The organism is Massilia sp. LMS1-1-1.1 (assembly GCF_040815535.1).
Classification (GTDB): Bacteria; Pseudomonadota; Gammaproteobacteria; order Burkholderiales; family Burkholderiaceae_D; genus Janthinobacterium; species Janthinobacterium aestuarii.
This window is the reverse complement of sequence record NZ_JBFPNG010000001.1, coordinates 1-54,841: the sequence shown is the minus strand read 5'-3', so window position 1 is coordinate 54,841 and position 54,841 is coordinate 1. Positions and strand designations below refer to the sequence as shown.

56 protein-coding genes are annotated in these 54,841 nt (G+C 61.7%); 28 read left to right on the top strand and 28 right to left on the bottom strand.

The window, feature by feature from the left end:
• Positions 1-40 precede the first annotated feature (40 nt).
• From MRBLMS1_RS00280 to MRBLMS1_RS00265, 4 genes are all read left to right on the top strand, one after another.
• The gene (locus MRBLMS1_RS00280; RefSeq protein WP_034756044.1) at positions 41-1,639 is read left to right on the top strand and encodes an ABC-F family ATPase; all 1,599 of its coding nucleotides are present in this window, start codon (positions 41-43) and stop codon (positions 1,637-1,639) included.
• 211 nt (positions 1,640-1,850) lie between these two features.
• Positions 1,851-2,984 (top strand): quinolinate synthase NadA, encoded by a 1,134-nt coding sequence (gene nadA / locus MRBLMS1_RS00275; protein ID WP_034756048.1) that lies wholly within the window; start codon positions 1,851-1,853, stop codon positions 2,982-2,984.
• Positions 2,981-3,847, top strand: a complete 867-nt coding sequence (gene nadC / locus MRBLMS1_RS00270; protein ID WP_485877033.1) for a carboxylating nicotinate-nucleotide diphosphorylase — start codon at positions 2,981-2,983, stop codon at positions 3,845-3,847. The genes nadA and nadC overlap by 4 nt, the downstream gene beginning before the upstream one ends.
• Positions 3,847-4,605: a substrate-binding periplasmic protein gene (locus tag MRBLMS1_RS00265; protein ID WP_485877032.1), complete on the top strand. Its 759-nt coding sequence runs from the start codon at positions 3,847-3,849 to the stop codon at positions 4,603-4,605. The genes nadC and MRBLMS1_RS00265 overlap by 1 nt, the downstream gene beginning before the upstream one ends.
• A gap of 50 nt (positions 4,606-4,655) precedes the next feature.
• Here the strand turns inward: MRBLMS1_RS00265 and ypfJ are convergent, their stop codons facing one another.
• Positions 4,656-5,546, bottom strand: a complete 891-nt coding sequence (ypfJ, locus tag MRBLMS1_RS00260) for a KPN_02809 family neutral zinc metallopeptidase (RefSeq protein ID WP_485877030.1) — start codon at positions 5,544-5,546, stop codon at positions 4,656-4,658.
• Positions 5,547-5,699: 153 nt separating this feature from the next.
• On the opposite strand from ypfJ, the gene MRBLMS1_RS00255 reads away from it, so the two are divergent.
• On the top strand, positions 5,700-6,593 hold the full coding sequence (locus MRBLMS1_RS00255) for a GNAT family N-acetyltransferase (RefSeq protein ID WP_485877028.1): 894 nt from the start codon (positions 5,700-5,702) through the stop codon (positions 6,591-6,593).
• 9 nt (positions 6,594-6,602) lie between these two features.
• Here MRBLMS1_RS00255 and MRBLMS1_RS00250 read toward each other — a convergent pair whose 3' ends face one another.
• A complete protein-coding gene (locus tag MRBLMS1_RS00250; protein ID WP_485877026.1) occupies positions 6,603-7,301 on the bottom strand; it encodes a DAPG hydrolase family protein in 699 nt (232 codons plus the stop codon).
• A 107-nt stretch (positions 7,302-7,408) separates the two neighbouring features.
• Here MRBLMS1_RS00250 and MRBLMS1_RS00245 point away from each other — a divergent pair, with 107 nt between their 5' ends.
• Positions 7,409-8,083, top strand: coding sequence for a TetR/AcrR family transcriptional regulator (locus tag MRBLMS1_RS00245; RefSeq protein ID WP_485877024.1), 675 nt, complete (start codon positions 7,409-7,411; stop codon positions 8,081-8,083).
• Here MRBLMS1_RS00245 and MRBLMS1_RS00240 read toward each other — a convergent pair.
• The 7 genes from MRBLMS1_RS00240 to MRBLMS1_RS00210 form a co-directional block, all read right to left on the bottom strand.
• Positions 8,046-8,726 carry a DNA alkylation repair protein gene (locus MRBLMS1_RS00240; RefSeq protein WP_485877022.1) on the bottom strand — a complete coding sequence of 227 codons (681 nt, stop codon included), beginning with the start codon at positions 8,724-8,726 and terminating at the stop codon, positions 8,046-8,048. The two genes, MRBLMS1_RS00245 and MRBLMS1_RS00240, sit on opposite strands and share 38 nt — an antisense overlap.
• Before the next feature lie 66 nt (positions 8,727-8,792).
• Positions 8,793-9,569 (bottom strand): peptidylprolyl isomerase, encoded by a 777-nt coding sequence (locus MRBLMS1_RS00235; RefSeq protein ID WP_034756072.1) that lies wholly within the window; start codon positions 9,567-9,569, stop codon positions 8,793-8,795.
• A 111-nt stretch (positions 9,570-9,680) separates the two neighbouring features.
• On the bottom strand, positions 9,681-10,460 hold the full coding sequence (locus tag MRBLMS1_RS00230; RefSeq protein WP_034756076.1) for a peptidylprolyl isomerase: 780 nt from the start codon (positions 10,458-10,460) through the stop codon (positions 9,681-9,683).
• 112 nt (positions 10,461-10,572) lie between these two features.
• Entirely contained in the window at positions 10,573-10,860 is a 288-nt protein-coding gene (locus tag MRBLMS1_RS00225) for a BolA family protein (protein WP_058048143.1), read from the bottom strand.
• Positions 10,857-11,486, bottom strand: a complete 630-nt coding sequence (locus MRBLMS1_RS00220) for a septation protein A (protein WP_128143165.1) — start codon at positions 11,484-11,486, stop codon at positions 10,857-10,859. The genes MRBLMS1_RS00225 and MRBLMS1_RS00220 overlap by 4 nt, the downstream gene beginning before the upstream one ends.
• Before the next feature lie 83 nt (positions 11,487-11,569).
• Positions 11,570-11,971: a peptide-methionine (R)-S-oxide reductase MsrB gene (gene msrB, locus MRBLMS1_RS00215; RefSeq protein ID WP_034756083.1), complete on the bottom strand. Its 402-nt coding sequence runs from the start codon at positions 11,969-11,971 to the stop codon at positions 11,570-11,572.
• Between the two features lie 9 nt (positions 11,972-11,980).
• Positions 11,981-13,459, bottom strand: a complete 1,479-nt coding sequence (locus MRBLMS1_RS00210) for a protein adenylyltransferase SelO (RefSeq protein WP_485878931.1) — start codon at positions 13,457-13,459, stop codon at positions 11,981-11,983.
• A gap of 225 nt (positions 13,460-13,684) precedes the next feature.
• On the opposite strand from MRBLMS1_RS00210, the gene MRBLMS1_RS00205 reads away from it, so the two are divergent.
• Complete coding sequence (locus MRBLMS1_RS00205; protein WP_485877019.1) at positions 13,685-15,346, top strand: 3-(methylthio)propionyl-CoA ligase; 1,662 nt, start codon at positions 13,685-13,687, stop codon at positions 15,344-15,346.
• Here MRBLMS1_RS00205 and MRBLMS1_RS00200 read toward each other — a convergent pair.
• From MRBLMS1_RS00200 to MRBLMS1_RS00185, 4 genes are read right to left on the bottom strand one after another with little or no spacing between them, the layout of a single operon-like run.
• Positions 15,343-16,866 carry a chemotaxis protein CheW gene (locus tag MRBLMS1_RS00200; RefSeq protein WP_485877017.1) on the bottom strand — a complete coding sequence of 508 codons (1,524 nt, stop codon included), beginning with the start codon at positions 16,864-16,866 and terminating at the stop codon, positions 15,343-15,345. The two genes, MRBLMS1_RS00205 and MRBLMS1_RS00200, sit on opposite strands and share 4 nt — an antisense overlap.
• On the bottom strand, positions 16,853-17,377 hold the full coding sequence (locus MRBLMS1_RS00195) for a chemotaxis protein CheD (RefSeq protein WP_485877015.1): 525 nt from the start codon (positions 17,375-17,377) through the stop codon (positions 16,853-16,855). Before MRBLMS1_RS00195 ends, MRBLMS1_RS00200 begins: the two co-directional genes overlap by 14 nt.
• Positions 17,374-18,198, bottom strand: a complete 825-nt coding sequence (locus tag MRBLMS1_RS00190) for a CheR family methyltransferase (RefSeq protein WP_485877014.1) — start codon at positions 18,196-18,198, stop codon at positions 17,374-17,376. The genes MRBLMS1_RS00195 and MRBLMS1_RS00190 overlap by 4 nt, the downstream gene beginning before the upstream one ends.
• 3 nt (positions 18,199-18,201) lie before the next feature.
• Positions 18,202-19,899, bottom strand: a complete 1,698-nt coding sequence (locus MRBLMS1_RS00185; RefSeq protein ID WP_485877013.1) for a methyl-accepting chemotaxis protein — start codon at positions 19,897-19,899, stop codon at positions 18,202-18,204.
• Between the two features lie 207 nt (positions 19,900-20,106).
• Here MRBLMS1_RS00185 and MRBLMS1_RS00180 point away from each other — a divergent pair, with 207 nt between their 5' ends.
• A complete protein-coding gene (locus tag MRBLMS1_RS00180) occupies positions 20,107-20,382 on the top strand; it encodes a hypothetical protein (protein WP_128143169.1) in 276 nt (91 codons plus the stop codon).
• Between the two features lie 84 nt (positions 20,383-20,466).
• Complete coding sequence (locus MRBLMS1_RS00175) at positions 20,467-22,554, top strand: 3-hydroxyacyl-CoA dehydrogenase NAD-binding domain-containing protein (protein ID WP_485877011.1); 2,088 nt, start codon at positions 20,467-20,469, stop codon at positions 22,552-22,554.
• A gap of 144 nt (positions 22,555-22,698) precedes the next feature.
• On the opposite strand, the gene MRBLMS1_RS00170 is transcribed toward MRBLMS1_RS00175, so the two are convergent.
• The 3 genes from MRBLMS1_RS00170 to MRBLMS1_RS00160 form a co-directional block, all read right to left on the bottom strand.
• Complete coding sequence (locus MRBLMS1_RS00170; RefSeq protein ID WP_485877009.1) at positions 22,699-23,547, bottom strand: alpha/beta fold hydrolase; 849 nt, start codon at positions 23,545-23,547, stop codon at positions 22,699-22,701.
• 107 nt (positions 23,548-23,654) lie between these two features.
• On the bottom strand, positions 23,655-24,053 hold the full coding sequence (locus tag MRBLMS1_RS00165) for a VOC family protein (RefSeq protein ID WP_128143172.1): 399 nt from the start codon (positions 24,051-24,053) through the stop codon (positions 23,655-23,657).
• A 101-nt stretch (positions 24,054-24,154) separates the two neighbouring features.
• The gene (locus MRBLMS1_RS00160; protein WP_070302497.1) at positions 24,155-24,394 is read right to left on the bottom strand and encodes a DUF2798 domain-containing protein; all 240 of its coding nucleotides are present in this window, start codon (positions 24,392-24,394) and stop codon (positions 24,155-24,157) included.
• A 96-nt stretch (positions 24,395-24,490) separates the two neighbouring features.
• Here MRBLMS1_RS00160 and MRBLMS1_RS00155 point away from each other — a divergent pair, with 96 nt between their 5' ends.
• Positions 24,491-25,429: a LysR family transcriptional regulator gene (locus MRBLMS1_RS00155; RefSeq protein ID WP_139089165.1), complete on the top strand. Its 939-nt coding sequence runs from the start codon at positions 24,491-24,493 to the stop codon at positions 25,427-25,429.
• Between the two features lie 116 nt (positions 25,430-25,545).
• The gene (locus MRBLMS1_RS00150) at positions 25,546-25,749 is read left to right on the top strand and encodes a hypothetical protein (RefSeq protein WP_046682764.1); all 204 of its coding nucleotides are present in this window, start codon (positions 25,546-25,548) and stop codon (positions 25,747-25,749) included.
• A gap of 88 nt (positions 25,750-25,837) precedes the next feature.
• On the opposite strand, the gene MRBLMS1_RS00145 is transcribed toward MRBLMS1_RS00150, so the two are convergent.
• The gene (locus tag MRBLMS1_RS00145; RefSeq protein WP_128143174.1) at positions 25,838-27,538 is read right to left on the bottom strand and encodes an MFS transporter; all 1,701 of its coding nucleotides are present in this window, start codon (positions 27,536-27,538) and stop codon (positions 25,838-25,840) included.
• A 228-nt stretch (positions 27,539-27,766) separates the two neighbouring features.
• Between MRBLMS1_RS00145 and MRBLMS1_RS00140 the strand changes: the two genes are divergently transcribed.
• The 3 genes from MRBLMS1_RS00140 (at position 27,767) to MRBLMS1_RS00130 (ending at position 30,471) form a co-directional block, all read left to right on the top strand.
• Entirely contained in the window at positions 27,767-28,945 is a 1,179-nt protein-coding gene (locus MRBLMS1_RS00140) for an acetyl-CoA C-acyltransferase (protein ID WP_485877006.1), read from the top strand.
• Between the two features lie 127 nt (positions 28,946-29,072).
• Entirely contained in the window at positions 29,073-29,375 is a 303-nt protein-coding gene (locus tag MRBLMS1_RS00135) for a Dabb family protein (protein ID WP_128143176.1), read from the top strand.
• A 97-nt stretch (positions 29,376-29,472) separates the two neighbouring features.
• On the top strand, positions 29,473-30,471 hold the full coding sequence (locus MRBLMS1_RS00130) for an NADP-dependent oxidoreductase (protein ID WP_485877004.1): 999 nt from the start codon (positions 29,473-29,475) through the stop codon (positions 30,469-30,471).
• A 74-nt stretch (positions 30,472-30,545) separates the two neighbouring features.
• On the opposite strand, the gene MRBLMS1_RS00125 is transcribed toward MRBLMS1_RS00130, so the two are convergent.
• Entirely contained in the window at positions 30,546-31,742 is a 1,197-nt protein-coding gene (locus MRBLMS1_RS00125; protein WP_485877002.1) for an FAD-dependent monooxygenase, read from the bottom strand.
• Between the two features lie 127 nt (positions 31,743-31,869).
• On the opposite strand from MRBLMS1_RS00125, the gene MRBLMS1_RS00120 reads away from it, so the two are divergent.
• Both MRBLMS1_RS00120 and MRBLMS1_RS00115 read left to right on the top strand, forming a co-directional pair.
• Positions 31,870-32,670 (top strand): AraC family transcriptional regulator, encoded by an 801-nt coding sequence (locus MRBLMS1_RS00120; protein WP_485877001.1) that lies wholly within the window; start codon positions 31,870-31,872, stop codon positions 32,668-32,670.
• Between the two features lie 69 nt (positions 32,671-32,739).
• Positions 32,740-33,165, top strand: coding sequence for a GNAT family N-acetyltransferase (locus MRBLMS1_RS00115; RefSeq protein ID WP_485877000.1), 426 nt, complete (start codon positions 32,740-32,742; stop codon positions 33,163-33,165).
• A gap of 70 nt (positions 33,166-33,235) precedes the next feature.
• Here MRBLMS1_RS00115 and MRBLMS1_RS00110 read toward each other — a convergent pair whose 3' ends face one another.
• The 9 genes from MRBLMS1_RS00110 to ygfZ all read right to left on the bottom strand — a co-directional run bounded on the left by MRBLMS1_RS00110 (position 33,236) and on the right by ygfZ (position 42,771).
• Complete coding sequence (locus MRBLMS1_RS00110) at positions 33,236-34,246, bottom strand: ABC transporter permease subunit (protein WP_071323543.1); 1,011 nt, start codon at positions 34,244-34,246, stop codon at positions 33,236-33,238.
• 36 nt (positions 34,247-34,282) lie between these two features.
• Positions 34,283-35,782: a sugar ABC transporter ATP-binding protein gene (locus tag MRBLMS1_RS00105; RefSeq protein ID WP_139089153.1), complete on the bottom strand. Its 1,500-nt coding sequence runs from the start codon at positions 35,780-35,782 to the stop codon at positions 34,283-34,285.
• A gap of 83 nt (positions 35,783-35,865) precedes the next feature.
• Complete coding sequence (locus MRBLMS1_RS00100) at positions 35,866-36,801, bottom strand: ABC transporter substrate-binding protein (RefSeq protein WP_077404737.1); 936 nt, start codon at positions 36,799-36,801, stop codon at positions 35,866-35,868.
• Positions 36,802-36,854: 53 nt separating this feature from the next.
• Complete coding sequence (gene tal, locus MRBLMS1_RS00095; protein ID WP_485876998.1) at positions 36,855-37,805, bottom strand: transaldolase; 951 nt, start codon at positions 37,803-37,805, stop codon at positions 36,855-36,857.
• Between the two features lie 2 nt (positions 37,806-37,807).
• Positions 37,808-39,292, bottom strand: a complete 1,485-nt coding sequence (gene xylB / locus MRBLMS1_RS00090) for a xylulokinase (RefSeq protein ID WP_485878929.1) — start codon at positions 39,290-39,292, stop codon at positions 37,808-37,810.
• Between the two features lie 31 nt (positions 39,293-39,323).
• A complete protein-coding gene (locus tag MRBLMS1_RS00085; RefSeq protein ID WP_485876997.1) occupies positions 39,324-40,325 on the bottom strand; it encodes a LacI family DNA-binding transcriptional regulator in 1,002 nt (333 codons plus the stop codon).
• A 313-nt stretch (positions 40,326-40,638) separates the two neighbouring features.
• Positions 40,639-41,376 (bottom strand): NRDE family protein, encoded by a 738-nt coding sequence (locus MRBLMS1_RS00080; RefSeq protein WP_485876996.1) that lies wholly within the window; start codon positions 41,374-41,376, stop codon positions 40,639-40,641.
• Positions 41,367-41,657: a DUF4936 family protein gene (locus MRBLMS1_RS00075; protein ID WP_485876994.1), complete on the bottom strand. Its 291-nt coding sequence runs from the start codon at positions 41,655-41,657 to the stop codon at positions 41,367-41,369. Before MRBLMS1_RS00075 ends, MRBLMS1_RS00080 begins: the two co-directional genes overlap by 10 nt.
• 7 nt (positions 41,658-41,664) lie before the next feature.
• Complete coding sequence (gene ygfZ, locus MRBLMS1_RS00070) at positions 41,665-42,771, bottom strand: CAF17-like 4Fe-4S cluster assembly/insertion protein YgfZ (RefSeq protein ID WP_485876992.1); 1,107 nt, start codon at positions 42,769-42,771, stop codon at positions 41,665-41,667.
• A gap of 176 nt (positions 42,772-42,947) precedes the next feature.
• Here ygfZ and mltG point away from each other — a divergent pair, with 176 nt between their 5' ends.
• From mltG to MRBLMS1_RS00020, 10 genes are all read left to right on the top strand, one after another.
• Positions 42,948-43,934, top strand: coding sequence for an endolytic transglycosylase MltG (mltG, locus tag MRBLMS1_RS00065; protein WP_034756592.1), 987 nt, complete (start codon positions 42,948-42,950; stop codon positions 43,932-43,934).
• Positions 43,935-43,956: 22 nt separating this feature from the next.
• Complete coding sequence (gene tmk, locus MRBLMS1_RS00060) at positions 43,957-44,598, top strand: dTMP kinase (RefSeq protein WP_485876990.1); 642 nt, start codon at positions 43,957-43,959, stop codon at positions 44,596-44,598.
• A gap of 15 nt (positions 44,599-44,613) precedes the next feature.
• Positions 44,614-45,642 (top strand): DNA polymerase III subunit delta', encoded by a 1,029-nt coding sequence (locus MRBLMS1_RS00055; protein ID WP_070302470.1) that lies wholly within the window; start codon positions 44,614-44,616, stop codon positions 45,640-45,642.
• 90 nt (positions 45,643-45,732) lie between these two features.
• Complete coding sequence (locus tag MRBLMS1_RS00050; RefSeq protein ID WP_456149825.1) at positions 45,733-46,119, top strand: VOC family protein; 387 nt, start codon at positions 45,733-45,735, stop codon at positions 46,117-46,119.
• Positions 46,120-46,175: 56 nt separating this feature from the next.
• Entirely contained in the window at positions 46,176-46,808 is a 633-nt protein-coding gene (locus MRBLMS1_RS00045) for a carbonic anhydrase (RefSeq protein ID WP_034756156.1), read from the top strand.
• Between the two features lie 92 nt (positions 46,809-46,900).
• On the top strand, positions 46,901-47,680 hold the full coding sequence (locus MRBLMS1_RS00040) for a TatD family hydrolase (protein ID WP_219115710.1): 780 nt from the start codon (positions 46,901-46,903) through the stop codon (positions 47,678-47,680).
• Between the two features lie 16 nt (positions 47,681-47,696).
• Positions 47,697-48,347, top strand: coding sequence for an ankyrin repeat domain-containing protein (locus MRBLMS1_RS00035; protein ID WP_485876988.1), 651 nt, complete (start codon positions 47,697-47,699; stop codon positions 48,345-48,347).
• A gap of 253 nt (positions 48,348-48,600) precedes the next feature.
• Positions 48,601-49,524 carry a class I SAM-dependent methyltransferase gene (locus tag MRBLMS1_RS00030; RefSeq protein WP_034756162.1) on the top strand — a complete coding sequence of 308 codons (924 nt, stop codon included), beginning with the start codon at positions 48,601-48,603 and terminating at the stop codon, positions 49,522-49,524.
• A gap of 100 nt (positions 49,525-49,624) precedes the next feature.
• Positions 49,625-49,873: a hypothetical protein gene (locus MRBLMS1_RS00025; RefSeq protein WP_128143191.1), complete on the top strand. Its 249-nt coding sequence runs from the start codon at positions 49,625-49,627 to the stop codon at positions 49,871-49,873.
• Positions 49,874-50,036: 163 nt separating this feature from the next.
• A complete protein-coding gene (locus MRBLMS1_RS00020; protein ID WP_485876986.1) occupies positions 50,037-50,234 on the top strand; it encodes a hypothetical protein in 198 nt (65 codons plus the stop codon).
• A gap of 63 nt (positions 50,235-50,297) precedes the next feature.
• Here MRBLMS1_RS00020 and MRBLMS1_RS00015 read toward each other — a convergent pair whose 3' ends face one another.
• On the bottom strand, positions 50,298-51,416 hold the full coding sequence (locus MRBLMS1_RS00015) for a phospholipase A (protein WP_485876984.1): 1,119 nt from the start codon (positions 51,414-51,416) through the stop codon (positions 50,298-50,300).
• Between the two features lie 271 nt (positions 51,417-51,687).
• Between MRBLMS1_RS00015 and fusA the strand changes: the two genes are divergently transcribed.
• Positions 51,688-53,796, top strand: a complete 2,109-nt coding sequence (gene fusA / locus MRBLMS1_RS00010) for an elongation factor G (protein ID WP_485876982.1) — start codon at positions 51,688-51,690, stop codon at positions 53,794-53,796.
• A 183-nt stretch (positions 53,797-53,979) separates the two neighbouring features.
• Complete coding sequence (locus tag MRBLMS1_RS00005; protein WP_485876980.1) at positions 53,980-54,510, top strand: SRPBCC family protein; 531 nt, start codon at positions 53,980-53,982, stop codon at positions 54,508-54,510.
• Positions 54,511-54,841 lie beyond the last annotated feature (331 nt).

The window sequence follows — 54,841 nt, the reverse complement described above, 5'->3', positions numbered from 1 at the left end:
TTTAACTAGCTGTTTTAACTGAATAAAGACCCAATATCACATGCTATCTACAGCAAATATTACGATGCAGTTTGGCGCCAAGCCATTGTTTGAGAATATCTCCGTCAAGTTCGGCGACGGCAACCGCTATGGTTTGATCGGCGCGAACGGCTGCGGCAAGTCGACGTTCATGAAGATCCTGGGCGGCGACCTGGACCCGTCGGGCGGCAACGTCATGCTCGATACCAACGAACGCCTGGGCAAGCTGCGCCAGGATCAGTTCGCATTTGAAGACATGCGCGTCCTTGACGTCGTCATGATGGGCCACACGGAAATGTGGGCCGCCATCCAGCAGCGCGACGCGATCTACGCGAACCCGGAAGCGACGGACGACGACTACATGCAGGCGGCCGAGCTGGAAGGCAAAGTGTCCGAATACGACGGCTACACGGCCGAATCGCGCGCCGGCGAGCTGCTGCTGGGCGCCGGTGTCGCCATCGACCTGCACCAAGGCCCGATGAGCAATGTGTCGCCAGGCTGGAAGCTGCGCGTGCTGCTGGCGCAGGCGCTGTTCTCGAACCCGGACATCCTGCTGCTCGACGAGCCGACGAATAACCTGGACATCAACACGATTCGCTGGCTGGAAGACGTGCTCAACGAGCGCAACTCCACCATGATCATCATTTCCCATGATCGCCACTTCCTGAACCAGGTCTGCACCCACGTGGCCGATATGGACTACGGCACCCTGAAGATTTATCCAGGTAACTACGACGAATACATGTTCGCCTCGACCCAGGCGCGCAACCAGCAGCTGGCCAACAATGCGAAAGCGAAAGACAAGGTTGCCGAGCTGCAGGAATTCGTCCGCCGCTTCGCCGCAAACAAGTCGAAGGCCCGCCAGGCGACGTCGCGCGCCAAGCAGATTGAAAAGATCAAGGTCGACGACATCAAGCCATCGTCGCGCGCCTATCCGTTCGTGCGTTTCGACGGCGAAAAGAAATTGCACCGCCTGGCCGTGGAAGTCGAGAACATCTCGAAAGGTTTCGACCGCCAGTTGTTCAAGAACTTTTCCATCATGGTGGAAGCGGGCGAACGCATCGCCATCATCGGTGCCAACGGCGCCGGCAAGACCACCATGCTGCGCTGCATCGCGGGCGATATCGCCGGCCTGCAGCCTGACCAGGGCCGCGTGAAGTGGGCGGAAAACGCCAACGTCGGCTACATGCCGCAAGATCCGACGGAAGATTTCGCCAAGGATACGAACCTGACCGACTGGATCGGCCAGTGGACGAAAGAGGGCGACGACGACCAGGCCGTGCGTTCCATCCTGGGCCGCTTGCTGTTCGGTGGCGACGATGTCAAGAAGGCCGTCAAGGTGTTGTCCGGTGGTGAAAAAGGCCGCATGATGTACGGCAAGCTGATGCTGGGCCGCCACAACGTGCTGATGCTCGATGAGCCGACCAACCACATGGACATGGAATCGATCGAGTCCCTGAACATCGCGCTGGAAAAATACGCGGGCACCCTGATCTTCGTGTCGCATGACCGCGAATTCGTTTCTTCGCTGGCCAACCGCATCATCGAGATCAAGGAAGATGAAGTGGTCGATTACCGCGGCAACTATGAGGATTACCTCAAGAGCCAGGGTATTGATTAATTTTTAGGGTAACGTTGTGTCGGATTACGCGCTGTGCGCTAATCCGACCTACGTCAGGGTGAGTTGGTCGCGTAGGTCGGATTAGCGCAGCGTAATCCGACATTACAACGTCATCCGCCTGCACCACACCGACGCGCCGCGGTTCATTCGTTCCGGCGCACCTGCTTTATTGCAATCGCGCCGGTCTATCCCGTTTTTGTTTGACACAGCCATGCAAACTTTAGCCATCAAATCCGTCGAGTACGAACATCCACAAGACGGAGCCAGCTGCACTGCCCATGCCTGGGCACGCACGCCAGCGACGCCGTCCCCGGCCGAGAAAGCCGAACTGATCACGCGCATCAAGCGCCTGCTGATCGAGCGCGAAGCCGTGCTCGTTGCCCACTATTACGTTGATGCTGACCTGCAAGACCTGGCAGAAGCCACGGGCGGCTGCGTCTCCGATTCCCTGGAAATGGCCCGCTTCGGGCGCGACCATCCGGCCAAGACCCTCGTCGTGGCCGGCGTGCGTTTCATGGGTGAAACGGCAAAGATTCTCAGTCCCGAGAAAACGGTATTAATGCCCGACCTCGACGCGACCTGCTCGCTCGACCTCGGCTGTCCGGTCGATGAATTCACGGCCTTCTGCGACGCCCATCCAGACCGCACGGTGGTGGTGTACGCCAACACCAGCGCCGCCGTCAAGGCGCGCGCGGACTGGATGGTGACGTCGTCCATCGGCCTCGACATCGTTGCCCACCTGCATGCGCAGGGCAAGAAAATCCTGTGGGCACCCGACAAGCACCTGGGTTCCTACATCCAGAAGCAGACGGGCGCCGACATGCTGCTGTGGCAGGGTAGTTGCCTCGTGCATGACGAATTCAAGGGCATCGAACTCGATCTGCTCAAGGAAGAATATCCGCAAGCCAAGGTGCTCGTGCACCCGGAGTCGCCTGCGAACGTGGTGGCGCTGGCTGACATGGTGGGTTCCACGTCACAAATGATTGCGGCAGCGCAAACCATGGACACGGATACTTTCATTGTCGCCACTGACAACGGCATCCTGCACAAGATGCGCGCGGCTGCACCGGGCAAACGTTTCATCGAAGCGCCCACGGCCGGCAACAGCGCCACGTGCAAGAGCTGCGCGCATTGCCCGTGGATGGCCATGAACGGTTTGCTGAACCTGGCGCAAACGCTGGAAAACATGCACAACGAAATCCACGTCGATCCTGCCGTCGGCCAGCTGGCCGTGCGCTCGATCAACCGCATGCTCGACTTTGCCGCCGCCAAGAAGGCGGGCCTCAAGCCGGGCGCGGACCTGGCCAAAGAAACCACATTGTTCCAAGGAATCGGTCCAGCATGAGTACTCTCGTTAATTCTTTCGCTCCTTTCGATCCGGCCCTGGCGCGCGCGTTCGAAGGCAATTTGCTGGCCGCCTTGCTGGAAGACGTGGGCCAGTGCGACCTGACGGGCGAGCTGGTGCCGCCCGACCACATCGTCACGGCGCGTGTCATCGTGCGCGAAGCGGCCGTGCTGTGCGGCGCGCCGTGGTTCGAAGGCATCATGAAAAGCCTGGACCGCAGCATCGACATCGCCTGGCATTACGCCGAAGGCGACATGATGACGGCCGACAGCGTCGTCTGCACGATTGAAGCGCCGGCGCGCGCCTTGCTCACGGCCGAGCGCAGCGCCCTCAATTTCCTGCAGCTGCTGTCCGCCGTGGCCACGGCCACGCGCCGGTATGTCGACGTGATCGCCGGCACCAAGGCGTCCATCCTCGACACGCGCAAGACCTTGCCGGGCCTGCGCCTGGCGCAAAAATATGCGGTGCGCGTCGGTGGCGGCAAGAACCAGCGCCTGGCCCTGTACGATGGCATCCTGATCAAGGAAAACCATATCGCGGCCGCGGGCGGCGTCAGCCAGGCCCTGGAAAACGCGCGCAATCTCGACGCGGGCGTGCCCGTGCAAATCGAGGTGGAAACCCTGGCGCAATTGCGCGAAGCGCTCGATGCGGGCGCCGTCTCCGTCTTGCTCGATAACTTCAGCAACGACATGATGCGCGAAGCCGTGGCCTTGACACAGGGCCGCGCCTTGCTCGAAGCGTCGGGCGGCATCAACTTCGACACCGTGCGCGCCATCGCCGAAACGGGCGTGGACCGCATCTCGATCGGCAGCCTGACCAAGGATGTGCGGGCCACCGATTACTCCTTGCGCATCGTCGGCTGATGAAAAAAGCCGGGCGGCGCCTGCTGGCCTTGGCGCTGCTGTGGCCGGCATTTGCCGCGCCCCTGCAGGCACGCGAGCTGCTCGCCGTGGGCGCGCAGTTCGAGCGCGTGTTCGAATACCAGGACAGTGGTGAATATGGCGGCCTGGGCGCGGAACTGCTGCGCCTGATCGCGGCACGCACGGGTAACACCGTGCGTTTTCGCATGGTGCCGTGGGCGCGCGCGCAAGCCATGCTGGTGCAGGGCCAGGCCGATATCCTCATCGGTCCCTACAAGACGCCCGAGCGCATAGTCAGCATGGCCTTTTCCGACAAGCCGTTTTACCAGGACCAGATGGTGTTTTATACGCGCCAGAACGCCAGCTTCAGCTGGGATGGCGATTACGCGGTGCTGAAGAACCGCAGGGTGGTGCTGCTCAATGGCTGGGTGTATGGCGCGGAATGGGAGCGCATGCGGCCCGGCTTGCAGGTCAGCGTGGCCAACAACGTGGAAAATGGCTTGAAGATGCTGGTGCACAATCACGTCGACGTGTTCGTCAGCAATCGCCGCAATACCGATCCCGTCATCGCTCGCCTTGGCTATGGGCGCCAGGTGAAACCCCTGCCCAGAATCATCGAACTGCAAAACGGCTATTTCGCCTTCCCCCGCTCGCCCACTTTCGACAAGCTGCGTGTGCAGTTCGACCAGGAGCTGAATAACCTGATCGAGACGGGCGAGCTGAAAAGACTGGGCAAGCGCTACGACGTCAGCTTGCCCTGACAGACGCATGCCGGCCCGCAGGGCGGCATGCGTCTGTCCTCGTGAATCATTTACAACTGGCGTGCCTCGAAGGTATTGCACTGGGCAATCTGGCCGCTCTCGATGCCCTTGGTAAACCAGCGTACGCGCTGCTCCGAGGTGCCGTGCGTAAACGAATCGGGCACGACATGGCCTTGCGACTGGCGCTGCAGCGCGTCGTCGCCGATGGCCGTGGCCGCTTTCAGGGCCGCTTCGACGTCGCCCTGCTCGAGGATCTTGCGGTCGGCATTCGCGTGATACGCCCATACGCCGGCAAAGCAATCGGCCTGCAACTCCAGGCGCACGGACATGGCGTTGGCCTGGCGCTCCGATTGCGTGCGACGCGCATTGTCGACCTTTTCCGACAAGCCCATCAGGTTTTGCACGTGGTGGCCCACTTCATGCGCGATCACGTACGCTTCCGCGAATTCGCCCGAGACCTTGAAACGCTGCTGCATCAGCTTAAAGAAATCGAGGTCCAGATAGACTTTCTGGTCGCCGGGGCAGTAGAAGGGCCCGCTGGCGCTCTGGCCCGTGCCGCAGGCCGTCGGGATGCTGCCCGAGAACAGCACCAGCTTGGGTTTCACATAGCTGCCGCCTTCGGCCTTGAACAGGGCGCCCCACGTGTCCTCCGTATCAGCCAGCACGGTTTTCACGAAGCGGGCCATCTCGTCCGATTCGGGCGGCTGGCGCGCCGGGGCCTGGCTTTGCTGGGTGCTGACCTGGCCGCCACCGCCGCTGAGCAGGTTGAGCAAGGTCAAGGGATTGACGCCCAGCACATACGAGCCGACGAGGGCGATGACGATGGTGCCGATGCCGATCGAGCGCCCGCCGAAACCAAAGCCGCCACCGCCGCCTCCGCCGCCATCTTCGCCACGGCGATCTTCCACATTGTCGCTTTCGCGATTGCCTTCCCATTTCATGATATTTACTCCTGCTGCGATTTGCGATTGATTGGTGACGCCTGAATATGTTTCTTGCGACGAATCTTGTTATTATCGCAGTAAACTGCGTCGCGACAGAGGTGACAATGTTACCCTTTGCAACTTTCCACCCACTCCACAACAGGTACACGCATGGCGCTTGCCAACGATACACTCATTTCGCCAACGGCGGTGGTCCAGGCGCAACTGGACGCCTACAACGCGCACGACGTGCCGGCCTTGCTGGACATCTACGCTGATGACGCACAGCAATTTCAGCATCCGGACACCTTGCTGGCGCAGGGCGGCGCGCAGATCGGCCCCCGTTTCACGGCCCGTTTCGCGGCCAGCCGGCCACGTGCGCAGTTGCTCAACCGCATCGCCTGCGGCAAGCTGGTGATCGACCATGAAATCGTCCATGGCGACATGGACGATGGCGTGTCGGCCCAGGAACTGGTGGCGACGTATGAGGTGGGGCAGGGCCGCATCAGCCGTGCCTGGTTCAGCTTTGGCGCGTTGACCAACTTGCGCGTGGCGCTGCCGGCCGATGTGCCTGCCATGAATGCGCTGATCGCCCGCTCCGGCGTGGCACTGAGCGCGGGGTTTTATACGCAGGAACAGGCCGAGGCCGTGACGCGCCACGTGTTCGGCGTCGATACGCAGCTCGTTGCCGACCGGACGTATTTCGTGATCGAACGCGATGGCGCCATGCTGGCCTGCGGCGGCTGGAGCCAGCGCGCCACCCTGTATGGCGCCGACCGCGCCAAGAGCGGGCCGGACCCGCTGCTCGATCCGGCCAACCAGCCGGGCCGCATCCGCGCCTTCTTTGTCGAACCAGGCGCCGCGCGCCAGGGTCTGGGCAGCATGCTGATGCGCCATTGCGAACGCCAGGCGCTGGCCGCCGGTTTTACCGCCCTGGAACTGGCCGCCACCTTGCCCGGCGTGCCGCTGTACCTGGCCAGCGGCTTTGCCGTGACGGAAGAGTTTCATCTGGACTTGCCCGATGACATCAAGCTGCCGCTGGCGCGCATGCACAAGCAGCTGTAAAACCATGTTTTACCAGGGCAGCGGCGCCTTTTCCCCATTGGCGTGCTCGCCGTAGTACAGCGACGGTAAAAAGCGCGACAGATAGGTAAATTCGCTGTAGCAATGGCGCAGCAAATTCAGGCCCAGCACGTCGGGCACCTCGCGCACGGGGTCCAGGCTATTGCGGCCCAGCAAGAAGCGGCTGCGCAGCACGCAACCCGTGGGCGTATCACGCGTCAAATGCAGCATTTCGCCATCGAGCGGGTCGCCGTGCGGGTCCAGTTGCACGTGCTCGCCAAAGCCGATGCGCGCGCAGATGGCAGCTGACAGGGCACCGCTATACTTGGCCCGTTGCAGTTGCGCCGGGTCAAACACGTCTTTCGGGTCATGGAACTTCAGCTTGGCTTTTACGGGCGGAATGTCGCCCAAGGATTCGACTGCCTCGATCGAGGCGCCATAGTAACTCTCCCCCTTTTTCCACGCATTGTTCCAGCCGTGATGCGCCACGTGGTCGTGCGGATGCCACCACTTGATGTGCTGCGTCGTCTCGAAAAACGTGAACCACCAGTCCAGCATGCGCCCGCTGCAGCCGTGCAACTCCGTGCGCGCCGCCACCAGCAGGCAACCGTCCTCCAGTCGCTTGATGCCCGTTTCCAGGTGCAAGGGAAACGGGTCGAGCAAGTCGCCCGTGCTGGTGATGCTCCATGGGAATTCCATATGTTTCGTCATATCGTTCTCCTTTGTTGGGGTGGGCCGATTATATATTAAAGAAACGAAGTTCGTTTCCTAAATATATTTCAGTGTAAAATTGCCCATCGATCAAGCTTGGAGCCCGCATGCAGGAAGAAGAGAGCAAGGCTGTGCGTGGACGGGGCCGTCCAGCGCGGCCACCCGAGGAAGCGCGCGAAGCGGCCGTGCAGGCGGCCACCTGGCTGTTGTTGCACGAAGGCTATGCGGCCACGACCATGGAGGCGGTGGCGCGTCACGCGGGCATGGCCAAGAAGTCGCTGTATCAATACGCGGCCAACCGCGAGGAACTGGTCGCCCTGGTGGTACGCGGCTGGACGGATGCGTTCCTGCCAGCCATGGCGCACGATGCGGCCGGGCCTGGCGAAGTGTTGCCGCTGTTAAAAGAGATATTGCAGGCGATGGCGGCGCGCGTGCTGACGGCGGATGCCGTCGGCCTGTTCCGCCTGCTATGCACGGAGTTTCCCGCGCGCGCGGGCTTGCTGGCCGTGTATCAGCGCAACGGCATCGAGCGGGGCACGGCCATGTTGGCCGACTGGCTGGGCCGCCAGGCCGCCCGCAGCCACATGACGGTCAGGAATGCCCCTGAACTGGCCGGCTTGCTGCTGGCCATGGTAATTGCCGAGCCGCTGCGGCAGATGGCGCTGGGCTTGCTGGCGCCCATGCCGGCCTGGGATGCCGGCCACCGCATCGATGCGGCGCTGCGCTTGCTCGGTGGGCAGGCGTTCACCGTGGCTGGTGCTTCAACGCCTCGCGGTAGCTGAGCGCAGACAGTTGCTGGCGGTGCTCCGTGGCAAAAGCCAGCACCTCTGCCGGCGCGTGGCGCGCGTAATCGCGCAAGGCCCAGCCGACGGCCTTGCGGATGAAAAACTCGTCTTCGTGGGCCAGCGCCAGCGCCGCGCCGAACAGCCAGGCGGCATCCGTGTGGGTGCGCCAGCCCAGCTGGTGCAGCATGGCGATGCGGCGCAGCCAGAAGTCTTCATGGCGCAGCGCGCCATCCATGTGCGCATGGCCGTCGCCGCCGCGCTGGTGTTCCGCCTGCAGCACCTCGCCGACGATGCCCGCCATGCCGTCGACGCTGTCCCACCACGCGCGCTGGCGTGCCAGGCCGAGCAGGGCGGGGATTTGCCCGATGTTCAGCTGGCGCCGGTGCAGCGCCAGCATGTCGAGCGCCACGTGCTGGTATTCGCGCTCCGGCTGCTGCCACAGCAGTTGCGCGTGCTCGAGCAAGGTCTTGGCATCGATGCCCGCCAAGCCCGCCAGCAAGTCCCTGGCGGCCAGCCGCCGTTGCGGCGCCGCCACGCCCAGAAAAATGAACTGGTCGCGCATATAGGCCTGCATGGGCGCCGCGCGGCCCGGTTCGGCAGCCGCTTCCAGCGCGGCTTTCAATTCTGCATGTAGATCCATTCCATCTCGCTTTCTTCAGGCGTAAAAAAAGCGCCCCAGGGAGCGCTTTTTCATGCCTATCCAGTATTATTGAATCTTGGCTTTCTTCATCAACTCATCGCGGTAGGCGGCGAGTTTCTTCTGTTGCAGCGACTCGGCCACTTGACCCTTGACTTCTTCCAGTGCCGGCAGCTTCGTCGGACGGGTTTCTTCCAGCTTGATCACGTGGAAACCGAATTGCGACTGCACTGGCGTTTGCGTGACCTGGCCTGGTTTCAGAGCAACCATGGCGTCGGAGAATGGCTTCACGTACGAAGCTGGGCTAGCCCAGTCCAGGTCGCCGCCATTGGCTGCGGAACCGTCTTTCGATACTTTCGCCAGTTCTTCGAACTTGGCGCCGCCTTTCAGCTTGGCGATGATGTCTTTCGCTTCCGCTTCGGTGGCAACCAGGATGTGGCGTGCATGGTATTCCTTGTCGCCCGCTTGTGCCTTGAACTTGTCGTACTCGGCCTTGATTTCAGCATCCTTGACGGGGTTCTTCTTGACGTAGTCGGCCAGCAGGGCGTTGATGATGATGCTTTGACGGGCATTGTCGATCTGCGACTTGACTTCCGGACGCGTGCCGTAGCCTTGCTTGTCGGCTTCCTGGATCAGCACTTCGCGGCCGATCAGGTCTTTTTTGATGGCTTCGCGCAATTGCGGCGAATCCGCTTGCTTGCCTTGGGCGACGACTTGCTTGACGACCTGGTCGACGCGCGACGATGGGATGGCCTTGCCATTCACGGTGGCGACGTTTTGCGCGAACGCAGGGATCGCTACAACGGCGACCAGGGCTAAGATCAGGCGGGCTGGCTTCAAAATCATGTTCATTCCTAATAAATATACTAAAAATCGATATGCGCGGCTGTCGCGCAGTGCGCATTCAGGCGCAGAATACACGACCGGCGCCGAAAAGGGCGCCGGGGAGGTCAGTTCTTACTGAACTTTCGCTTTTTTGATCATTTCTTCCTGATACGCTTGCAGTTTCTTTTGCTGCAGCGCTTCGGCGATCTGTGGCTTGACTTCTTCCAGGGTCGGCAGTTTTGCCGCGCGGGTGTCGTCCAGCTTGATCACGTGGAAACCGTTAGGCGTTTGCACCGGGGTGTCGGTGACCTGGCCTTTTTGCAGTTTCACGAAGGCGTCCGAGAACACTTTCGGGAACGACGATGGGGCTGCCCAATCCAGGTCGCCGCCGTTGTCGGCCGAACCGGTATCTTTCGATTGCTTGGCCAGGTCTTCAAACTTGGCGCCGCCTTTCAGCTTGGCGATGATGTCTTTCGCTTCCGCTTCGGTGCCGACCAGGATGTGGCGCACGTGGTATTCCTTGTCGCCGGTCTGGGCCACGAACTTGTCGTATTCAGCCTTGATTTCAGCGTCGTTGACCGGGTTCTTTTTCAGGTAGTCGCCGACCAGGGCGTTGATGACGATGGCCTGGCGTGCGTTCTCGATTTGCTGCTTGACTGCTGCATCTTTACCGAAACCTTTGTTTTCCGCTTCTTGCATCAGCACTTCACGGCCGATCAAGTCTTTCTTGATCATTTCGCGCAGTTGCGGCGAATCCGGTTGCTGGCCTTGGGCGACGACTTGCTTGACGACTGCATCAACGCGCGACGATGGGATAGGCTTGCCATTAACAACGGCAACATTTTGCGCAAAAACAGGTACCGCGACAACGGCGAGTAGTGCGATCAGCAAGCGGGCTGGCTTAAAAGTCATTATTAAATCCTGTTAGGGAAAGTTTCGTAAAAAACGCATGGAAAGAAAACGCGTGCATGGCGCTTGCGGCAAATGGCATACCAGGTTGCCCCGGTACGCCAAAACGCCGTCCTTACACTACTTCGGACGGCGCCAGTGCCACAATCGCCAATGCATGTATCTCATTATGCATCATATCGTGCACGGAATCATACACCAGTCGATGGCGCATGACGAGCCTGAGCCCCTCAAATTGACTAGAAATTATGCGTAGATTGTAATGGCCTCCGCCCGAGGCGGCGCCCGCATGGCCCCGGTGGCGCGCCGAGTCGTCTTCCAGCACGCATTCCAGAGGGGAAAGTGCCGTTTCCAGGCGGGTACGAATGCGCTCCATGCGCGTTGCCGTGTCGTTCGTCATCATGCGTCTTCCTTGATATGTTTGGCCAGGAACAGGGTTTGCGCCACGATAAAGGCAAAGAAGATGCCCGTCGCGCCAAACGCCTTGAAGCTGACCCAGGCGGCCATGTCGCCCTTGTACAGCACGAAGGCCACGAACAGGTTCAGCGCGCCGATGGCGCCGAAGAAGATGATCCATGCGGCCAGCAGCTGGTTCCACACAACTTCGGGCAATTGCACTTGCGCTTCCATGGTCTTGCGGATCAGGTTTTTCTTGAAACCCACGTGGGCGATCAAGAGGGCCAGGCCGGACAGCCAGTAGATCAGGGTCGGCTTCCATTTCAGGAAGAAATCATCATGCAGGTAAATGCTGGCGCCGCCGAACACGACAAAAATGAACAGCGACAGCCACAGCATGCCGTCCACCTTGCGCCCGCGCAGCAGCAGATAGCTGACCTGGCAGGCGGTGGCGATGATGCCGACGAGGGTGGCGAGTATCCACGGCGCCTGATCGGCCTTGATCAGGCCGCCTGACACGAAGCCGGACAGATATTGCTGCACGAAGTCGTGCGTGGCCGCTTCATACATGCCGCCCAGTTTGAAGGCGGCGAAGAAGGCGAGCAGGGGGAATATGTCGAATAGAAATTTCATGGCGAGACTTTACACTGGTCTTATTAGAATCATCTTAGGAATGGCTTAGGAGCAACCGACTCGCTCCCAAGCGTTCCTGTGTCTCACGGTTGAGGGTCGAAGCGCAGCGATGCCGAATTGATGCAATAACGCAAGCCGGTTGGCGGCGGGCCGTCCGGGAAGACGTGGCCCAGATGGGCGTCGCAGACGGCGCAGACGATTTCCGTGCGCACCATGCCATGACTGCGGTCGACGATTTCCGTCACGTTGGCCGGATCGAGTGCCTGGAAATAGCTGGGCCAGCCGCAGCCCGAGTCGAACTTGGTGTCCGAAGCGAACAGGGGCGTGTTGCAGCAGACGCAGGTGTAGACGCCGTGTTCATGGTGGTCCCAGAACTTGCCCGTGAAGGCCCGTTCCGTGGCCGCGTGGCGCGTGACTTCGTATTGCATCGAGTCGAGCATGGCGCGCCATTCGGCGTCGGTTTTCTTGACTTTATTCGTGGTCATAATGACTCCTTAAGATGAGCAGCTGACTTCAAGGTGGCTGGCCCAGTCGGGCGGCAGGGCCGCATAGTGCTGGTGTTCGGGCTGTTCGTCAAATGGCTTTTGCAAAACTTCCAGCAATGTCGTCACTTCCGTGTAATCCTGCTGCTGGGCTTTTTCGATGGCCACTTGCGCCAGGTAGTTGCGCAGCACGTATTTCGGGTTGACCTGGTTCATCGCTGCTTGCCGCTCGGCATCGATGCTGTGCTCCTGCCGCAGGCGCGCGCGGTATTGTGCCGCCCACGTATCGAAGGCGGGGCGGTCGATGAACATGTCGCGCAGCACCGTGTCGTGCTCGGGGGCGGTCACCTGCAGTGTCGCCAGGGCGCGGAAAAAGTTGGTGAAATCCACGTGATTGGCTTGCATCAGCGCAAACATGCTGTCGAACAGCTGCGTATCGTCGTCGTGTTGCGTGCGCAAGCCCAGCTTGGCGCGCAGCAAGGCATTCATCTTCTCCGCAAAGGCGCTCTGGTAGCTGTCCAGCGCCGCCTGCGCCAATGCCACTTCACCGATCAGCGGCAGCAGCGCCTGGCCCAGCGCATAGCAGTTCCAGTGCCCCACCTGCGGCTGGTTGGCATAGGAATAGCGGCCCTGCTGGTCCGTATGGTTGCAGATGTGCTCGGCATCAAACGCTTCCATGAAACCGAAGGGGCCGTAATCGAGGGTCAGGCCCAGGATCGACATATTGTCCGTATTCATGACGCCATGCATGAAGCCCACGGCTTGCCACTGTGCAATCATGTGCGCCGTGCGCACGCATACTTCGGCCAGCAAGGCTTGATATGGATTTGATGCAGCGCGCAAGTGGGGGTAGAAGCTGTCGATGACGTAATCGGCGAGGATTTTCAGCTCGTCCGGCTGCTTGCGGTAAAACCAGTGTTCGAACGAGCCGAAGCGCACAAAACTGGGCGCCATGCGCGTGACGACGGCGGCGGTCTCGACGGTTTCGCGCATGATGCCTTGCTGCGAGCCCATGATGGACAGCGCACGCGACGTGGGGATGCCCAGCGCCGCCATGGCTTCCGAGCACAGGAATTCGCGGATGGACGAGCGCAGCACGGCGCGGCCGTCGCCCATGCGCGAATACGGCGTGGCGCCGGCGCCTTTCAGCTGCAGCTCCATGGGGCCGTGTTCGGTGGCGATATCGCCCAGCAGGATGGCGCGGCCATCGCCCAGCTGGCCGGCCCAGACGCCGAACTGGTGGCCCGAATACACGGCCGACAGGGGCATCGAGCGCTCGGCAACCGTATTGCCGCTCAGCAGCGCTACGTAATCGGGCTCGGCCAGGCGCGCCGCATCGAGGCCGATCAGGGCTGCGGCTGGCGCGCTGGCGGCCACGAAGTACGGGGCGGGCAGGGGCGTGGGCATCAAGCGCGTATAGAACGCGGGCGGCAAGGCCGCAAAGGCATTATCCAGTGGTAAGGTATGAGCGGTGATGGCAATTCCAGTCAGTAAGATGGACCGGCAAGGTGCGCCAGCCTGGAATGCGATTTTACCGCACAGCGCCAAGGCGTGCGCCGGGCGCTGTAGTGGGTATCCGCGCGGCAAAAAACGGAACCGAAAATTCCATGCTGCATCGCAATATCGAAATGCGTTGACGATTTCCGCACGACCGTACGAAACTAGGGAAAGTCTTTAAATTCCAACAATAACCGAGTATCCAACCCAGGAGACACGATGTCGGCATTCCCCTTGAGTCCAGTGATGGGCCAGATGATGAATCAGCCCCTGCTGATTTCCAGCATTATCGAGTTTGCAGCGCGTCATTATGGGGGCAGCGAAATCATTTCGCGGCGGGTCGAGGGCGATATGCACCGCTATACCTACCGCGATTGCCACCAGCGCGCGCGCCGGCTGGCGAACGCCTTGCATGGCCTCGGTGTCGGCATGGGCGACCGGGTCGCCACCCTGGCCTGGAATGGCTACCGCCACCTGGAAGCGTACTATGCCGTGTCCGGCTCGGGTGCCGTGCTGCACACGATCAATCCGCGTTTGTTTCCCGACCAGATCGCCTATATCTCGAATCACGCGGAAGACCAGGTCTTGCTGTTCGATTTGACTTTCCTCCCCGTGGTGGAAAAGATCGCCGCCGACTGCACCTTCGTGCGCCATTTCGTGCTGATGTGCGACCGCGAGCGCATGCCCGCCAGCAGCACCATCCCCGATCTGCTGTGCTATGAAGACTTGATCGCCACGCATTCCGACGACTACGCATGGCCCCTGTTCGACGAGAATTCGGCCGCCACCCTGTGCTACACGTCGGGCACGACGGGCAACCCCAAGGGCGCCCTGTATTCGCACCGCTCGACCGTGCTGCACGCATATGCGTCGGCCATGCCCAGCGCCCTGAACGTGCGCGCTTCGGACACCGTGCTGCCCGTCGTGCCCATGTTCCACGTGAACGCCTGGGGCTTGCCGTATTCCGTGCCCCTGTCCGGCGCGCGCATGGTGTTTCCCGGCGCGGCGCTCGATGGCAAGTCGCTGTATGAATTGTTCGAGGCGGAAAAAGTGACGTTCTCGGCTGGCGTGCCCACCGTCTGGCTGGGCTTGCTGAACCACGCCTTGCAGAATAATCTGCAATTTTCCACCTTCCGCCGCACCGTGATCGGCGGCGCGGCGTGTCCGCCGGCCATGATGGATACCCTGATCGACAAGTTCGACGTGGAAGTCATCCACGCCTGGGGCATGACGGAAATGTCGCCGCTGGGCACGGCCGGCGGCTTGCAGACCAAGCACCTGGACTTGCCGAAGGACGAGCAGCGCAAGATCCTGCAAAAGCAGGGCCATGCGATCTACGGCGTGGACATGAAGATCGTCGACGACGATGGCAAGGAATTGCCGTGGGATGGCGTGGCCTACGGTCATCTGCTGGTGAAAGGGCCGTGGATCATCTCGTCGTATTACAAGAACGAGGGCGGTGACGTGCTGCAGGATGGCTGGTTCCCCACGGGCGACGTGGCCACCATCGACACGGATGGCTACATGCAGATCACGGACCGCAGCAAGGACGTGATCAAGTCGGGCGGCGAGTGGATCGGCACCATCGACCTGGAAAACCTGGCCATGGCGCACCCGGCCGTGCTGCAGGCGGCCTGCATCGGCGTATTCCACCCGAAATGGGATGAGCGTCCTGTGCTTGTCGTGGTGCTGCGTCCCGGCATGACGGTCACGCGCGAAGCGTTATTGCAATTTTTCGAGGGCAAGATCGCCAAGTGGTGGACGCCCGACGACGTGCTGTTCATCGACGCCTTGCCCATGGGCGCCACGGGCAAGATCCAGAAGAACAAGCTGCGCGAGCAGTTCAAGGGGCACCAGCTGCCGGGGATGCAAGAAACCTAGGCCGCCTGCGGCAGCGCCGCCCCCAGCTTTTCCAGCAGATGGTCGCACTGGAAGACGGACAGGGTCTGGCGCTGAGCGTCCGTGCCGATATCGATCATCTCATCCATTTCGCTGCGCAAGTCCTCGTGCGCGCCCGTGCGGATGATTTGCGGCGCGGCAAAGCGCTGGCTGTCGGAGATGGTCATGATGTTGTCGACGTGGTCGACGAGGAAACCGTAGCGCTCGGCGCCCCGTTCCACGATCAGAATCTTGCCGGTGCTATCGTCCGGCAAGGCCGGCATCGCGTACAGCTGGCGCAGGTCGATGATGCTGATCATTTGCTGGCGCAAGTTCAGCATGCCACGCATGCAGGCCGGCATGCCCGGCGGCGTCGTGATGGCGCCGCTGAAATCGATGATTTCGCGCACTTGCCCGATTTCCACGGCGAAGCGGGTTTCCACCGTAAACGTGATGTAGACGCGGCGTTGTGCCTTGTGCGTGGCGGCCGCCGTTTCCGTCTCGGCCGGGTACAGGCGCGCGTGGCCGTCGCGCATTTCGATGATCTCGGCCTGCGACAGGATGCCCTTGTGGTCGAGGAAAATGATGTCGCCCAGCCCCTCTTTCGTGATGCAGCCGGCGAACATGGCGGCGCGCGCCTTGCTCAGCAGGGGAATCGGCAGCACTTCGTCGCCAAAGAAATGCACGATGCTGTCGACGGAGTCGACGAGGAAGCCCACGGTCGTATCCTCGAGGCGCACGACGATGACGCGTTGGTCCAGCGTGGACGCCGTGCCGGATGCGGGCGCCTGCAGCAGGGCGCCGAAATCGACGACGGCCACCTGGCTGCCGCGAAAATGCATGCGCCCCAGGCACAGTTCGCTGTTCAGCAGGGAGCTGTGCAGTTCCGGCACGCGGATGATTTCCTGGATGGCCAGCATTTCAAAGGCAAACGTGGCGCCGGCCGCATGGAAGCTGACGCACTGGCGGCGTTCGCTTTGCGCGTGGTAGCGGGCCGTGCTCAGCTTGGCGCCCGTCGCTTGCAGGGCCAGCACATGGGGCACGTTTTCAATGCGCAGCAGGGCATGCGGGTCGAGCACCTGCAGCAGGCGCGCGCCGCCATCGAGCAAGATCGTGCCGGCGATGACGGCGTGGCTGTCGCCGGCCGCATATTGCAGGGCGCTGCGGGCGCTGGCGGGCACGCGCAGGATTTCGCCCGTATCCTGGAAGACGATGCCGATCAGCACTTGCTGGAAGTCGAGAATGGCGATCTTGTCCGTGGTCACGGCGCGCGGCGCATCGGCGCGGAACAGGCGGCCCAGGTTGACTACCGGGATGACGCTGCCGCGCAAGGTGAACATGCCTTCCAGATACGCGGGCGACAGGGGCAGGGCGGTGACTTTCGCGGGGTAGTTCACCACTTCGCGGATGCAGCTGGCGGGCAGGGCGAATTCATCGTCGCCCAGGTGGAAGGAGCCGAACAGTTCGGTGGCCGTGTCGCTTGTGCCCTGCGCTTGCAAGCCCGTCGCTTCATGCATATCCATATGCGCCTTCTTTGCGTGGAATCAATTCGGGTTGTGTTACCACGTCGGTGACGGCGTAGCTGCGGCTGGCGCAATCGATCAGCAACTGGCGCCCGTGGCGGCCGCCCAGCGCGCAAAAGCTGACGTGCAAGCCGCATTGGTCCAGGTATTTTTGCGCCGCTTCCGCGTTTTGGCGGCCTATCTGCAGCCGGCCGTTGCGCGGTCCGAACATGCTGGCGCCGCCCGCCAGCACCACGTCGATATCGGCGTAATCGGCCTGGCGCACGCCCATCAGGCGCAGCAGCGAAGGCACGGCCTGGCTCACATAGCGCGCGCCAAGGACGCTGTCGGCACCGGGCGCTTCCGGCAACAGGCAATGGGCCAGGCCGCAGCATGGGCCGTTCTTCCAGATGAAACCGATGCCGATGCAGGAGCCGAGCAAGGCTTGCAGCTGCTCGCCGTGCGTGCCCACGCTAAGTTGACCCATGCCAACATGGTGCAGCGGCAGGTCATGGTCGATGATGATGCTCATGCGGTACCCGCCTTGTAAATCATGGGAAACTCGAATTGATAGCCGGTACCGAGGCGGGCGATGGTTTCCGATTCGCCCAGAATCAGCCGGCCTTCATCCTTGAGGCTCAGGCGCGCCTGGCGCAGCACGGTTTCCTGGTGCTCGGCGTCGAAATAGATGAGCACATTGCGCAGGAACACCAGGTCGAACTGCCGGGCCGGGCGCAGCGCTTCGAGCAGGTTGTGCCGGGCAAAGCTCACGTGTTGCCGCAGTTCCTCGTTGACCTTGACGCCATACGGTGCTGGTGTGAAATATTTGCGCAGCAAGTCCGGGTGCGACAAACGGATGCGCTCGACGGAGCGGCCGCTGTACTGGCCGGCCCGCGCCGCGCCCAGGATCTGCTGCGAAATGTCGCTGGCCAGGATCTGGTAGCGGAAGGCGGGCGCCTGCAACTTGAATTGCTCGCACAGCATGGCGATCGAATACAGCTCCTCGCCGCTGGCAGCTGCGGCCGACCAGATGGCCAGGCAATCGTCCGGATGCGCGCGCGTCCAGGCGGGCAGGTAGCGGTCGCGGAAGTAATCCCAGATCTGCGGCGTGCGGAAGAACAGGGTGTCGTTGGTGGTGACCAGGTCGATGAAATGGGGTACCTCGTCGCGGTCGCTGGCCACGCGCTCCAGGTAAGCCTGGTAGCTGTGCAGGGACAGCGCCTGCAGCCGTGGCTGCAAGCGCCGTTCCAGCAAGACGCTCTTGCGCGCCGTCATGGCGATGCCCGTATGCTGGCGCACCAGCGCGATCAGGGTCGTCAGCACCTCGGGCGTCAAGGTGGCCGCGTGGCTCATCGCCTACACCACGAAGCCGGAGACAGTCTGGTTCAGGCTGCCCGCGCGCTCGTTCAAGCCATCGGTCGAGCGGGCGATGCTGTCGCAGTTGGCGGCCGACTTTTCCGTTTCCTCGGCGATGTACTGGATCGCCGTCGACACTTCGCGCGCCGTCAGCAGTTGCTCGTTGGCCGCCTTCGAGATGTCGGAAATGGCCAGGGTGGTCTTCGCCACGCCCGAGACGATCTTGTCGAAGGCGTCGCTGGCCTGGCGCGAAATCTCGCTGCCCGTCGACACGCGCTTGACGGATTCGTTGATCAGTTTGGAGATTTCCTTGGTCGCCTGCGACGAGCGCTCGGCCAGCTTGCGCACCTCGTCGGCGACGACGGAAAAGCCGAGGCCGTGCTCGCCCGCGCGCGCTGCCTCGATGGCCGCGTTGAAGGCCAGCATGTTCGTCTGGTTGGCGATCTCGCTGATGACCTTGACGATTTCGCCGATGTCTTCCGACGAGCGGTTGATCAAGTCCATCGCCTCGATCGATTTGGCGACGGCGCGCGCGCCCGATTCCGCTTCCTGCTGCGTGGCTTTCGCCAGGGAATCGGCATTCGAGGTGTTTTCCGCGATGGAATTGATGGAAAACGTCAAGCCGTCGATGGAGGCGTTCATTTCTTCCACCGTGGCGCCCAGCGCCTGCGTGCCCACGGCCACGCCCGTGGCCCGCTCGGCGATGGCGTTCGACGCGTCGGCAAAGCCGTTGGCCGCCGACACCACGTTGCCGATGACGCCGCGCAAGTCGACGATCATCTTGCTGATGCCGCCGGCCAGCAGGTCGATCGGCTCGCCGCCTTCGGGCACGATATTGCAGGTCAGGTCGCCCTGCGCCGCGCGCGCCACCGAGTCGAGCAGGGCATTGACCTTGCGGCTGTCGTTGGCGGCCTTGGCCTGGATGCTGTTTTCCAGGTTCACCTGTTCGCTGATGTCGATGGCGAACTTGACCACTTTATACGGCTTGCCGTTCAGGTCCAGGATGGGATTGTAGGTCGCCTGTATCCACACCACCTTGCCATGGTTGCCCAGGCGCTTGTAGCGGCCCGCGTCGAATTCGCCGCGGTTGAGCTTTTGCCAGAATTTCTTGTACTCGGTGCTGCTGGCATACTCGGGTTCGCAGAACATGCGGTGGTGCTCGCCCTGGATATCGCTCAAGTCGTAGTCCATGACGGCGAGGAAATTGTCGTTGGCTTCCAGCACATTGCCCTGCATGTCGAATTCGATCACGGCCTGCGCCTTGCCGATCGCGCTGACCTTGCCTTCGTATTCGACATTGCGCTTTTTCAGGGCCGTGATGTCGGTAGCGAACTTGATGACTTTATACGGCTTGCCGTCCGCGTCCAGGATGGGGTTGTAGGAAGCGTTGATCCACACTTCGCGTCCATCCCTGGCGCGGCGCTTGTATTCGCCTTGGTCGAATTCGCCGCGTCCCAGCTTGGACCAGAAGTTGCTGTATTCGTCCGTTTTGACATACTCGGGGTCGCAGAAGATCGCATGGTGCTTGCCTTGCACCTCGGCCAGGCTATAGCCGACGACACGCAGGAAATTCTCGTTCGCATGCAGGATGGTGCCGTCGAGTTCGAATTCGATGACGGCCTGGACACGGTTCAATGCAGTATTTATCGCTTGTAAGTCCAGATCCTGGGAGTGGCTGACATGGCTGGCTGCGTCCATAGTATTTCCTTCGGGGTGAGAAGAGGAATGGGGGCAATAAGGCTGCTGTTATTATTTTTTCTGCTATCGGCTTAAGGCAGGGATTAAGGCAGCGATGTTATTGCATCGCCAGCATCTGGTGATAATCGGTGAGAATGTGCGCGATCAACGGCCGCCAGTGTTTGCCCTGCGGTTTGCCTTATAGTAGATAAATTGTAGAGTATTGATTTGAATCAACAATTTTATTATTCCCCAGCGCCTGTCGAAAAACAAGGGGTGGCAATAAATAATGCAGAAACTGTCGCAATTGCCCCATGCTGGCATATAACAAAACCATTATTTTGCATAATAAAACGTTGTTATTATTATTGCGGTTTTATTAATCAAATGAATATCCAAGTGATAGCTTCTACAGGAGCTTGCCGCTTGCAGCAGAATCTTTCCGCAAACGATGTTGTACCATGGCGTAGCATGCTGGCGCCGGGCGCGCCACGACAAAAATAATACGAGCGTTCTTTTATGCGGTATAGTGAAGCTTCATCCCTTGCAACCACCTCATCGCTGAGCAAAAATCAATAAGGAAGAGACATGAGTGCTGAATATCAAGTGAACGGCGCCGTTGCCGTCATTACCCTGGCCAACCCGCCCGTCAATGGCCTGGGCCTGGCAACGCGCACGGCTGCCGTTGCCGGCATCCGCCAGGCGCTGGCGGACGAGGCCGTCAAAGCCATCGTCATCACGGGCGCCGGCAAGGCCTTCTCGGGCGGCGCCGATATCAAGGAATTCAATTCGCCCAAGGCGCTCACGGAACCGACCCTGCACACCCTGATCAACGTCGTCGAACAATCGACCAAGCCAGTCGTGGCGGCCATCCACAGCGTCTGCATGGGTGGTGGTCTGGAGCTGGCGCTCGGTTGCAACTACCGCGTGGCCGCGCCTGGCGCGCAGATGGCCTTGCCGGAAGTTAAACTCGGCATCTTGCCGGGAGCGGGCGGCACGCAGCGCCTTCCGCGTGTGCTGGGCCTGGAAATGGCCTTGAACATGATCGTTTCGGGCACGCCCGTCGCGTCCGAAAAATTGGCTGGTACGGCCCTGTTCGACGAAGTCATCGCGCCTGGCGCCGATTTGCTGGCCGCCGCCGTGGCCTTCGCCACGAAAGTGGCCGACGTGCGCCCGCTGCCGAAAGTGCGCGAACGCAAGGTCGACTATCCGAACCACGAAGCTTTTTTGCAGTTTTCGCGCAATACCGTGAAAGCCATGTCCGGCCCGTTCCCCGCACCGCTCAAATGCGTCGATGCCGTGTCGGCCGCCGTGACGATGAAATTCGACGACGGCTTGAAGTACGAGCGCGAACTGTTCATGCAGCTGGTGCAGTCGCCTGAATCTAAAGCCCTGCGCCACGCCTTCTTTGCAGAGCGTGTCGCCAGCAAGGTGCCCGATGTGCCTGCCGATACGCCCATGCGCGCGATCGCCAGCGCGGCCATCGTCGGTGCCGGCACCATGGGCGGCGGCATCGCCATGAACTTTGCCAACGCGGGCATCCCCGTGATGCTGCTGGAAACGAAGCAGGAAGCGCTGGACAAGGGCCTGGCCACGATCCGCAAGAATTACGAGAACACGGTGAAGAAGGGCAAGCTGACGCAAGAGAAGGCCGAGCAGCGCATGGCGCTCGTTTCGGGCACCTTGGCCTATGCCGACATTGCGCAAGCCGACATCGTCATCGAAGCCGTGTTCGAGGAGCTGGGCGTCAAGGAAACCGTCTTCAAACAGCTCGACGCCGTCATGAAGCCGGGCGCCATCCTTGCGTCGAACACGTCCACTTTGGACCTGGACAAGATCGCCGCGTTCACCAAACGCCCGCAAGACGTCATCGGCACGCATTTCTTCAGCCCCGCGAACGTCATGAAGCTGCTGGAAATCGTCCGCGGCAAGGAAACGGGCAAGGACGTGCTGGCTACGGCGCTGGCCCTGTCAAAAAAACTCAAGAAAACGGGTGTCGTCTCGGGCGTGTGCGACGGTTTCATCGGCAACCGCATGATCGAGCAATACAGCCGCCAAGCCGGTTTCCTGCTGGAAGAAGGCTGCCTGCCGGAGCAGGTCGACAAGGCGGTCGAGAAATTCGGCTTTGCCATGGGCCCGTTCCGCATGGGTGACCTGGCCGGCAACGACATCGGCTGGGCCATCCGCAAGCGCCGCTACGTGGAAAAGCCGGACGTCACGTATTCGAAGACGGCCGACCTGCTGTGCGAACTGGGACGCTATGGCCAGAAGACGGGCGCCGGCTGGTACGACTACAAGCCGGGCGACCGCAAGGCGTATCCATCGGAGCAGGTCAATGCCATGATTCTCCAGCACTCCGCCGATATCGGCGTGGCGCGGCGCAAGATCAGCGACCAGGAAATCGTCGAACGGCTTGTGTATGCGCTCGTCAATGAAGGCGCGCGCATCCTGGAAGAGGGCATCGCCCTGCGCGCTTCGGACATCGACATGGTGTATTTGACCGGTTACGGCTTCCCGCTGTTCCGCGGCGGCCCGATGTTCTACGCGGACACGGTCGGCTTGCCGAACGTGCTCGACACGATTGCCGGCTACGCCAAAGGCCGCCACGGCGAAGCGTGGACGCCGGCGCCGCTGCTGGTGAAACTGGCGGGCGAGGGCAAGGGTTTCAATAGCTAAGCCGACGCCAACAATATTGTCGGATTACGCGCGGCTTTGCCGCGCTAATCCGACCTACGCCTCTACGAGGGCTCAAGAGCCGGGTAGGTCGGATTAGCGCGCAAGCGCGTAATCCGACACCACCACGGACGCCAGCAAGCATGTTTACTTCTTCTTCGCCACCATCTTGACCGCCTCGTTGACGATGACGGGGTTGTCTTTCTGGATGTAATAGCCGGCGCCCGTGATGCGCTCGATGGCGGGCGCGCCGGACAGGCGCTGCCAATCCTTTTCCTGGGCCCGCACCACGTTTTCAAACGAGCCCATTTCCTCGATGCCGAACTTGTCGCGCACCAGCAGCATGGCGGGCACGCGCAGCGGGCTGCTCATGTCGACGTGCTGCAAACACTGCGTCTGGGCATCGAATTCGGCCGATTCCGTACTGTTGAACATGAGTTTACGCCGCGTTTTGACGAGCATGGCGTAGGTGGACGCGTCCGCCTGCAGGCGGTTCCACTGCTGCGGATGGGTAGGATCGAGCAGGACGAGGCCGGCCACGTCCTGCGGATACAGCCTGGCATACACATACTGGTACAGCCCGCCCAAGCCATGGCCGACGAGCACATACGGCGGCTTCAGGCCCGCTTGCGCCAGCAGGGCCCGCTGCTGGGCGGCGATGGTGCAGGGATCGCGCGGCGTGGTGGTTTTCTGGCTGTCGCCGTAGCCGGGGCGGTCGTAGACGAGCACGCGGTGCTGCCTGGCCACTTCGGGCACGACCTTGGCCCACACATCCTTGCCGTCGCCCATGGCCGACTGGAAGACCACGGGCAAGCCGTTCTGGCCGCTCAGGGTATAGGCGATGCTGGCGTCGGGCAGGGCCGCGGTGGCGGGAATGCCTGGCGTGACTGGCGTGGATGGCAACAGAGAGCAGCCGGAAAAACAGCCTGCCAGCAGCAAGCCGGCGCTGGAGAGGAGCATGGTGCGCGCGGGGCGGCCGACGAATAGATGATGCATGAATCTCCTTCTTGGTGCACGGACCGGGAGCCGGTATGGCTTGGCAGCCATTATAGGCAAAACATATAGAAGTGGAAATGCCGAACAGAGCCGGATTTCCCGTCCTGTCATCCGGCGTCGGCGCGATGGCAGACGGCTTCGATGCGGTTGCCGTCCGGATCGAACAAAAAGGCCGCGTAATAACTGGCGTGATAATGGCGCAGTCCGGGCGCGCCCAGGTCGATGCCGCCGTGCGCCAGTCCCGCCTGCCAGAACGCTTCCACGGCCGCGCGTGAGGAAGCCTTGAAGCAGTAGTGGCGGCGCGGCGCGTCGTCGGGCTTGGGGCCCAGGCGCACGGAAAAGTAGCTGCGTTCAGGATGATCCGCGTCGCTGCGCTCGCCGTAGCCTATCCAGGCGTTGGCGTGGTCGCTGCCCACCTTGGGCACGTCCAGCGCGGCAAAGACGGCGTCATAGAAGCGCTCGGCGCGTTCCAGGTCGCTGACGGTGAGGGAAACGTGATCGAGCATGGGCACTCCGCTGTGAAAATAAGGACGCCCATAGCATAGCCCGGATCAGGGCGGCCGTGGGCGGGAGTGACCGAGTGGTACTGCCGGCGGACGACTGCTGGTCAAGCGCTGCTGGCGAGCCGGGCCACGATGTTGCGGCTCATCAGCTGCACGCGGGGGGCGAACAGCATCACGGCGCAGAAGGCCACGGGCCAGGCGGCAAAGAAGGCATGGCGCCAGCGAGGCAGGAAGTCGGCCTGCAGGCCGATATTGAGCCAGGTGACCCAGGCACTCATCAGCAGGGTCATGAGCAGCGACATCAGGAAGGCAAATACGCAGCGCAAACGCAGGGCTTCGGACATGGAGCACTTTCAAAGTGTGAAGATATGGCAGCGTAACGACTTGCAGCAATCTATACTAGAGCCATATTTTTAATTTCAAATTCCGAAAATGCAATCATGCTTGATGATTTAGCCCTGTTTGTCGCCATTGTCGAGGCGGGCAGCCTGCATGCGGCCGCCGTCAAGGAAGACTTGCCTGCCGCTACCGTCACGCGTCGGCTGCAAAAGCTGGAAAGCCAGCTCGGCTACCGCTTGCTCAATCGCAGCGCGCGCCGCCTGCAGCCGACGGCGGAAGGCTGGCAATACTATGAGCAATGCCGTCCCTTGGTACACGCCTTGCGGCAGGCGACGCAACAGCTCGACGCCAGCCTGTCGGCCGTCTCGGGCAGCATCCGCGTGCTGGCGCCCGTGAACTTTGCCAGCGGCTTGCTGACGCCGGCCTGGGTCAGCTTCATGCAGAAATACCCGGACATCCGCCTGGAACTGGAGCTGTCGAACCTGCTGCAAGACCTCGTCGGCAGCGGCGCCGACCTGGCCATCCGCGTGGGCGCGCTCGATGATTCCTCGCTGATGCAGCGCCGGCTGGGCAGCGCTTCGCTGGTGATGGTGGCCGCACCAGCCTACCTGGCGCGCGCCGGCGTGCCGCGCGACTTGCAGGAACTGGAACAGCATGAGTTGATCGTGGCCGAGCCGCTGCGCAGCTGGCGCTTGCGGCGGCCCGGCGACGGCGCCGAAATGGTGATCGAACCGCAGGCGCGCCTGCGCGTCAATGAAATGCGCCTGGCCGTGGAGATGGCCGACGCGGGCATCGGTATCCTGCTGTGTCCGCTCCTGCAATGCCGCGACGAAGTGGCCAGCGGCAGTCTCGTGCGCGTCCTGCCCGACTGGATGCCGCAGCCGCGCCACGTGTACGCCGTGTGGACGCAGCGGCGCTACCTGCCGGCCCGCGTGCGCGTGCTGCTCGAGCACCTGGCGGCGTTCGCGGCGGGCAATCCGCTGTTGAACGAGGATGCCAGCGCCGATCAGCTCGTTGCGCCGGGAATCCTTTCCATTTAGTAATACCGAGCGCTTGTACTTTCCGCTGGGATCGCGTTAAGATAAAGCTGCTTGCTTATCCAGCGGGCAATCTGGTGTTTTTTCGCGCAATCCCGTTCCTATCCATGAGAGTAGCAATGAAATATCTGATCGTTCCCTTCTTGCTGGCGATGACCGGCTGCGAAGTACTGTATGACGCGAACCGGGACAAGATCGGCGAGTACTGCAACAGCCTCAATAATTTCGACGACCGCAATGCCTGCCGCAAGCGCAACCAGACCAGCTACCAGGAATACGTGCAGCAGCGCGACCAGCTGAAAAAGAGCAAGAGCGACAAGTAAGCTTGCCAGCCCATAAAAAAACGCCGCTGACCAGTCAGCGGCGTTTTGCTTTGTGGGCCCCGGCCTTGCAGCCGGGGCTTGCGCCGTATCAGTCGTCGGCGTAGATATTGTTGTCCTTCGTTTCCTTGACGAACAGGGTGCCGATCACGACAGTCGCCAGGGCGACGACGATCGGATACCACAAGCCATAATAAATATCGCCCTTGAAGGCCACCAGCGCGAAGGCCGTGGTCGGCAGCAAGCCGCCGAACCAGCCGTTACCGATATGGTAGGGCAGGGACATCGAGGTGTAACGGATGCGCGTCGGGAACATTTCCACCAGCATGGCGGCGATCGGGCCGTACACCATGGTCACGTACAGCACCAGGATGAACAGCAGCAAGACGACCATCGGCTTGTTGATCTGGTCCGGATCGGCTTTCGCAGGGTAGCCCGCTTCCTTGATGCCGGCGCCCAGTTCTTTCTTCAGCGCTGCTTCTTTGGCCTTGCTGTCCGCGTCGAAGTTCAGGCCGTCCGGTGTCATGACGGCGTTAAACGACGTAAATTCCTTCGTACCGATGCGTACCTTGGCGATGCTGCCGGCCGGTGCGTCTTCCTTCGTGTAGTTCACCGAGCTGTTCGACAGGAAGCCGGTGGCGATGTCGCACGACGATGGGAATTTCTTCGTGCCCGTCATGTTGAACTGGAAGTGGCAGGAAGCAGGATCGGCCACGACCACCACTGGCGAGTTTTTCAGAGCCGCTTCCAGCTGTGGGTTGGCGAAGTGGGTCAGGCCGTTGAAGATCGGGAAGTAGGTGACCGCGGCGATCAGGCAGCCGCCGAGGATGATGTACTTGCGGCCGATGCGGTCGGACAGGCTGCCGAAGAACAGGAAGAACGGCGTGGCCAGCAGCAGGGCGATGGCGATCAGCACGTTGGCCGTTGCCAGGTCCACTTTCAGGGTCTGGATCATGAAGAACAGGGCGTAGAACTGGCCCGTGTACCACACGACTGCCTGGCCGGCGGTCAGACCGATCAAGGCCAGGATGACGATCTTCAGGTTCTTCCACTTGCCGAACGCTTCCGTCAGCGGGGCTTTCGAGGTCTTGCCCTCGGCCTTCATCTTGGCAAACGCCGGCGATTCATTCATGGCCAGACGGATCCACACTGAAATACCCAGCAGGATGACGGAGACGAGGAAGGGAATGCGCCAGCCCCACGCCTCGAAATCCTTCTCGCCGGTCGCCAGGCGGGTGCCCAGGATGACCATCAGCGACAGGAAGAAGCCCAGGGTTGCCGTCGTTTGTATCCACGCCGTGAACGAGCCGCGCTTGCCTTCAGGCGCGTGCTCGGCCACATAGGTGGCTGCGCCGCCGTACTCGCCGCCCAGCGCCAGGCCTTGCAGGATGCGCAGGAACACGAGGATGATCGGTGCGGCGATGCCGATGGAGGCGTAGCCCGGCAGCAAACCGACGATGAAGGTGGAGCCACCCATGATCAGGATGGTGATCAGGAAGGTGTACTTGCGGCCGATCATGTCGCCCAGGCGGCCGAAGACCAGCGCGCCGAACGGACGCACGATGAAGCCGGCGGCAAAGGCCAGCAGCGCGAAAATGAAGGTGGTAGTGGGGTCGCCGATGAAGAATTGCTTGGCGATGATGGAAGCGAGCGAACCGTACAGATAAAAATCGTACCATTCAAAAACGGTGCCGAGCGAAGACGCAAAGATGACCTTGCGTTCCTCGGGCGTAATCGGCGTTCCCTTGGTAGAAGTTTTCCGTACGTCGGCCGGGCCGGATGATGATGCCATGGTTTGTCTCCCTATGTTTTATAGTGAACTGGTGCCGCGGTCTTTTTGACCATTCTTGCAACAGCTGGAGGCGAGTGTGTTCTCCGAACCTTACGTCATGCTTGCTTGAAACTTACACCAAGCTTACAAATCAATGTCCGGCGGAACTTTACGAACGACCGTACTTAAATGTGCTATTCTCATTCCGCAGATACCCTACCCAATAATATCCCCACAAGGAGACACAGCATGAATGAAGCCGTCATCGTATCGACCGCCCGCACGGGCCTAGCCAAGTCCTGGAAAGGCGCGTTCAACATGACGCATGGCGCCACCTTGGGCGGTCACGTGCTGGCGGCCGCCGTCGAGCGCGCGCGCATCGAAGCGGAGGAAGTGGAGGACGTACTGGTCGGCTGCGCCTTTCCCGAAGGCGCGACAGGCGGCAATATCGCGCGCCAGGTGGCCTTGCGCGGCGGCTGTCCCGTGACGACGGCCGGCATGACCGTCAACCGGTTTTGCTCGTCTGGCTTGCAGGCCATCGCCCTGGCGGCGCAGCGCATCATCGCCGGCGAAGGCGATATCTATGCGGCGGGCGGCGTGGAATCGATTTCCTGTGTGCAAAACGAAATGAATACGCATATGTACCGCGAGGTCTGGCTGCAGCAGCACAAGCCGGAACTGTACTGGCCCATGCTGCAGACGGCCGAAACCGTGGCCAAGCGCTACCAGATTTCACGCGAGCGCCAGGATGCCTACGGCGCGCAAAGCCAGCAGCGTGCCGCCGCGGCCCAGGCCGCCGGCCTGTTCGACGCGGAAATCGTGCCGATGACCACCATCATGGGCGTGGCCGACAAGGCCAGCGGCATGCTCGTGTCGCGCGAAGTGACGATTGCCGCCGACGAAGGTATCCGTGCCGACACGACGTATGACGGCGTGGCAAAGATCCGCCCGGCCATTCCTGGCGGCGTCATCAGCGCCGGCAATGCCAGCCAGTTTTCCGATGGCGCTTCGATGGCCATCGTCATGAATGCGAAAGTGGCCGAAGCGAAAGGCTTGCAGCCGCTGGGCATCTTCCGCGGCTTTGCCGTGGCCGGCTGCGAACCCGATGAAATGGGCATCGGCCCCGTCTACGCGATTCCGAAACTGCTGAAAAAGGCGGGCTTGACTGTTGCCGACATCGGCCTGTGGGAACTCAACGAAGCGTTTGCCGTGCAAGTACTGTATTGCGCCGACACCCTGGGCATCCCCATGGACCGCCTGAACGTCAACGGCGGCGCGATTGCCGTCGGCCACCCGTACGGCGTGTCGGGTGCCCGCCTGACGGGCCACGCCTTGATCGAAGGCAAGCGCCGTGGCGTCAAATACGTGGTGGTGACCATGTGCATCGGCGGCGGGCAGGGCGCTGCAGGGCTGTTCGAAGTGCTGTGATATTAGTGTGACCCCAGTCTGCGGGCGGCTTCCATGGCCGCCCGTTTGCATTGGGCGCTCCGTTCCTGCAAGACGCGCCGATAGCGGTTACAGTAATGCTTCATTAATAAACAAGCAGCCTGCCGCCATGATCAAGCACATCGTTTTCTGGAAACTCAAAGACCACGCCGAAGGCGCCGACCGCGCCACGAATGCATTGAAGCTCAAGGCCCTGCTCGATTCCTGCTCCGGCCTGGTGCCCGGCATATTGAAATTCGAAGCCGCCGTGGCCCAGCCGGGCCTGGAAGCGACCTACGACATCGTCCTGTACAGCGAATTCGCCAGCCGCGAAGCGCTCGATGCTTACCAGAACCATCCCGAGCACGTGAAAATCAAGCCGTTTTTTGGGGCTGTGCGTGAAGCGCGGCAGTGCATGGACTATGAAGTATGAAAACCCGATAACCCCAAACGAAGGGCCGGGGTCGAACCCTCAGGGTTCGACCCCAGTAGTCGCCTCTGGGCTTCATTGATCAATAACAGGAGCATTCATGACCACCTACCAACGCATCGTCCTCGCCTCGCGCCCCGCCTCCACGGAGGAAGTCCAGCCGGCACATTTTCGCCTGGAAACTCAAGATATTCCCGCCATCACGGATGGCCAGTTGCTGGTGCGTAACCAGTACCTGTCGCTCGACCCGTACATGCGCGGGCGCATGAGTGCGAATAAAAGCTATGCGGCGCCGCAGGCGCTCGATGAAACGATGATCGGCGGCACGGTGGGCGTGGTGCTCGAGTCGAAGCATCCGAAGTTTGCCGTGGGCGATACGGTTGTTGGGACCCTGGGCTGGACGGAGGTGGCCGTGTCCGATGGGACGATGCTGCGCAAGGTCGATACGACGCACATCCCCGCTTCGGCTTATCTCGGCTCCGTCGGCATGCCGGGCATGACGGCCTGGTATGGCTTGAACCAGATCATGGCGCCGAAAGCGGGCGAAACCGTGGTCGTGTCGGCCGCCAGCGGCGCCGTGGGCAGCGTCGTGGGGCAGCTGGCGAAACTCAAAGGCTGCCGTGTCGTCGGCATCGCGGGCGGTGCGGAAAAATGCCGTTATGTCGTCGAGGAACTGGGTTTCGATGCCTGCGTCGACTACAAGGCGGGCAATCTGGAGGCCGATTTGGCGGCGGCGACGCCGGACGGTATCGATGCCATCTTTGAAAACGTGGGCGGCGCCATCTTCGATGCGGCGTTGGCGCGCACCAATGCGTTTGGCCGCGTGGCCGTGTGCGGCTGGATCGCCGGCTACAACGGCGAACCGACGCCGCTCGACAATGCGCGCCTGATCCTTACCAACCGCCTCACCGTGCGCGGCTTCATCGTTTCCGAGCAGCCGGAATTCTGGCCGCAGGGACTGGCGGAACTGGGCAGCCTGGTGGCGACGGGCAAGCTGAAATTCCGCGAATCCGTGGCCGACGGCCTGGCCAGCGCGCCCGAGGCCTTCATCGGCCTCTTAAAAGGGCGCAACTTCGGCAAGCAGCTGGTGAAGTTGTAAGCGGGCTGTTTTGAAATGACTGGGTGCGCCGCCAGTTCCTTGCCCGGCCGCGCCCCGCTAGCACAGCAATGCTTTCAATACATCGGCAGCGTGAAATCGTCGTCGATCCTGCGCGCCCTGGTCTTGGCGTTCGGTCGCAACAGCCACTGGATCAGGGCGCTGCCGACGCACCGTTGCAGCAGGTGCGCGATGGCTATGCCGAACCGCGTCCGCACGTGCATGAGGCGGATGAGGCGAGGGCTCAGCTCCTGCTGCGACCGCTCGACATACGGGCGCAGGATGCGTTCATATGCCTGGAATGCCTGGGTGTGGGTAGCGCACCTCTTGATTTCCCCGGCCAGCACGTAGGCTCCCACCAGCGCCAAAGCCGTGCCCTTGCCCGTGAATGGCGTCGGGCAGTGCGCCGCATCGCCCAGCAAGACCAGCCGGCCTTTTGACCAGGTCGATGCTTGCACCTGGCTCATCGGCCCGAAGTAAAAGTCCTGGACGGTATCAAGCTCGGCGATGATACGATCGGCGACCTTGCCCCGGCCTGTCAGCGCCGCGCGCAGCAGCTCGCGCCGCGACGGCGTCGTCGGACTCCGCAGGCCAGGCTCAGGGGCTGGAAAGGTCATCAACACGGTAGTTTCCGTCAGGCCACCTGGCCTGAGGTTGATCATCGTACCGCCTATGCCGTTGACGGAGCAGGCCCAGAAGTCGTCTTCCCGTCGCCGGGGAATGTTGAAAAACGCCATGTAGACACCGAGGTAACGCATGCGCGTTTCAGCGGCCAGCGCCAGGTCTCTGGTCGGCGAGCTCACGCCATCGGCACAGATCACCAGCGCGAAGTCCTCTGCCGTGCCATTCGCAAAAGTTGCCCGCACACCATTTTCAATCTCTTCAACGCCGCTGACGGACGTGCCAAAACGGTATCCGCAAGTGCCGCGGGTCGCATCGAACAAAATACGGGCGAAATCGCCGCGCAGGATTTCGAAATCGCAGGTCAGTCCACCGATACTACCTTTGGGAAAAACAGCGACCACCTTGCCGGCCGCGTCGAGCCACTTCTGTCCGCACTCCAGCGTGTTGTGTGCCTCGACCTGTTCCGTCAAACCCATGCGCTTGATGACCTGCTGCGCGGCGCCCTTTACATCGATGTTCTGCCCGCCGTCCCTGAGCGCGCCGGCCTTTTCGGCGAGCACCACCGAATAGCCGTACCTGGTCAGCCACCAGGCACACGCAGGGCCGGCGATGCCGCCGCCGCAGATCAGGATTTTCTTCGTTTGTTCCATATGACAGCTTTCGTGGTTGTGATGTCACCGTCCATGTTAGGCGCGCCACGTGTTGGTCACAATGACCCAACAGGCCATGTTATATTGAATTCTTGCCACACTGATTTTGTTCCTTGAAAGGTGCCCGATGCCTGTTTTCAGCGACGACTCGTCCATTGAGTGGGAAGACCCCGACTGCGTGCCAAGGCCGGTGGTCACGCTTGGCGCCGTTGGCCGCGAGATGGATAGCCGCCAGGAGAAGGATTTTCATCAGCATCGAAAAGGCCAGTTCCTGCTCTGGATGCGTGGCGTGCTCACCTGCGAGGTGGACGGCGGCTTCTGGCTGGTGCCGCCAGGAAGCGCCATTTGGGTCCCCGGCGGCACACAACATCGAATGGATGGGGCCGGCACGGTCGATTGTTACGTGGTGTATGTCGATCCTGCGGTGGGCGACGCTTTGCCGCAGGAGTGCTGCACCTTGTCGACCACGCCGCTGCTGCGTGAATTGGTGATCCGTTCAGCGGCATTGCCGATGCGCTACGAAGAGGACGGCATGGCGTCACGGGTGATGACACTGCTTCTCGACGAAATGGCGCTGGCGCAGCCCGGCCAGGTTCATCTGCCCCTGACGACAGACAAGCGGCTACGCAAACTGGTCGAGTGGATCATGGCGCGTCCGTCCGATCCCGGCAACATCGAATCATGGGCGCAGCGGATGGGCATCAGTGCGCGCACGCTGTCACGCCTCGTGTCCCGGGAAACCGGCATGAGTTTCGGACGCTGGCGCAGGCAACTGCATATCCTGCTCGCCTTGCAATGGATGGCCAGGGGCGCCACGGTCCAGCATGTCGCAGAGGGCCTGGGCTACGAGAACGCGAGCAATTTTGTCGTCATGTTTCGCAAGGTACTCGGTGAAACACCTGGACGTTACCTGAAATCGAACGCTTGAGCCGCAGCACCTGCCAAGGCGTGGCAGGCCGTGCGACAATGACGGCCCGTCTCTTATTACCGTATACCCATGACCAAGCACACCATCCGCCTCGGCGACTGGGCCACCCTGGGCCCTGACGCTACCGTCATCCGTTTTGAAGTTTTCGTCGATGAACAGAAAGTGCCGGCCGAGATCGAACTCGACGACATGGACGCCGTCTGCCTGCACGCCGTTGCCTACGATGTGGCAGGCAACGCCATCGGCACGGGCCGGCTATTGCCAGACGGCCACATCGGCCGCATGGCCGTGCGCCAGCCGGGCCGCGGCACGGGCGTGGGCGGCGCCATGTTGACCTTGTTGATGGACAAGGCCCGCGAGCGGGGCGACAAGGCGGTGGTCTTGAACGCGCAAACCGTGGCCGCGCCATTCTATGCGCGCCACGGTTTCGTGCAGCAGGGGGAACAGTTTGAAGAGGCGGGGATTGCGCATGTGGAGATGCGCTTGCAGTTTTAAGCGTTGACCCAAGAGCAAGGACTGGGGTCGTACCCTGCAGGGTACGACCCCGGCACTTACCGGGTTACTCTTAATTTTGCGCGTGGCTCTGGCGCCATTTGTCCAGAATTACCGCCAGCACGATCACGACACCCTTGGCCACATACTGCCAGAACGACGACAAGCCCAGGATCGTCAAGCCATTGTTCATCACGCCGATGATCAGGGCGCCGATGACGGTGCCCCAGACGGAACCCACGCCGCCCATCAGGCTCGTGCCGCCGAGCACGACGGCCGCGATGGCGTCGAGCTCATAGCCCGTGCCCCAGTTGCCGTTGGCCGCATACAGGCGGCTGGCCGACATGGCGCCGCCCAAACCTGCGAACAGGCCGCTGATCGTGTAGACAAACATCAGGACGAGGCCGACCTTGATGCCGGTCAAGCGTGCCGCCTGGATATTGCCGCCGACGGCGTAGATATGCAGGCCCAGGGTGGTCTTGCGCAGGATGAACCAGGTCAGCACCACCACGGCGGCGGCCAGCCAGATCAGCCAGGGCACGGCCAGGAAGCTGCCGTTGCCCATCCATTCGAAGCTCGGGATTTCCGTGTTCAGCACGCTGGTGCCGTCCGCCAGCAGGTAGGCGGCGCCGCGCAGGGCCGTCATGGTGCCCAAAGTCACGACAAACGGGTTCAGGCCGACGAGAGCGACCAGCACGCCGTTCAGCGCGCCCAGCAGCAGGCCGACGATGAGGAAGGTGGGGATCGAAAAGCCGGCGAACTGGGCCGACAGCGACATCAGCATGCCTGCCACGGCCGAGACGGCCAGCACGGAACCGACGGACAGATCGATGCCGCTGGTCAGAATGACGAAAGTCATGCCGGATGCCAGCACGATGTTGATCGACACCTGGCGGAAGATGTTCATGGTGTTATTGCTGGTCATGAACGTCGACGTGCCGTCGGCCGAGAAATACACGGTCAGGCCATACATGGCCAGGTAGAGCACCACCAGCACGGGCAGCATGCCCAGGCGGCGCATCAGGTTCGAGGCATTGAAGGGTTCGCCGGCGCGCGCGGCGCCGCTGGTGGTACTCGTTGTCATGTTGATTCTCCTGAATAATTATGCTGATGCGTATTTTTATGCCGCTTCCAGATGGGTGGCATAAGCAAGGATTTTTTCCTGCGTGATATCGTCGCCCGTTACTTCGCCCGTCAGGCGTCCTTCGCACATCACCATCACGCGGTCGCAGATGCCGACCAGCTCGGCCAGTTCGCTGGAAATGCACAGCACGGCCGTGCCCGCGTCCGCCAACTGGTGGATGATCTTGTAGATTTCGCTCTTCGCGCCCACGTCCACGCCCCGCGTCGGTTCGTCGAGGATGAGCACTTTCGGGGCGATGGCCAGCCAGCGCGCCAGCAAGACTTTCTGCTGGTTGCCGCCGGACAGGCCGCCGACGATGCCGTCCGGTCCCGACACTTTCACGTTGAGGTTGGCTATCGCCTCGCGCGTCAGCTGGGTCAGGGCGCCACGGTTGACGACGCCCGCCGTCGCATGCTTGGACAGGATATTCATCGACATGTTTTCCATGGCCGACAATTGCATGAACAGGCCCAGGCTCTTGCGGTCTTCGGGCAGGTAGCCGATGCCGTGGCGGATGGCCGCCAGCGGCCGGTGGATGTGCACTTCCTGGCCGTCGAGCCATACTTGCCCCGTTTGTTTCTTGTCCGCGCCAAAGATCAGGCGCGCCAGTTCCGTGCGGCCTGCGCCGACGAGGCCGGCAAGACCCGTTACTTCGCCCGCATGCAGGGTGAACGAGGCAGGCTTGACCTTGCCACCGCCCACGTTTTCAACGCGCAAGCGCTCGGCGCCGCGCGTGGTGCGCCGCTGGTGCGAATAAAAGTCATCGGCAGGGCGGCCCACCATCATTTGCACGACTTTCTTTTGATCGAGTTCATCCTTGCCCAGCTCGCCCACATAGGCGCCGTCGCGCAGCACGGTAATGCGGCGTGCCAGGCGTTCCACCTCGGCCATGCGGTGACTGATGTAGAGCACGGCCAGGCCCTTGTCGCGCTGCTCTTCGATGATGCGGAATAATTGTTCTGTTTCCCGGTCGGACAGGGCGGCAGTGGGCTCGTCCATGATCAGGATGCGGCTTTCGTGCACGAGGGCGCGGGCGATTTCCACCTGCTGCTGCTCGGCGATCGACAGGGTCGAGACCATGGTGTCGGCGTCGAAGCGGGAGCCGAGGTCGGCCAGGATGGCGTTCGTGCGGGCGCGCATTTCGCCGCCCTTGACGGTCCAGAACGGTCCCTTCGGCTCGCTGCCCATGAAGACGTTCTGCGCCACCGTCATGTTCTTGGCCACGCTCAGTTCCTGGTAGATCAGGTTGATGCCCAGCGCGCGTGCCTCGCCCGGGTTGCGGATGCGGATCGGCTTGCCGTCGAGAATGATCTCGCCCGCGTCCGGCGTGTACACGCCCGAGAGGATTTTCATCAGGGTGCTCTTGCCGGCGCCATTTTCGCCCATCACGGCATGGATTTCGCCGCTGCGCACCGTCAGGTGCACGCCGCGCAGCGCGCGCGTGGCGCCAAAGCGCTTCTCGATGCCGCGCATTTCAAAAATAATATTGTCGCTCATGACTGTCCTTCCTTGCTTTTGAAACTGTTGCCCGCCCTTGGCCCGGGGCCGGGGCGGGCAACACGTGGTTCAGGTCAGGCAGATCAGTTCTTTACCCAGCCCGTGTAGGTGGCGACGTTTTCCTTGGTGATGGCCGGGGTCGGCAACAGCACCATCGTTTGTTTCGGCGTGCGGCCGTTCATGATGTCGTAGCCCATTTGCACGGCATCGGTGGCCATGCGGTACGGGTTTTGCGCCGAGGTGGCGGCAAACAGGCCAGCCTTGTTTTTCAGGGCGTTCTGGCCATCGGGCGCGCCATCGACGGCCGTGATCAGTTTGACGTCCGTGCGCTTCGATTGCTTGATCGCCAGTTCGGCGCCGATGCCCGTCGGATCGTTGATGGCGAACACGCCGTCGATCTTCGGATGGGCCGTCAGCAAGTTCGACATCACGGTCATGCCGCCGTCGCGGCTGCCGCCGGCGTTCTGGTTGTCGGACAGGATCTTGATATCCTTGAACGCGGCCAGGGTTTTTTTGCAGCCGTTGACGCGGTCGATCACGGACGTGACCGGCGGGCCGTTCAGGATCACAACATTGCCCTTGCCGCCGATCTGTTTGGCCAGGTAGGCGCACGACACGTCGCCAGCCATGGTGTTGTCGGACATCACGGTGGCCGACGCGCCCACGGCGCCCACGTCCACAGCGATCACGACCACGCCCGCATTGCGCGCTTTCTTGATGGCTGGGGCGATACCCTTGGAATCGACGGCGTTCAGGATGATGATATCGGTCTTGTTGGCAATAAAGTTTTCAATCTGGTCCACCTGGGTGTTCAGGTCATACTTGCTCGACACCGTGGTGACTTTCACGCCAGGGCCGCCCAGCTTCTTCGCGCTTTCTTCCGCGCCGCGGCCGATAGCGACAAAAAACGGGTTGGCCAGGTCGCCCACGCTCACGCCGATGGATTTCAGTGGTTTGTCAGCGGCGAAAGCGCCGCAGGCGGCGGACAGCAACAGGGAGGCGGTAATGACTTTTTTCATGAGGATCTCCAAGGGTTTTTATTGTCAAAAACAAACGGTGCTACGGGTGAAACTTATTGATTGCGTAATTTCTCGATCATGGCGTCCAGCTTGCCCGCATCGACGGCAAAGCCGCGGATGCCTTCGGCCAGCTTTTCGGTCGCCATCGCGTCGTCGTTCAAGGCGTAGCGGAAAGCGGCCTCGTCATACGTGATGGCCGGCTGCGCCGCGCCCAGGTCGGCGCCCAAGGCGCGCTCGAACGGCACGTCGGATGCTTCGAGTTTCGCCAGCAAGTCCGGGCTGATGGTCAGCAAGTCGCAGCCGGACAGGGCCGTGATCTGCCCCACGTTGCGGAAGCTGGCACCCATCACTTGCGTGGCGATGCCATGTTGTTTGTAGTAATTGAAGATGCGCGTGACCGACTGTACACCCGGATCGTTGGACAGGCTGCGCGCCGCTTCGTCCCATGCGGCGCCCATCGATTTCTTGTGCCAGTCGTAGATGCGGCCCACAAACGGCGAAATCAGGCGCACTTTCGCATCGGCGCAGGCGACGGCCTGGCAAAACGCGAACAGCAGGGTCAGGTTGCAAAAGATGCCGTCTTTTTCCAGCTCGCGCGCCGCCTGGATGCCTTCCCAGGTGGCGGCGACCTTGATCAGCACGCGCTCGCGGCTGATGCCGGCTTGCTCATACAAGGCGATCAGGCGGCGCCCGCGGGCCACGGTGGCGTCGCGGTCAAAGCTCAAACGGGCATCGACTTCCGTCGACACGCGGCCCGGCACCACTTTCAGGATTTCCAGGCCGAAGCGCACCAGCACTTGGTCGACGATATCGTCCAGCGATGCATGCTTGTGCGCAGCGACCGTGCTTTCCAGCAATGGCGCGTAATCGGGCTGCAGCACGGCTTTTAAAATCAGCGACGGATTGGTGGTGGCGTCTTGCGGCGCGAAGCGCGCCAGTTGCAAAAAGTCGCCCGTGTCGGCGACGACGGTGCTGTACTGTTTTAGTTGTTGCAGCTGATTCATTACTATTCCTTATCACTGAGTTGGTGCAAGGCTTGCACGGCGGGAAACAAGCTACGGTAGCGGCCGTAACGGATGCTCAAGGCTGCGCTGTGCGCGGCATCGGGCAGGAAAGTGTTTTTGATGGGTAAGCTGGTGGCCAGCAACTGGCGCTGACCGATGGCGGCAAAGCCCAGCTTGGCCGCGCCCAGGCTGGCCGACAGTTCGCTGTTGTGCAGTGTGCGCATCTCGCGGCCCAGCACATTGGCCAGCAATTGCGCCCAGTACTGGCTGCGCGCGCCGCCGCCCACCAGCATGCAGTGGGGAACGATGGCGCCCGTCGACGTGACGGCCGCCATGGCGTCGCGCAAGGCAAAGGCCACGCCTTCGAGCACGGCATAGCCGAGTTGCGCCGGCGTGCTGTCGTGGCCCAGTTGCAGGAAGGCGCCGCGCACTTGCGGGTCGTTATGCGGCGTGCGCTCGCCCGACAGGTAGGGCAGGAACAGGGGCGCGGACGGCGCGACGGGGGCGTCGAGCGGCAATCCCGTTTCCACCAGCGCCAGCAGGGCTGCCTCGTCGGGCTGGCCCAGCACGCCGGTGGCCCAGCGCAGGCAGCTGGCACCCGACAGGATCGCGCCCATCGCATACCAGCGGCCGGGCAGGGCGTGGCAAAAGCTGTGCACACCGCCGGCCGGGTTGCCCAAAGGCGCTTCGGTGACGGACACGATGGCGGCGCTGGTGCCCAGCGAGATAAAACTGTCGCCGCCATTGACGGCGCCGATGCCCACGGCCGAGACGGGGTTGTCGCCGCCGCCGGCTGCCACCACCACGTCCGATGGCAAGCCCAGCTTGTCTGCCACGGCGGCCAGCACCGTGCCCGTGGCGGCATCGCCTTCGGCCAGCGCCGGCATCTGTTCCGGCATCAAGCCGCAGGCGGCCAGCATGGGAACGAACCAGGCACGCTTGGCCTCGTCCAGCCACAGGGTGCCGGCCGCGTCGGACATGTCGGTGACCTTGTTGCCCGTCAATTGCAGGCGCAGATAATCCTTGGGCGACAGCAGGCAGGCGATGGCGGCAAAAGCGTCAGGCTCGTGCGTTTGCAGCCACAGCAGTTTTGGCACCGTCAAGCCTGCCATGGGCAGGCTGCCCGTCACGTCCGCATAGGCAGGATAGTCGCGCGCCAGGGCAGCCGCTTCGGCTTCGGCGCGCGCATCGTTCCACAGGATGGCCGGGCGGATCACAGCATCGTTGGCATCGAGCAGCACGGCGCCATGCATCTGTCCCGACAGGCCGATACAGGCGATGCGCGCGTATTCCTGCGGCCAGCCGGCACGCAGCTGGCCCAGTGCGTTGACGCAGGCGGCCCACCAGTCCTGCGGCGCTTGTTCGGACCAGCCCGGCTGCGGGCGGCTGGTATCGATGCGCACGGAAGCCTGGCCGCGCACGGTGCCCATGCTGTCCATGAGCACGGTTTTCAGTTCGGAGGTACCGAGGTCGATACCGAGGGAAATCGCTGGATGCATATCAGTTTGCTGTAAAAGGTCAGGGGCAGCCGCAGGAATTGCGCACGCGCAAGGTCGGCGACAAGCGCTGCACATGCCGGGCGCGGCCCGGATTGGCGATGCGGTCGATGAGCAGGTCGACGGCCATGGCGCCCAGCTCTTCAAGCGGCTGCGCCATCACCGTCAGGCGGGGGCTGAAGTAATCGGCCCAGTCGAAATCATCGAAGCCGGCCAGGGACACGTCTTGCGGCACCGCAATGTGCGCGTCGCGCAAGGCGTGCATGGTGCCGATGGTCATCAGATTATTGCCGGCCACGATGGCCGTCGGGCGCTGCGGCAGTGCCAGCAATTCGCGCGTGGCTGCGCCGCTGCGCTCGAGGTTGGAGTCGCCGGAGCGCAGCAGTGCGGGGTCAAAGGCGATATTGGCGCGCTGCAAGGCCAGGCGGTAGCCTTCGATACGCTCGTCCGTCGTGGACAGGCCCGGTGCGCCCGCGATGAAGCCGATGCGGCGGTGGCCGTGGACGGTGATCAGGTGGCTGACCAGTTCGGCCGTCGCCTCGATGTTTTCTACGCCCACCTGGTCGAACGGTTGCGCCGACATGCGGTCGACCAGCACGGAAGCGATCTTGTTGCTGGTCAAATAGTCGAGCGTGCGGTGGTGCGTGTCGCCCGACGGCGCCAGCACGATGCCGTCGACCCGGCGTTGGTGCAAGTTCTGCACCACTTTGAGTTCCTGCTCGGGATCGTCATGCGTATCGGAAAACAGCATCATCAAGCCGTGGCGCGTGCAGGCCGCCTCGATGGCGCGCACGGTTTCGCTGAAGTAATGATTGGTGAAGGCGGAAATGGCCACGCCGATGGTGCCAGAAGAGGAACCGGCGAGGGCGCGCGCCAGCATGTTCGGCACATAGCCGATCTGCTGCATGGCCGCGTTGACGGCGGCGACGGTTTTCGGGCTGACCTTGCGGGTGCCGTTGAGTACGTGCGAGACGGTCGACAGCGATACGTCCGCCGCCCGCGCTACATCTTCCATGGTGGCCATGGTGTCTCCTGATGGTTTTATTATTATTGTGTGCTGCGATTGAGTACGGCTGTGTCGCCGCGTTTGAATCTATCGTAAACAAAAGAAAGCGCTTGCGCAAGCGCTTTCTTTTTTGTGCGTGCGGATGTTGAGTGGGTTTTCGATGAAGATAGGGAAGGCTTGCGTAGGTCGGATTAGCGCGCCGCAGGGGCGCGTAATCCGACATCAGGGACGGTGGTGATGCCGGTTGAATGTGGTGGTGTTGTCGGGTTACGCGCTTGCGCGCTAACCCGACCTACCCCGACCTACGCCTCATAAAGATGGCAAGGTGGCGTTATTGAATCACCAGCTCATGCAATTCGCCGGGAGAGTCCGGGAACAGTTTCACGACGGTGGACGTGCGTGTGCCGTAGCCAGGCGTTTCGATGCAGACGGCGGACAGCACGCGCTCGAGGTCGAGCGGCACGCCCGTGTCCGGCAAGCGGAAGTCGGGCGCGCGCGTGGTGTCGGCCAGCATGTCGAAATACGCTTCGTCCGGTGCGCCCTGGCACAGCAGGCTGGCGAACTGGGCCTTGGTCTTCAGGACCTTCGGCCACGGCGCGTCGAGCAGGGCGTTCGACAGGCCGTAGATGCCTGGCTCCAAAGGCTGGCCATTGCGCGCATCGCCATCACCGCGGTTGGAAAACCAGATCAGGGTATTGGCGTCTCCGAGCACCAGATTGAAACCGTTGTAGGCTTTGCAGCCGGGGCGGATTTGCGCGACGTAGTCTTGCGGCGACATGTTGCCGGCCAAATAGTCGGCCACGAGGGCGCCGCGCGAAGGGGCGTCCGGGTTGCGGTCTTGCGGGCTGCGGATGTTGGTGATGGCGGCAAAGCGCGAACTGCCGCTGCCGGCTTGGGTAATGCCCATCCAGCTGCCGCCCGCTTGCAGGTCGCGGCCCGCATACACTTGCGGGTGTTCGGGCCAGGCGCCGGCGGGGGCGCTGGCGCGTTCATAGAATTCGTCGCGGTTGGCGGCGGCAATCAGCGGGATGTGCGGATTGACTTTCCAGGCAAAAACGATCAGGCACATGGAGGCAAATCCATGAACACTTCCGTATGGCGCGCGCCAGCCGTCAGGGACAGCAAGCCCGCTTCCTCTGATGCGCCGGCCAGCAGTTCCGTAAAACCTTCGCCGACGACGGGGTAGATTTCCATCCATGTCTGCAAGCCATCCTTGCTGTCAGGACGGCGCTTCAGTTGCGGCGCCACGCCGGACGCGGCCGCCAGTTTCGCCTGCATGGCGCGGACCCGGGCTTCCAGCGCCTGGGCGTGCTCTTCTTTTACCTGATAGTAAACGTACAGATCTTTCATGGCATTCTCACAAGTCGAGTGCGTCGAGCACGTAAGGCATGGGCAGGAACTGCACGGCAGCGCCCTGGGCCGAGCCGTAGCGTACGGCGCCGGCGGCGCTTGAACCTTCTTCGATCGCCCCCAGCTTCATTTCAACGAGGGCGTCGATGCCGCCCACGCCGTTCGGCGCCGCGTTGACGACCATGCCGCACGGTTGCTCGGGATCGCTGACGGCGAACAGTTCGCCACCGGCCGCTACCGAGGGATCGGCGATGCTGACGAGGGTGGTGCGGCGCTTGAGCTTGCCCAGATACTGGCTGCGCGCGACGATTTCCTGGCCCGGGTAGCAGCCTTTCTTGAAATTGACGCCGCCCAGCAGTTCGAAGTTGACCATTTGCGGTACGAACTGTTCTTGCGTGGCGGCCGTGATCTGCGGGATGCCCGCATGGATTTCCGACAATTGCCAGGCGTCATTGCCGCCCTTGGCGAGAGTTTCGGCCAACTGCGGCCACATGTTCTGCGCCGTGGCGGCCGACGTCAGCCATTGATAGCGGGCGCTGCCGAACGCATCGGCCACGCGCAGCAGGGTGCCCAGCGTGTGCTCGACCTTGCTGAATGGCGTGGCGGGCAGCGCCGGGAACCAGGCGGACAGGGCCGCGCTGGCTTGCTTGCCGCCGAGGCCCAGGACGACTTGATTGGCATCATCCGCGGACGCATCGTGCAGCTTGGCCTTGGCGCGCAGCACGAACATCTGCAGCCGCTTCTGGATGGCCGGCTGTATGGCGCGCGGCAATTGCAGATAAATGGTGGTGGCGTTGCGCCACATCAGGAAACTGGCCAGCAAACGGCCTTTCGGCGTGCAGTAGCCGGCCAGGCGCACTTGCTCCTGGTTCAGGTGTTCCACGTCGTTGGTCAGCTGGCCGTGCAGGAAACTGGCTGCATCGTCGCCGTTCAAGCCGATCAAGCCCTGGTCCGTGATGGCCGCGACAAAACCTTCTTGCAGCTGGGCCACTGTCAGGGACTGGCCGAAATCGGCGACAGGGGAGTTTGCGGTGCCGTCAGGCGCGCCATCGGCGGCAACGGGGCGGGCGCCTTGAGCGGTTAAAAATTGATTCCAGTTATTCATAATTTCCATTAGATCAGCGATTAAGCATTATCATTACGGGTTCATTATAGTGATGTCGCGCAAATTGCGTCGGCAGCGGCAAGATTGCCAGTGTTGGCGCCGCTTTGCGCGCACTTGCTTCACAAATGAACGATCATAACAAGCGCGCGCTGCTTGCCAGCGAGCGCATCACAAGAATCGGAACAATGGCTTTCTTTAAAAAACTTGTAGTCAGTTCAGTCATCGCCGCCATCGGCGTCGGCGGTACTTTTGTGTACTGGGCGCAGCAGCCCATCACCACGGACGGCGAAGCGATCCCGTTTACGATCAGCCCGGGCAGCGGCGCGCATGCGGCCGGCCAGCAGATCGCGGACGCGGGCGTGCCCATCGTGCCCATCCTGTTCAACATGCTGGCGCGCATCGAAGGCAAGACCTCGAAGATCAAGGCCGGTTCCTACGAGCTGAAACCGGGCACGACGCCGCAGCGTTTGATCACGCAGCTGGCGCGCGGCGAGTTCGCGCAAGAGTCGCTGACCATCATCGAAGGCTGGACGTTCAAACAGATGCGCCTGGCCATGGCCAACCACCCGGGACTCAAGCACGATACCGTGGGCCTGTCCGACAAGGAACTGATGGCGAAGATCAGCCCTGAATATGTGCTGCCGGAAGGCCTGTTCTTCCCGGACACGTATCTGTTCGCCAAGGGCGCCAGCGAAATGCAGATTTTCAGGCAGGCGCACACGGCCATGATCGGCCGCCTGTCCGAAGCGTGGGACAAGCGCGATCCGGCCTTGCCATATAAAAACCCGTACGAAGCGCTGATCATGGCTTCCATCGTGGAAAAGGAAACGGGGCAAAAGTCCGAGCGCGCCATGATCGCCGGCGTGTTCGTCAACCGCCTGAAGACGGGCATGCTGCTGCAGACGGACCCGACCGTGATCTATGGCATGGGCGACAATTACCAGGGCAAGATCCGCAAACGCGACCTGGAAGCGGACACCCCGTACAATACCTACACGCGCGGCGGCTTGCCACCCACGCCGATCGCCCTCGCTGGCGCGCAATCGCTGACGGCGGCGCTGGCGCCGGCCCGCACGCAAGCGCTGTATTTCGTCGCGCGCGGCGACGGCACCAGCCAGTTCTCGGCCAACTTGCCCGACCATAACCGCGCTGTGAACCAGTACCAGCGCTAATTTCACCAGATTAAGAAGTTTCATGACACAACACCATCAACCCCGCTTCATCACCTTCGAAGGCATCGATGGCGCGGGCAAGTCGACGCATATCGGCTTTGTTACCGACTACCTGCGGCAAAGGGGCGTGAGCCTCGTCTCGTCGCGCGAACCGGGCGGCACCAGCCTGGGCGAAAAGCTGCGCGAACTGCTGCTGCATGAAAAAATGCATCTGGAAACGGAAGCCTTGCTGATGTTCGCCAGCCGCCGCGAACACATCGCGCAAGTCATCGCGCCAGCGTTGGCGCGGGGCGAGTGGGTCATTTCCGACCGCTTTAGCGATGCCAGCTTCGCCTACCAGGGCGGCGGCCGCGGCATGGACCTGGGCAAGATGGAGGCGCTGGAAGCGTGGGTGCATCCGCATCTGCAGCCGGACCTGACGTTGTTATTCGACGTGCCGCTGGCCGTCGCCCGCGCCCGCCTGGACGCCACGCGCGCGCTCGACAAGTTCGAGCAGGAACGATCGGACTTTTTTGCCGCCACGCGCAACGAGTATCTGCGCCGCGCGGCCCAGTTCCCGGAACGCTTCCGCATCATCGATTCCACGCAAAGCATCGCCGACATTCAAGTGCAGCTCGCGCAGCTGCTTGATGTTTTACTTGAGAAAAGCACTGCAACACACTGATTTACAAAGAATAAAATGACCAGTTCTCTCTATCCGTGGCAACAGGACGCCTGGCAGCAATTGCAAGCCTTGCGCCCGCGCATGCCGCACGCCATTTTGTTCCATGGCGCGCAGGGCATCGGCAAGGCCGACTTCATCGAGCATTTCGCGCAAGCGCTGCTGTGCGAAGACGTGCGCGCCGATGGCCATGCTTGCGGCGCTTGCGCCTCGTGCGGCTGGTTTAGCCAGGGCAACCATCCCGATTACCGCCGGGTCCGTCCGGAAGCGCTGGAAGACGAGGTGGCCGACGACGGCGAAGAGGGCGAAGGCGCGAAGAAAAGCGCCAAGACCAAGACGCCGTCGAAAGACATCAAGATCGAGCAGATCCGCAACCTGGCCGACTTCATGAACATTTCCACGCACCGCCAGGGCTTGCGCGTGGTGGTGCTGTATCCGGCCGAAGCGCTGAACACGCCCGCCTCGAACGCCTTGCTGAAGACGCTGGAAGAGCCGCCGCCGGGTACCTTGTTCCTGCTGGCCTCGAACAGCCTGGACCGCTTGCTGCCGACGATATTGTCGCGCTGCAGGAAATTTGCCTTGCCCATGCCCAGCCACGAGCAAGCCTTGACGTGGCTCAAGCAGCAAGGCTTGAACGATGCGGACAGCTGGCTGCGCGAGCAGGGCGGCGCACCGCTGGCCGCGCTGGCCCAGTCCGAGTCGGGCGGCCGCGAAGAGACGGAACAGTTGCTGCAGGTGCTGGCCAACCCTGGCGTGGAAGCGGCCCTGAAGGCTGCCGACAAATTGCAGAAGGCGCCGCTGGCGCCGCTGGTGGCATCGCTCCAGCGCTGGCTGTACGATGTGTTTTCCGTCAAATTGTCGGGCACCATCCGCTACTACCCGCGCCACCGCCGCGAACTGGAAGCGCTGGCAGGACGCATCAATGTGAGCCGTCTGATGGCCGCCATCAAAGCGGCGAACGAACGCCGGGCGATTGCCGAGCACCCCTTGTCGCCCAAGCTGTTCCTGGAAGACATGCTGCTCGATTACGCTTCCAGTTGTCAATAAAATCAAGCACTTGTGTTGCTGAGTTAATGTAAATTCTCTTTTTTCCGTTTGGTGTTACAGTCAAGGCACTGGACAGCAAGGGAGGCGTGCATGAAACGAGTCACTGGCATCGGCGGCATCTTTTTTCAGGCGCATGACCCGGCCGCGCTGCGCGCCTGGTATCAGCACCACCTGGGCCTGGACGTGCAGCCGTGGGGCGGCGCCGCCTTCAGTTGGGCGGATGCGGACGGCCAGCCCACGGCCGGCACCACCATCTGGTCCGTGGCGGCCAAGGGCAGCGAGCAATTCCTGCCCGGCAAGGCTTCCTTCATGATCAATTACCGGGTCGACGACCTCGATGCGCTGTTGCAAGCCTTGCGCGATGAAGGCTGCACGGTGCTGGACAAGGCGCCCGATTCGGAATACGGCCAGTTCGGCTGGGTCATCGATCCAGAAGGCAACAAGGTAGAGCTGTGGCAGCCGCCACAGGGGCAGTAGGCGGAACCTGCCTCGTTCAGCGATAATACCGGCTCAGATAACGATCCCTATTTATTATGCGCGACATTATTGCTGGATTCCTACGCTTCCAAAAAGAGGTTTTTCCTGAGCGCCGCGAGTTGTTCAAGACCCTGGCCACGGGGCAAACCCCGAAGGCCCTGTTCATTTCCTGCTCGGACAGCCGCATGGTGCCGGAACTGGTGACGCAGCGCGAACCAGGCGAACTCTTCGTGATCCGCAACGCGGGCAACATCGTGCCATCGTACGGCCCGGAACCGGGCGGCGTCAGCGCCACGGTCGAATTTGCCGTCTCCGCCTTGAACGTGAGCGACATCGTCATTTGCGGCCATTCCGATTGCGGCGCGATGAAGGCGATCGCCACCTGTGCCTGCCTCGATCACATGCCTGCCGTGCGCAGCTGGCTGCACCATGCGGACGCGGCGCGCATGATCAACGAATCGGTCGACCATCCGACGGAGCAGTCGCGCATCGACGGCATGGTGCGCGCGAACGTGGTCGCGCAACTCAATAACCTGCGCACCCATCCTTCGGTGGCCTTGGCCATGGCGCAACACCGGCTGACCCTGCACGGCTGGGTGTACGACATCGAGAACGGTTCCCTCGATGCACTCGACGAGTCGACCGGCAACTTCGTTCCGCTCGCGGAACACCCGGCCTCGCAAATGTAATCGGCTGCAAGCCTCCGAACCGCCCCGGCAGGGGACGCGCGCCGCCGCCGTTCCCCTGCCAGTTTTCGCTCCCTCCGGTACAATCCCGCCTTATGTATATCGATTCCCATTGCCATATCAATTTCCCCGAGCTGGCCGCTCGCATGCCCGAGATCCTCGCCAAGATGGCCGAGAACAAGGTGACGCACGCCCTGTGCGTATCCGTCGACTTGCCGGACTTTCCGCAGGTGCTAGCCCTGGCCGAGCAGTATCCGCATATCTTTGCGTCCGTCGGCGTGCATCCCGACTACGAAGACACGCCCGAGCCGTCCGTGGAAGAGCTGGTGCGATTGGCGGACCACCCGAAGATCATCGCCATCGGCGAGACTGGCCTCGATTATTTCCGCCTGACGGGCGACCTCGAGTGGCAGCGCGAGCGTTTTCGCACTCACATCAAAGCTTCAAGAATCACGCGCAAGCCCTTGATTATTCACACAAGAGCTGCCAGTGAAGACACGATACGCATCATGCGTGAAGAGGGTGCTGGCGTGGCCGACGGCGGCGTGGCCGGCGTCATGCATTGCTTTACGGAATCGCTGGAAGTGGCGCGCGCCGCCATCGACATGGGTTTTTATATTTCGTTTTCCGGCATCGTCACGTTCAAGAGCGCCAAGGATTTGCAAGCCGTGGCCCTGGAAGTGCCGCTCGAGCGCATCCTCATCGAAACGGATTCGCCGTACCTGGCGCCCGTGCCGTTCCGCGGCCGCATGAACGAGCCGGGCTATGTAGCCCACGTGGCGGAATATCTGTCGACCCTGAAAGGCATCCCGCTGGAGCAGGTGGCGCGTCAGACGACGGACAATTTCTTCAAGTTATTCAATCAGTTGCCGTAATTTCTTAAGGTCAGACATGATGAAAAAACTCGCGCTGGCGATGCTGCTGTGCTGCGCCACCGCCAGCCAGGCGGCGCCGGAACCGGATGCCTTCTTCCGCGCCGTGTCCGTCAACAACGCCAGCGGCGTGCGCGACATGCTGGCCGAGGGCATGAACCCGAACCAGCCCGACGCGCAGCGCGGCGACATTCCCCTCGTGCTGGCCTTGCGCGACGATGCGGACCGGGTTTTCAAGGTGCTGCTCGACGCACCCGGCATCGACATCGAAGCCCGTTCCGCCAACGGCAACACGGCGCTGATGATGGCCGCCTATAAACACAAGCAGGATGCCGTGGAAGCCTTGCTGACCAAAGGCGCCAAGGTCAACCAGAGCGGCTGGACGGCGCTCCACTATGCGGCTTCGGCGGGCGACCTGCCGATCATGAAGATCCTGCTCGACCGCGACGCCGCCGTCGATGCGCGCGCGCCCGCCAACGTCACGCCGCTGATGTTCTCCGCCCGCGAGGGGCAGGAGGGTGCCGTCAAGCTGCTGCTGTCCTGGGGCGCGGATGCGAACCTGAAAAGCGACCATGGCTGGACGGCCGTGCAGTTTGCCCAGGCCGGCGACAAGCCGGACGTGGTCGCCATCATCGAAGCGGCGCAGAAGGCGCGCGCGGCACGAAAGTAATCTTCTAGCAATATTTTCCATGCCAGCGCTGAAACTGGCATGGAATTGCCTCTCAGCTCAGCCCTTTGTTCTCCGTGCCGATTAACGATAATGATCATGTCGCATTAATCAGGAGATTTTTCGCATGGGCAATCACATCAACGTCAGGCGCCGGCTGGTTTGTCGCCGCCCCTCGCGCAGCCCGTGCGATAACACTGCTTTCTGGAATGACAAAACCGATCGGCCATCGGAGCCAGACTCCAAGAGGACAGACATGCTGAATGAACGAGAAATCGAGAGTTGTTACCTGGGGCAATTTATCCCCGTCCATTACCACCACAATATGTTGATGGACCAGAACCGCATGCACGGGTTCAAGTCGGCGATCGATTACGCGGTGAAGCCTGGCATGAAAGTGCTGGAGCTGGGCGGCGGCACGGGTGTGCTGTCGTGGTTTGCGGCCGCACGCGCCGACAAGGTGTGGTGCGTGGAGTTCAATCCGGACATGGTCAAGGAAGCGCGCAAGATGCTGGCGCTCAATCCCAACGGTGAAAAAGTGGAAGTCGTCCACGCGGACGCCTTCGAATATCTGCCGCCCGAGCCCGTCGACGTGGTCATCTGCGAAATGATCCATGTCGGCATGCTGCGCGAAAAGCAGGTGGAAGTGATCGAGTCGTTCAAGCGCCGCTACCTGGCCCGTTTTGGTGGCCCGCTGCCCATCTTCCTGCCTGAGGCCGTGATCATGGCCGTGCAGCCGATGCAGCAGGAATACGATTTCGAGGGCTTTTATGCGCCCATCGTGCAATTCCAGGAAACCACGGCCATCCACCCGGGCGTGCAGGAACTGGCGCCGCCGTCCGTGTACAGCATCATCGACTTCAGCCAGCCGACGGACAGTGTGTTCGGCTTCGACGGCAAGTTCGTCGTCGAGCGCAGCGGCACCTTGAATGCCTTGCGTTTCGTCACCAAAAACATCCTGGCCGTCGTGCCCGAGCGCTCGACCACCATCGACTGGCTGAACCACTACATGTGCTTGCCGCTGGCCACGCCGGTCGCCGTGAAGGCGGGTGACGTGCTGCAAGTGAGCTTCCAGTACCGCGCCGGCGGCTCGATTCCTTCGCTGGAAACGTCGATCCGCGCGCAGGTGATCTATGACGTGAACCTGCAGCCTGTCACGCAGAACGCCGTCTACGCATAAGTAGCATTAATTCAAAGGCAACGCCGCAGCGATTTCGTCCTGCGGCGTTTGTCCATTCAGGGTATATTTCGTCTTTTACCTACTGGACAGTTTTACTATCATGGAACAGATCGATCAGCGTTACCTCGTGCAGCAGAACAAAATCAGCGATGGCGAAACCAAACCGCCCGTGTTTGCCAAGGTAATGCGCAGCAAGGAAGGCGTGTTTGAAGGCGTGTCCTTCATCAAGTCGAAGGACAAGGCCTCCATCCTGACCATCGAAGATGCCAACCAGGCCATCAAATGGGCCACCAGCAAGAAGCCGAACGCGCATGAATACGTCACGAAAGTGATTTGCGTCGGTCAATAAAGGTAGCCGCAGGCGCCGTTCATTCCCGTTTTTGCACCGTTCATCCCCCCAGCACGCAGTTCATCGCACGGCCGTTGCCGCCGTGGCGGCGCTTGCATATAGTGGCCTCACGGTAGCGGGGCAAGCACGGCTTGCTCCGCACATTTCATTCTAGGGGGACGCGATGCTGGGATTTGTGCTGTGGCTGCTGCTCTTGCTCGTATGCTGGCCCCTGGCCTTGCTGGCCCTCGTGCTGTATCCGCTGGCCTGGCTGCTGTTGCTGCCATTTCGCTTGATAGGCATCAGCGTGGAAGGCGTGTTTGAATTGTTGCGCGCCATTGTCATGCTGCCGGCCCGCGTGCTGGGCGGCGGCCCGCGATAAACCAGATATTTCCCATAAAAAATGGCGCCGTCGGCGCCATTTTTGTTTGCGGTACTGCCTGGCTTACAGGTCGACCATGAAACCGGCGCCGATCGATTTCTGCGAGTAGTTGTAGTCGATCAAGCTCTGGCCATAGCCGGAGAACAGCTGCAGATAGCCTTTCAGGTTGGCCTTCAAGGGGAAAGCCCAGCTTGCCTGCATGGAGCCATGCTTCTTGCTGAAATTGCGGCGGGCCGTCACGGCATACTCGTGGCCCTTGTTGCGGTAGCTCACGCGCAAGTCGCCATGCCCCAGGTAATCGGTGATGTCGATATTGTCATTGTCGGTCTTGCCATTGTCGAGGCGGTGCCAGACACGGGCCGTGACGGCCAGATTGTCTTTTTCCATGCCCAGTTCGGCATATACACGGTTCCAGCTGCGCGACAGGGTCGACGTCTGACCGTTCGACTGGTGCACGAGGCCGAAGTTCAGGTAATTGAATTCGACACCCGCGAAATTCTTGTTGATCGGCATGATCAGCATCAGTTCCGGCTGGTAATTGGTCTCGCGGAACGGGCTCGATGCCTTGCGGTTATACGCTTGCCAGAAACTTTGCTGCGTGTAGCCGAACCACATGTCGAGCGGCGTGCCGGCGATGTCTTCCAGCAGCTTCATCTTGAAGCTCAGCTGGAACGTCAGTTCCACATGCTGGCTCTTGATGCCGGCCGGCGTGAAATCCTGGAACGGCTCGTCGTTGGACGCATCGCTGTAATTGGCCAGCAGCAGATAGGTGTCGCGGTGCGGGCGGAAGTTGAACAGGCCGCGCTTCGAGGCCTCGTTCAATTCCCACGATTGCTGCGTGCGCGAAATCGGCGCTTCCGGCGGCGCCGCGCCTGTCTGTGCGACGGCGGGAATGGCCGCGTTGACGGCCTCCGGCGTGGCCACGCCAGGCGGACTGACTGGGGTGATCGGGGCGGCCTCGGCTGCCGCTGCCAGGGTGACGGCCGCGGTGGCGGAATCACCGCCGGCCGCGATGGTGGCTTTTTCCGCCGCCTTGGCCAGGGTGTCGAAGCAGCCCAAACGGGCGCTGGCGTCGCCAAGCACGGCGCAACGCTGCATTTGCTGTTCCAGTTCACCGGCCATGGCCAGCGCCGGCGATGCCAGCAGGGAAGAGAGGATTATTTTTCTTAGTTGGATAGTCATAGGCTGAGTAGGGCATGTCGTTCGGTGCGCACCTTGGCTGCATGCCGGCGGCGTCGCCTTGCATGGTAATTACCATGCGTATTGATGCTGATTAATCTTTGTTGATTTAATACTGATGAAAGTATAGCTGAATCGTTCTTTTTCCCTGACTCCTTGGCGTGCGCACGACGGACAGTGTTGTGCGCTTGGTAAACGGCACGCCGCCGTGCCGGCCAAATCGATGTCTGCTACACTGGAAAACCGGGTGCCGGGGCTAGCCATGGAGATTGTGATGACCCGCAAAACACCTATCGAGCGCTACCGCAACATCGGCATCAGCGCCCATATCGACGCCGGCAAGACCACCACCACCGAGCGCATCCTGTTTTATACGGGGGTCAATCACAAGATCGGCGAAGTGCACAATGGCGCCGCCACCATGGACTGGATGGAACAGGAGCAGGAACGGGGCATCACCATCACCTCGGCCGCCACCACGGCCTTCTGGAAAGGCATGGCCGGCAACTTCCCCGAGCACCGGATCAACATCATCGACACGCCCGGCCACGTGGATTTCACGATCGAGGTCGAGCGCTCGATGCGCGTGCTCGACGGCGCCGTGATGGTGTATGATGCCGTCGGCGGCGTACAGCCGCAATCCGAGACTGTCTGGCGGCAGGCCAACAAATACCACGTGCCGCGCATCGCCTTCATCAACAAGATGGACCGGGTGGGCGCCGATTTCCTGCGCGTGCGCCAGCAGATCGCCGACCGCCTGAAGGGCGTGGCCGTGCCCATCCAGCTGCCGATCGGCGCCGAAGACCATTTTACGGGCGTGATCGATTTGCTGAAAATGCGCGCCATCACCTGGGACGACGCCAGCCAGGGCGTGCAGTTCAGCTATGGCGAGATTCCCGCCGAGCTACAGGCACAGGCACAGCAGTGGCACGATCACATGGTCGAGCACGCGGCTGAAGCCAGCACGGAGATGACGGAACGCTACCTGAATGGCGACACGTTTACGGAAGCCGAGCTCAAGCAAGCCTTGCGCGCGCGCACGATTCGCAACGAAATCGTGCCCATGCTGTGCGGCAGCGCCTTCAAGAACAAGGGCGTGCAGGCGATGCTCGACGCCGTCATCGAATACCTGCCGTCGCCGATGGAAGTGCCGCCCATCATGGGACATGACGAGCACGACAATGAGGTAGAGCGCCATCCGACGGACGACGAGCACTTTGCCGCGCTCGCCTTCAAGATCATGACGGACCCGTTCGTGGGGCAATTGACCTTCTTCCGCGTGTATTCGGGCGTGGTGAACTCGGGCGACATGGTCTACAACCCCACCAAGAGCGCGCGCGAGCGGCTGGGGCGCATCCTGCAGATGCATGCGAACGAGCGCAAGGAAATCAAGGAAGTGTATGCGGGCGACATTGCCGCCGCCGTGGGCCTGAAAGCCGTCACCACGGGCGACACCCTGTGCGCCATCGACCACATCATCGTGCTGGAAAAGATGATCTTCCCGGAACCCGTGATTTCGCAGGCGGTCGAACCGAAGACCAAGCCTGACCAGGAAAAGATGGGTATCGCCCTGAACCGCCTGGCGCAGGAAGACCCGTCGTTCAAGGTGCATACGGACGAGGAATCAGGCCAGACCATCATGTCGGGCATGGGCGAATTGCACCTGGAAATACTGGTCGACCGCATGCGCCGTGAATTCGGCGTGGAAGCCAATGTCGGCAAGCCGCAGGTGGCGTACCGCGAAACCATCACGCGCGCGGTGGAAGACGTGGAGGGCAAGTTCGTCAAGCAATCGGGCGGGCGGGGCCAGTACGGCCACGTGGTGCTGAAACTCGAACCGCTGGAGCCGGGCACCGGCTACCAGTTCGTCGACGCCATCAAGGGCGGCGTCGTGCCGCGCGAATTCATCCCCGCCGTCGACAAGGGCATCGTCGAAACCTTGAAGTCGGGCGTGCTGGCCGGCTACCCGGTCGTCGACGTCAAGGCAACGTTGACCTTCGGCTCCTACCACGACGTCGATTCGAACGAAAACGCCTTCCGCATGGCCGGCTCCATCGCCTTCAAGGATGGCATGCGCAAAGCACACCCCGTGCTGCTCGAACCGATGATGCAAGTGGAGGCGGAAACGCCGGAAGAGTTCATGGGCAACGTCATGGGCGACCTGACGGCCCGCCGTGGCATGGTGCAGGGCGTCGACGACATCCCCGGCGGCGCGGGCCGCATCGTCAAGGCGCTCGTGCCGTTGGCTGAGATGTTCGGTTATTCCACCACCCTGCGTTCGCTGACGCAGGGCCGCGCTACCTACACGATGGAATTCAAGCACTATGCGGCCGTGCCCAAGCATATCCTCGACCAGGTGGCATCTGCTGGCAAGGCAAAGTAGGTCGGGTAGGTCGGATTAGGCCCTCCGGGCCGTAATCCGACACCATTGTTGGCCTGGTCCGTTGATGGTGTCGGCTTACGCGCTGTGCGCTAACCCGACCTACGCTCAAGATGGCGTACGGGCCTTTCCCATTTTCGGCGTCACTGTCACATTAACTGCCAGTCCACCAACACAGGAGAGAGCATGGTCACCGCAGAACAGAAGCAGGAAGGATCGCACCGCGACAGTAGCGACTTTGTCATCACGCAGACTTTCGACGCGCCGCGCGAACTGGTGTTCCGCTCGTGGGTCGAACCGGAGCGCCTGGCCCAGTGGTGGGGCCCTGTCGGTTTCGAATTGAGCGTGCTGGCGCTGGACCTCAAGCCGGGCGGCGTCTTCCACTACGGCATGCGCGCCGACAATGGCTACGAGATGTGGGGCAAGTTCACCTACCAGTCTATCGAAGCGCCTGAACGCATCGTTTCCATCCTGTCGTTTGCCGACAAGCAGGGGAACGCCGTGCAGCACCCCGTCAGTGCTACTTGGCCGCTGGAATCGTTCAATGTCATGACGCTTAGCGAAGAGAATGGCAAGACGACGATGACGTTACGATCGACGCCGCACAAGGCGACGGATGAGCAGCATGAGACTTTCAAGCAGGGGTTTGAGTCGATGACGCAGGGGTTCAGGGCGACCTTCGCCCAGCTGGCCCAGTACTTGGCGCGTGTTCAGTAAGTTTTTATTGAATGGCGGGCCAGAGCCGCGGGCCTGAGAAAATGTCCATAGCTGCGTTGCTTGGGCTCGCCGTACATGCGTACTGTCTTCGCCCGCGCGCCTTGCCCTGGCCATTTTTCAGGCTCGCTGGGCCCGGGGAACCATGGTTTGAGGCGCGGGCGAGTTCTTGCTGTCGTTGCCAGTTCGCGGTTGAGGAACGTCCGTTTTCGCCCCAGGCTGTGTGAAAACCCGAGTTTTTGTATCGGGAGCGGCCGCTCCGTGCAAGCCCCCGATTTTCCCCGACGTGCGAGTCGAAGTTAAAAAGGGCTCACGCCCCCAACAACGCCGCTTT

Coding starts and splice junctions, on each gene's coding strand:
- ypfJ (WP_485877030.1), bottom strand. CDS start 5,546: ATGAAATGGGAAGGCAATCGCGAAAGCGACAATGTGGAAGATCGCCGT.
- MRBLMS1_RS00195 (WP_485877015.1), bottom strand. CDS start 17,377: ATGAGCATCATCATCGACCATGACCTGCCGCTGCACCATGTTGGCATG.
- MRBLMS1_RS00200 (WP_485877017.1), bottom strand. CDS start 16,866: ATGGATATGCATGAAGCGACGGGCTTGCAAGCGCAGGGCACAAGCGAC.
- MRBLMS1_RS00155 (WP_139089165.1), top strand. CDS start 24,491: ATGCTTGATGATTTAGCCCTGTTTGTCGCCATTGTCGAGGCGGGCAGC.
- MRBLMS1_RS00115 (WP_485877000.1), top strand. CDS start 32,740: ATGACCAAGCACACCATCCGCCTCGGCGACTGGGCCACCCTGGGCCCT.
- MRBLMS1_RS00050 (WP_456149825.1), top strand. CDS start 45,733: ATGAAACGAGTCACTGGCATCGGCGGCATCTTTTTTCAGGCGCATGAC.
- MRBLMS1_RS00160 (WP_070302497.1), bottom strand. CDS start 24,394: ATGTCCGAAGCCCTGCGTTTGCGCTGCGTATTTGCCTTCCTGATGTCG.
- MRBLMS1_RS00130 (WP_485877004.1), top strand. CDS start 29,473: ATGACCACCTACCAACGCATCGTCCTCGCCTCGCGCCCCGCCTCCACG.
- MRBLMS1_RS00265 (WP_485877032.1), top strand. CDS start 3,847: ATGAAAAAAGCCGGGCGGCGCCTGCTGGCCTTGGCGCTGCTGTGGCCG.
- MRBLMS1_RS00220 (WP_128143165.1), bottom strand. CDS start 11,486: ATGAAATTTCTATTCGACATATTCCCCCTGCTCGCCTTCTTCGCCGCC.
- MRBLMS1_RS00075 (WP_485876994.1), bottom strand. CDS start 41,657: ATGAAAGATCTGTACGTTTACTATCAGGTAAAAGAAGAGCACGCCCAG.
- MRBLMS1_RS00145 (WP_128143174.1), bottom strand. CDS start 27,538: ATGGCATCATCATCCGGCCCGGCCGACGTACGGAAAACTTCTACCAAG.
- MRBLMS1_RS00230 (WP_034756076.1), bottom strand. CDS start 10,460: ATGACTTTTAAGCCAGCCCGCTTGCTGATCGCACTACTCGCCGTTGTC.
- MRBLMS1_RS00105 (WP_139089153.1), bottom strand. CDS start 35,782: ATGAGCGACAATATTATTTTTGAAATGCGCGGCATCGAGAAGCGCTTT.
- MRBLMS1_RS00280 (WP_034756044.1), top strand. CDS start 41: ATGCTATCTACAGCAAATATTACGATGCAGTTTGGCGCCAAGCCATTG.
- MRBLMS1_RS00100 (WP_077404737.1), bottom strand. CDS start 36,801: ATGAAAAAAGTCATTACCGCCTCCCTGTTGCTGTCCGCCGCCTGCGGC.
- MRBLMS1_RS00240 (WP_485877022.1), bottom strand. CDS start 8,726: ATGGATCTACATGCAGAATTGAAAGCCGCGCTGGAAGCGGCTGCCGAA.
- MRBLMS1_RS00125 (WP_485877002.1), bottom strand. CDS start 31,742: ATGGAACAAACGAAGAAAATCCTGATCTGCGGCGGCGGCATCGCCGGC.
- ygfZ (WP_485876992.1), bottom strand. CDS start 42,771: ATGGAAATTATGAATAACTGGAATCAATTTTTAACCGCTCAAGGCGCC.
- MRBLMS1_RS00185 (WP_485877013.1), bottom strand. CDS start 19,899: ATGGACGCAGCCAGCCATGTCAGCCACTCCCAGGATCTGGACTTACAA.
- MRBLMS1_RS00040 (WP_219115710.1), top strand. CDS start 46,901: ATGTATATCGATTCCCATTGCCATATCAATTTCCCCGAGCTGGCCGCT.
- MRBLMS1_RS00140 (WP_485877006.1), top strand. CDS start 27,767: ATGAATGAAGCCGTCATCGTATCGACCGCCCGCACGGGCCTAGCCAAG.
- MRBLMS1_RS00025 (WP_128143191.1), top strand. CDS start 49,625: ATGGAACAGATCGATCAGCGTTACCTCGTGCAGCAGAACAAAATCAGC.
- tal (WP_485876998.1), bottom strand. CDS start 37,805: ATGAATCAGCTGCAACAACTAAAACAGTACAGCACCGTCGTCGCCGAC.
- MRBLMS1_RS00190 (WP_485877014.1), bottom strand. CDS start 18,198: ATGAGCCACGCGGCCACCTTGACGCCCGAGGTGCTGACGACCCTGATC.
- MRBLMS1_RS00250 (WP_485877026.1), bottom strand. CDS start 7,301: ATGACGAAACATATGGAATTCCCATGGAGCATCACCAGCACGGGCGAC.
- MRBLMS1_RS00005 (WP_485876980.1), top strand. CDS start 53,980: ATGGTCACCGCAGAACAGAAGCAGGAAGGATCGCACCGCGACAGTAGC.
- MRBLMS1_RS00135 (WP_128143176.1), top strand. CDS start 29,073: ATGATCAAGCACATCGTTTTCTGGAAACTCAAAGACCACGCCGAAGGC.
- nadA (WP_034756048.1), top strand. CDS start 1,851: ATGCAAACTTTAGCCATCAAATCCGTCGAGTACGAACATCCACAAGAC.
- fusA (WP_485876982.1), top strand. CDS start 51,688: ATGACCCGCAAAACACCTATCGAGCGCTACCGCAACATCGGCATCAGC.
- MRBLMS1_RS00085 (WP_485876997.1), bottom strand. CDS start 40,325: ATGGCCACCATGGAAGATGTAGCGCGGGCGGCGGACGTATCGCTGTCG.
- MRBLMS1_RS00080 (WP_485876996.1), bottom strand. CDS start 41,376: ATGTGCCTGATCGTTTTTGCCTGGAAAGTCAATCCGCACATCCCGCTG.
- MRBLMS1_RS00235 (WP_034756072.1), bottom strand. CDS start 9,569: ATGATTTTGAAGCCAGCCCGCCTGATCTTAGCCCTGGTCGCCGTTGTA.
- MRBLMS1_RS00165 (WP_128143172.1), bottom strand. CDS start 24,053: ATGCTCGATCACGTTTCCCTCACCGTCAGCGACCTGGAACGCGCCGAG.
- MRBLMS1_RS00120 (WP_485877001.1), top strand. CDS start 31,870: ATGCCTGTTTTCAGCGACGACTCGTCCATTGAGTGGGAAGACCCCGAC.
- MRBLMS1_RS00045 (WP_034756156.1), top strand. CDS start 46,176: ATGCGCGACATTATTGCTGGATTCCTACGCTTCCAAAAAGAGGTTTTT.
- MRBLMS1_RS00035 (WP_485876988.1), top strand. CDS start 47,697: ATGATGAAAAAACTCGCGCTGGCGATGCTGCTGTGCTGCGCCACCGCC.
- MRBLMS1_RS00030 (WP_034756162.1), top strand. CDS start 48,601: ATGCTGAATGAACGAGAAATCGAGAGTTGTTACCTGGGGCAATTTATC.
- MRBLMS1_RS00150 (WP_046682764.1), top strand. CDS start 25,546: ATGAAATATCTGATCGTTCCCTTCTTGCTGGCGATGACCGGCTGCGAA.
- MRBLMS1_RS00170 (WP_485877009.1), bottom strand. CDS start 23,547: ATGCATCATCTATTCGTCGGCCGCCCCGCGCGCACCATGCTCCTCTCC.
- MRBLMS1_RS00015 (WP_485876984.1), bottom strand. CDS start 51,416: ATGACTATCCAACTAAGAAAAATAATCCTCTCTTCCCTGCTGGCATCG.
- mltG (WP_034756592.1), top strand. CDS start 42,948: ATGGCTTTCTTTAAAAAACTTGTAGTCAGTTCAGTCATCGCCGCCATC.
- MRBLMS1_RS00205 (WP_485877019.1), top strand. CDS start 13,685: ATGTCGGCATTCCCCTTGAGTCCAGTGATGGGCCAGATGATGAATCAG.
- MRBLMS1_RS00020 (WP_485876986.1), top strand. CDS start 50,037: ATGCTGGGATTTGTGCTGTGGCTGCTGCTCTTGCTCGTATGCTGGCCC.
- MRBLMS1_RS00175 (WP_485877011.1), top strand. CDS start 20,467: ATGAGTGCTGAATATCAAGTGAACGGCGCCGTTGCCGTCATTACCCTG.
- MRBLMS1_RS00225 (WP_058048143.1), bottom strand. CDS start 10,860: ATGATGACGAACGACACGGCAACGCGCATGGAGCGCATTCGTACCCGC.
- MRBLMS1_RS00055 (WP_070302470.1), top strand. CDS start 44,614: ATGACCAGTTCTCTCTATCCGTGGCAACAGGACGCCTGGCAGCAATTG.
- tmk (WP_485876990.1), top strand. CDS start 43,957: ATGACACAACACCATCAACCCCGCTTCATCACCTTCGAAGGCATCGAT.
- nadC (WP_485877033.1), top strand. CDS start 2,981: ATGAGTACTCTCGTTAATTCTTTCGCTCCTTTCGATCCGGCCCTGGCG.
- MRBLMS1_RS00255 (WP_485877028.1), top strand. CDS start 5,700: ATGGCGCTTGCCAACGATACACTCATTTCGCCAACGGCGGTGGTCCAG.
- MRBLMS1_RS00110 (WP_071323543.1), bottom strand. CDS start 34,246: ATGACAACGAGTACCACCAGCGGCGCCGCGCGCGCCGGCGAACCCTTC.
- MRBLMS1_RS00245 (WP_485877024.1), top strand. CDS start 7,409: ATGCAGGAAGAAGAGAGCAAGGCTGTGCGTGGACGGGGCCGTCCAGCG.
- msrB (WP_034756083.1), bottom strand. CDS start 11,971: ATGACCACGAATAAAGTCAAGAAAACCGACGCCGAATGGCGCGCCATG.